General features: G+C 52.8%; 56 protein-coding genes, 2 tRNA genes and 2 pseudogenes (2 of these 60 cut by a window edge). 30 read left to right on the forward strand and 30 right to left on the reverse strand.

The genetic code is table 11. The features are described 5' to 3' along the window. Positions 1–240, forward strand: partial view of a universal stress protein gene (locus tag AC2FIB_RS10035; RefSeq protein ID WP_496734460.1) — the 3' portion only. Its footprint begins 168 nt before the window's first position; 240 of the gene's 408 nt are visible here — the last part of the coding sequence; the start codon falls outside the window, past its left edge; it ends in the stop codon at positions 238–240. On the opposite strand, the gene AC2FIB_RS10040 is transcribed toward AC2FIB_RS10035, so the two are convergent. Beyond that, entirely contained in the window at positions 225–728 is a 504-nt protein-coding gene (locus AC2FIB_RS10040) for a HugZ family pyridoxamine 5'-phosphate oxidase (RefSeq protein WP_496734461.1), read from the reverse strand. The two genes, AC2FIB_RS10035 and AC2FIB_RS10040, sit on opposite strands and share 16 nt — an antisense overlap. 239 nt (positions 729–967) lie before the next feature. On the opposite strand from AC2FIB_RS10040, the gene AC2FIB_RS10045 reads away from it, so the two are divergent. The 3 genes from AC2FIB_RS10045 to AC2FIB_RS10055 all read left to right on the forward strand — a co-directional run bounded on the left by AC2FIB_RS10045 (position 968) and on the right by AC2FIB_RS10055 (position 2065). Next, complete coding sequence (locus tag AC2FIB_RS10045) at positions 968–1273, forward strand: excalibur calcium-binding domain-containing protein (RefSeq protein ID WP_496734560.1); 306 nt, start codon at positions 968–970, stop codon at positions 1271–1273. A gap of 97 nt (positions 1274–1370) precedes the next feature. After that, positions 1371–1661 (forward strand): hypothetical protein, encoded by a 291-nt coding sequence (locus AC2FIB_RS10050; RefSeq protein ID WP_058273445.1) that lies wholly within the window; start codon positions 1371–1373, stop codon positions 1659–1661. Between the two features lie 50 nt (positions 1662–1711). After that, positions 1712–2065 (forward strand): MmcQ/YjbR family DNA-binding protein, encoded by a 354-nt coding sequence (locus AC2FIB_RS10055; RefSeq protein WP_496734463.1) that lies wholly within the window; start codon positions 1712–1714, stop codon positions 2063–2065. Here AC2FIB_RS10055 and AC2FIB_RS10060 read toward each other — a convergent pair. The 4 genes from AC2FIB_RS10060 to AC2FIB_RS10075 all read right to left on the reverse strand — a co-directional run bounded on the left by AC2FIB_RS10060 (position 2062) and on the right by AC2FIB_RS10075 (position 6149). Beyond that, complete coding sequence (locus tag AC2FIB_RS10060) at positions 2062–2769, reverse strand: ORF6N domain-containing protein (RefSeq protein ID WP_496734464.1); 708 nt, start codon at positions 2767–2769, stop codon at positions 2062–2064. The genes AC2FIB_RS10055 and AC2FIB_RS10060 overlap by 4 nt on opposite strands. A 144-nt stretch (positions 2770–2913) precedes the next feature. Next, positions 2914–3402, reverse strand: coding sequence for a hypothetical protein (locus AC2FIB_RS10065; RefSeq protein WP_496734466.1), 489 nt, complete (start codon positions 3400–3402; stop codon positions 2914–2916). After that, positions 3403–5589, reverse strand: a complete 2187-nt coding sequence (uvrB, locus tag AC2FIB_RS10070) for an excinuclease ABC subunit UvrB (RefSeq protein ID WP_496734468.1) — start codon at positions 5587–5589, stop codon at positions 3403–3405. It lies immediately after the preceding gene. A gap of 80 nt (positions 5590–5669) precedes the next feature. Continuing rightward, positions 5670–6149: an SRPBCC family protein gene (locus tag AC2FIB_RS10075; RefSeq protein ID WP_496841988.1), complete on the reverse strand. Its 480-nt coding sequence runs from the start codon at positions 6147–6149 to the stop codon at positions 5670–5672. A 154-nt stretch (positions 6150–6303) separates the two neighbouring features. Between AC2FIB_RS10075 and AC2FIB_RS10080 the strand changes: the two genes are divergently transcribed. The 7 genes from AC2FIB_RS10080 to AC2FIB_RS10110 all read left to right on the forward strand — a co-directional run bounded on the left by AC2FIB_RS10080 (position 6304) and on the right by AC2FIB_RS10110 (position 13941). After that, entirely contained in the window at positions 6304–6615 is a 312-nt protein-coding gene (locus tag AC2FIB_RS10080; RefSeq protein ID WP_496841989.1) for an ETC complex I subunit, read from the forward strand. Continuing rightward, a complete protein-coding gene (locus AC2FIB_RS10085; RefSeq protein ID WP_496734473.1) occupies positions 6616–7092 on the forward strand; it encodes a GNAT family N-acetyltransferase in 477 nt (158 codons plus the stop codon). A gap of 192 nt (positions 7093–7284) precedes the next feature. Next, a tRNA-Arg gene (locus AC2FIB_RS10090) sits at positions 7285–7360 on the forward strand. A gap of 190 nt (positions 7361–7550) precedes the next feature. After that, the gene (locus tag AC2FIB_RS10095) at positions 7551–8981 is read left to right on the forward strand and encodes an SNIPE associated domain-containing protein (protein ID WP_496841990.1); all 1431 of its coding nucleotides are present in this window, start codon (positions 7551–7553) and stop codon (positions 8979–8981) included. 151 nt (positions 8982–9132) lie between these two features. After that, complete coding sequence (locus tag AC2FIB_RS10100) at positions 9133–11049, forward strand: hypothetical protein (protein ID WP_496841992.1); 1917 nt, start codon at positions 9133–9135, stop codon at positions 11047–11049. Continuing rightward, on the forward strand, positions 11043–11420 hold the full coding sequence (locus AC2FIB_RS10105; RefSeq protein ID WP_496841993.1) for a hypothetical protein: 378 nt from the start codon (positions 11043–11045) through the stop codon (positions 11418–11420). The genes AC2FIB_RS10100 and AC2FIB_RS10105 overlap by 7 nt, the downstream gene beginning before the upstream one ends. 4 nt (positions 11421–11424) lie before the next feature. Next, the gene (locus tag AC2FIB_RS10110; RefSeq protein WP_496841994.1) at positions 11425–13941 is read left to right on the forward strand and encodes an Hsp70 family protein; all 2517 of its coding nucleotides are present in this window, start codon (positions 11425–11427) and stop codon (positions 13939–13941) included. Between the two features lie 316 nt (positions 13942–14257). On the opposite strand, the gene AC2FIB_RS10115 is transcribed toward AC2FIB_RS10110, so the two are convergent. The 11 genes from AC2FIB_RS10115 to AC2FIB_RS10165 form a co-directional block, all read right to left on the reverse strand. Beyond that, positions 14258–14947 carry a hypothetical protein gene (locus AC2FIB_RS10115; protein WP_496841995.1) on the reverse strand — a complete coding sequence of 230 codons (690 nt, stop codon included), beginning with the start codon at positions 14945–14947 and terminating at the stop codon, positions 14258–14260. A 693-nt stretch (positions 14948–15640) separates the two neighbouring features. After that, the gene (locus AC2FIB_RS10120; protein WP_496734475.1) at positions 15641–15925 is read right to left on the reverse strand and encodes a hypothetical protein; all 285 of its coding nucleotides are present in this window, start codon (positions 15923–15925) and stop codon (positions 15641–15643) included. 781 nt (positions 15926–16706) lie between these two features. Further along, the gene (locus AC2FIB_RS10125) at positions 16707–17408 is read right to left on the reverse strand and encodes a hypothetical protein (RefSeq protein ID WP_496841996.1); all 702 of its coding nucleotides are present in this window, start codon (positions 17406–17408) and stop codon (positions 16707–16709) included. Further along, positions 17405–17632: a hypothetical protein gene (locus AC2FIB_RS10130; protein WP_496734479.1), complete on the reverse strand. Its 228-nt coding sequence runs from the start codon at positions 17630–17632 to the stop codon at positions 17405–17407. Before AC2FIB_RS10130 ends, AC2FIB_RS10125 begins: the two co-directional genes overlap by 4 nt. Next, a complete protein-coding gene (locus tag AC2FIB_RS10135) occupies positions 17625–17789 on the reverse strand; it encodes a hypothetical protein (RefSeq protein WP_496734480.1) in 165 nt (54 codons plus the stop codon). The genes AC2FIB_RS10130 and AC2FIB_RS10135 overlap by 8 nt, the downstream gene beginning before the upstream one ends. After that, a complete protein-coding gene (locus AC2FIB_RS10140) occupies positions 17789–18100 on the reverse strand; it encodes a hypothetical protein (RefSeq protein ID WP_496734482.1) in 312 nt (103 codons plus the stop codon). The genes AC2FIB_RS10135 and AC2FIB_RS10140 overlap by 1 nt, the downstream gene beginning before the upstream one ends. Positions 18101–18120: 20 nt before the next feature. After that, on the reverse strand, positions 18121–18630 hold the full coding sequence (locus AC2FIB_RS10145; RefSeq protein WP_496734484.1) for a helix-turn-helix domain-containing protein: 510 nt from the start codon (positions 18628–18630) through the stop codon (positions 18121–18123). 447 nt (positions 18631–19077) lie between these two features. After that, on the reverse strand, positions 19078–20358 hold the full coding sequence (locus AC2FIB_RS10150) for a virulence-associated E family protein (RefSeq protein WP_496734486.1): 1281 nt from the start codon (positions 20356–20358) through the stop codon (positions 19078–19080). After that, positions 20346–21308 carry a toprim domain-containing protein gene (locus tag AC2FIB_RS10155; protein ID WP_496734488.1) on the reverse strand — a complete coding sequence of 321 codons (963 nt, stop codon included), beginning with the start codon at positions 21306–21308 and terminating at the stop codon, positions 20346–20348. Before AC2FIB_RS10155 ends, AC2FIB_RS10150 begins: the two co-directional genes overlap by 13 nt. Next, positions 21305–21508, reverse strand: a complete 204-nt coding sequence (locus AC2FIB_RS10160) for a helix-turn-helix transcriptional regulator (protein WP_496734490.1) — start codon at positions 21506–21508, stop codon at positions 21305–21307. Before AC2FIB_RS10160 ends, AC2FIB_RS10155 begins: the two co-directional genes overlap by 4 nt. Before the next feature lie 145 nt (positions 21509–21653). Further along, positions 21654–22784, reverse strand: coding sequence for a tyrosine-type recombinase/integrase (locus AC2FIB_RS10165; protein WP_496734492.1), 1131 nt, complete (start codon positions 22782–22784; stop codon positions 21654–21656). 87 nt (positions 22785–22871) lie between these two features. Here AC2FIB_RS10165 and AC2FIB_RS10170 point away from each other — a divergent pair. Next, positions 22872–22948, forward strand: a tRNA-Arg gene (locus tag AC2FIB_RS10170). Between the two features lie 258 nt (positions 22949–23206). Here AC2FIB_RS10170 and AC2FIB_RS10175 read toward each other — a convergent pair. The 4 genes from AC2FIB_RS10175 to AC2FIB_RS10190 all read right to left on the reverse strand — a co-directional run bounded on the left by AC2FIB_RS10175 (position 23207) and on the right by AC2FIB_RS10190 (position 28693). Further along, complete coding sequence (locus AC2FIB_RS10175) at positions 23207–24040, reverse strand: cytochrome C (protein WP_496734493.1); 834 nt, start codon at positions 24038–24040, stop codon at positions 23207–23209. A gap of 257 nt (positions 24041–24297) precedes the next feature. Beyond that, entirely contained in the window at positions 24298–25128 is an 831-nt protein-coding gene (locus AC2FIB_RS10180; protein WP_496841997.1) for a glutathione S-transferase family protein, read from the reverse strand. Positions 25129–25292: 164 nt separating this feature from the next. Next, positions 25293–27059: an adenylate/guanylate cyclase domain-containing protein gene (locus AC2FIB_RS10185; protein ID WP_496734496.1), complete on the reverse strand. Its 1767-nt coding sequence runs from the start codon at positions 27057–27059 to the stop codon at positions 25293–25295. A 317-nt stretch (positions 27060–27376) separates the two neighbouring features. Next, positions 27377–28693, reverse strand: a complete 1317-nt coding sequence (locus AC2FIB_RS10190) for a tetratricopeptide repeat protein (protein WP_496734498.1) — start codon at positions 28691–28693, stop codon at positions 27377–27379. 184 nt (positions 28694–28877) lie between these two features. Between AC2FIB_RS10190 and AC2FIB_RS10195 the strand changes: the two genes are divergently transcribed. From AC2FIB_RS10195 to AC2FIB_RS10205, 3 genes are all read left to right on the forward strand, one after another. Next, on the forward strand, positions 28878–29093 hold the full coding sequence (locus tag AC2FIB_RS10195; RefSeq protein WP_496734500.1) for a hypothetical protein: 216 nt from the start codon (positions 28878–28880) through the stop codon (positions 29091–29093). A gap of 106 nt (positions 29094–29199) precedes the next feature. Continuing rightward, positions 29200–30894, forward strand: a complete 1695-nt coding sequence (locus tag AC2FIB_RS10200) for a sulfatase-like hydrolase/transferase (protein ID WP_496734502.1) — start codon at positions 29200–29202, stop codon at positions 30892–30894. 81 nt (positions 30895–30975) lie between these two features. Next, complete coding sequence (locus tag AC2FIB_RS10205; protein WP_496841998.1) at positions 30976–31791, forward strand: hypothetical protein; 816 nt, start codon at positions 30976–30978, stop codon at positions 31789–31791. Positions 31792–32136: 345 nt separating this feature from the next. On the opposite strand, the gene AC2FIB_RS10210 is transcribed toward AC2FIB_RS10205, so the two are convergent. Next, positions 32137–34788: an AsmA family protein gene (locus tag AC2FIB_RS10210; protein WP_496841999.1), complete on the reverse strand. Its 2652-nt coding sequence runs from the start codon at positions 34786–34788 to the stop codon at positions 32137–32139. 422 nt (positions 34789–35210) lie between these two features. Between AC2FIB_RS10210 and AC2FIB_RS10215 the strand changes: the two genes are divergently transcribed. From AC2FIB_RS10215 to AC2FIB_RS10230, 4 genes are all read left to right on the forward strand, one after another. Further along, positions 35211–35480, forward strand: a complete 270-nt coding sequence (locus tag AC2FIB_RS10215; RefSeq protein ID WP_233493465.1) for a potassium channel family protein — start codon at positions 35211–35213, stop codon at positions 35478–35480. 176 nt (positions 35481–35656) lie between these two features. Continuing rightward, positions 35657–36736 (forward strand): AI-2E family transporter, encoded by a 1080-nt coding sequence (locus AC2FIB_RS10220; RefSeq protein WP_496734507.1) that lies wholly within the window; start codon positions 35657–35659, stop codon positions 36734–36736. After that, on the forward strand, positions 36733–37797 hold the full coding sequence (locus AC2FIB_RS10225) for an HlyD family secretion protein (RefSeq protein ID WP_282152383.1): 1065 nt from the start codon (positions 36733–36735) through the stop codon (positions 37795–37797). Before AC2FIB_RS10220 ends, AC2FIB_RS10225 begins: the two co-directional genes overlap by 4 nt. Continuing rightward, positions 37787–38797: a DUF2955 domain-containing protein gene (locus AC2FIB_RS10230; RefSeq protein WP_496842000.1), complete on the forward strand. Its 1011-nt coding sequence runs from the start codon at positions 37787–37789 to the stop codon at positions 38795–38797. The genes AC2FIB_RS10225 and AC2FIB_RS10230 overlap by 11 nt, the downstream gene beginning before the upstream one ends. 1 nt (position 38798) lies before the next feature. Here AC2FIB_RS10230 and AC2FIB_RS10235 read toward each other — a convergent pair. From AC2FIB_RS10235 to AC2FIB_RS10275, 9 genes and pseudogenes are all read right to left on the reverse strand, one after another. Continuing rightward, positions 38799–39626: pseudogene (locus AC2FIB_RS10235) on the reverse strand (flavin monoamine oxidase family protein). A 12-nt stretch (positions 39627–39638) separates the two neighbouring features. Further along, entirely contained in the window at positions 39639–39986 is a 348-nt protein-coding gene (locus tag AC2FIB_RS10240; protein WP_496734517.1) for an FAD-dependent oxidoreductase, read from the reverse strand. Between the two features lie 270 nt (positions 39987–40256). Next, the gene (locus tag AC2FIB_RS10245) at positions 40257–41036 is read right to left on the reverse strand and encodes a HalD/BesD family halogenase (protein WP_496842001.1); all 780 of its coding nucleotides are present in this window, start codon (positions 41034–41036) and stop codon (positions 40257–40259) included. A 313-nt stretch (positions 41037–41349) separates the two neighbouring features. Beyond that, positions 41350–41589: pseudogene (locus AC2FIB_RS10250) on the reverse strand (integrase core domain-containing protein); the annotation flags it as partial. Positions 41590–41800: 211 nt separating this feature from the next. Continuing rightward, positions 41801–42688 carry a YghX family hydrolase gene (gene yghX, locus AC2FIB_RS10255; RefSeq protein ID WP_496734520.1) on the reverse strand — a complete coding sequence of 296 codons (888 nt, stop codon included), beginning with the start codon at positions 42686–42688 and terminating at the stop codon, positions 41801–41803. Between the two features lie 86 nt (positions 42689–42774). After that, positions 42775–44298, reverse strand: coding sequence for a malonate--CoA ligase (locus AC2FIB_RS10260; protein WP_496842002.1), 1524 nt, complete (start codon positions 44296–44298; stop codon positions 42775–42777). Continuing rightward, positions 44295–45593 (reverse strand): malonyl-CoA decarboxylase, encoded by a 1299-nt coding sequence (locus AC2FIB_RS10265; RefSeq protein ID WP_496842003.1) that lies wholly within the window; start codon positions 45591–45593, stop codon positions 44295–44297. The genes AC2FIB_RS10260 and AC2FIB_RS10265 overlap by 4 nt, the downstream gene beginning before the upstream one ends. Before the next feature lies 1 nt (position 45594). Further along, a complete protein-coding gene (locus AC2FIB_RS10270; RefSeq protein ID WP_058273386.1) occupies positions 45595–46260 on the reverse strand; it encodes a GntR family transcriptional regulator in 666 nt (221 codons plus the stop codon). Positions 46261–46302: 42 nt separating this feature from the next. Next, the gene (locus AC2FIB_RS10275; RefSeq protein ID WP_108862230.1) at positions 46303–46689 is read right to left on the reverse strand and encodes a YciI family protein; all 387 of its coding nucleotides are present in this window, start codon (positions 46687–46689) and stop codon (positions 46303–46305) included. Between the two features lie 84 nt (positions 46690–46773). Here AC2FIB_RS10275 and AC2FIB_RS10280 point away from each other — a divergent pair, with 84 nt between their 5' ends. The 11 genes from AC2FIB_RS10280 to AC2FIB_RS10330 all read left to right on the forward strand — a co-directional run. Then, positions 46774–47658: a fumarylacetoacetate hydrolase family protein gene (locus AC2FIB_RS10280; RefSeq protein ID WP_496734525.1), complete on the forward strand. Its 885-nt coding sequence runs from the start codon at positions 46774–46776 to the stop codon at positions 47656–47658. Then, positions 47655–48320 (forward strand): malonic semialdehyde reductase, encoded by a 666-nt coding sequence (locus AC2FIB_RS10285; RefSeq protein WP_496734527.1) that lies wholly within the window; start codon positions 47655–47657, stop codon positions 48318–48320. The genes AC2FIB_RS10280 and AC2FIB_RS10285 overlap by 4 nt, the downstream gene beginning before the upstream one ends. Positions 48321–48338: 18 nt before the next feature. Beyond that, positions 48339–48794, forward strand: coding sequence for an OsmC family protein (locus tag AC2FIB_RS10290; protein WP_282154307.1), 456 nt, complete (start codon positions 48339–48341; stop codon positions 48792–48794). A 33-nt stretch (positions 48795–48827) separates the two neighbouring features. Further along, positions 48828–49901, forward strand: coding sequence for a C4-dicarboxylate TRAP transporter substrate-binding protein (locus AC2FIB_RS10295; protein WP_496734528.1), 1074 nt, complete (start codon positions 48828–48830; stop codon positions 49899–49901). A gap of 30 nt (positions 49902–49931) precedes the next feature. Continuing rightward, on the forward strand, positions 49932–50483 hold the full coding sequence (locus AC2FIB_RS10300) for a TRAP transporter small permease subunit (protein WP_496734530.1): 552 nt from the start codon (positions 49932–49934) through the stop codon (positions 50481–50483). Next, positions 50480–51784 (forward strand): TRAP transporter large permease, encoded by a 1305-nt coding sequence (locus AC2FIB_RS10305; protein WP_058273381.1) that lies wholly within the window; start codon positions 50480–50482, stop codon positions 51782–51784. Before AC2FIB_RS10300 ends, AC2FIB_RS10305 begins: the two co-directional genes overlap by 4 nt. 10 nt (positions 51785–51794) lie before the next feature. Continuing rightward, positions 51795–52661: a dioxygenase family protein gene (locus AC2FIB_RS10310; RefSeq protein ID WP_496734531.1), complete on the forward strand. Its 867-nt coding sequence runs from the start codon at positions 51795–51797 to the stop codon at positions 52659–52661. Between the two features lie 20 nt (positions 52662–52681). Continuing rightward, positions 52682–53488: an amidohydrolase family protein gene (locus AC2FIB_RS10315; protein WP_496734533.1), complete on the forward strand. Its 807-nt coding sequence runs from the start codon at positions 52682–52684 to the stop codon at positions 53486–53488. Positions 53489–53556: 68 nt separating this feature from the next. After that, complete coding sequence (locus AC2FIB_RS10320) at positions 53557–53862, forward strand: hypothetical protein (RefSeq protein ID WP_496734535.1); 306 nt, start codon at positions 53557–53559, stop codon at positions 53860–53862. Then, complete coding sequence (locus tag AC2FIB_RS10325) at positions 53859–54983, forward strand: cytochrome-c peroxidase (RefSeq protein ID WP_496842004.1); 1125 nt, start codon at positions 53859–53861, stop codon at positions 54981–54983. Before AC2FIB_RS10320 ends, AC2FIB_RS10325 begins: the two co-directional genes overlap by 4 nt. A gap of 723 nt (positions 54984–55706) precedes the next feature. Next, a protein-coding gene (locus AC2FIB_RS10330) for an adenylate/guanylate cyclase domain-containing protein (protein WP_496734538.1) crosses the window boundary here: on the forward strand, positions 55707–57443 show its 5' end (the start). Its footprint extends 1863 nt past the window's final position; the window shows 1737 of its 3600 coding nt (coding positions 1–1737); its start codon is at positions 55707–55709; its stop codon lies off the right edge, out of view.

Here is a 57443-nt window from a genome sequence, read left to right on the forward strand (position 1 = left end):
GTCGAAGCTCGCAAGGCGCTGCAGATGGAACTGGACGCGCTTGCAGAAAAACTGCCCAACGCCAAAGGTGTTCTGGTCGAGGGTCATTCGGGGCGGACAATTCTTGACTGGGCAGTCGAACATAAGCCTGACCTGATCATCATGGCATCTCACCGTCCGGGGATGCAGGATCTGTTGCTGGGTTCTACGACCAACCACGTCGTGCGCCATGCGGCCTGCGCCGTTCATGTGGTGCGCTGATCGGGCCAAATGTCGGTTGGGGCAAGGCGCCATGCCTTGCCAAAGCCGCCGTTCAAAACTGCATCGGAAATGGTGAACGTGACGAACCCGAAATCGGTGAAGTCCGCATAGAGCTTGGCCTTGGGGCGAAGGCTCACATACCGCGCGCGCAGCGCGGTGTGTTTCTCTGTCTCTCTGACGACGAACTGCGCGTTGGCATGCAGCGTCAACCTTGGGTGCGTCAACGGATCGCCTTTATCACCGGGTTCACCAATCAACAGGGCGCAGGCCGGATTGGTGGTCAGTGCCCGGGTGTGGTCGGCCAGGGTTGAGATCAACGTGACCGGATGCCCCTGACTATCCGTTGCTAGTGCCACGCGCGACACAGAAGGAAACGCACTATCTGGGCGCAGCACGGCCAGAGCGCCGAACGTCGCGTTTTCGATCAGGTTGCGGGCCATTTGGCAGGCTGAGTCATCAACCGGGCGGTACGGATCGGTGTTGGTCATTGGTGTCTTAGCCTTGGGGGTTCATTCGGGTGCAACATTATCCGTATTGCGACCTATGCGCGAGGGGTCGTACAGGTCTCGATTTTGCCGCAAAGCCGGTTTAAGTCTCCGATATGGTTCTCAATGATTCCGAGCAGGGCTCGAATAAGAAAAACCAAAGAGCCGCAGCGCGGCATCGGCGCGCGGATGCGCTGCGCAAACGAGCGTTGTCGCCTGTACGCATCATTTTCATGATCCTCATGTTGCCCGCCACCACCGCGGCGATTGCGGTGGGTGTCTTTTTGCGGACATCCGAATTCGAAGGTCCCGATGCCCTGTTGCATCTGGTGGCCTTGGCTGGCTGCCAGGCCGCCGAAGCCTTGGTGCCAGGGCCGTACTGGGACGGTGAGCCGGGATATCACGCGCGCAACGATACGGATGGAGATGGTGTTGCCTGCGGGGCGACGGCTCCTCAGTTCGCTACCCCCCGACCGGCTGCGGACCCTCAACCAGCTGCGACGGCGCCTCAAAGGCAGGTGGGTACGGCCAAGTTCGTCCGGCCCTGATCACCTCGACCCGAAACATTCAAATCTATGCTATAGTACACGTGACGCGCCAATTCGGCCGTCAGTGGGGGATTTCGCCCTGAAAGGGAGAAAAGTCATGTTTGCACGTATTACGCAGTTCAAAATGAAGCCTGGCATGCGGGATGCTGCCGAGGCCAAGATGAATGAATTGAAAGACCAGATTATGGGCATGGAAGGCATGCACAGCTTTACCAATGTCATGAATGAAGATGGCACTGGATTTGTCGTAGCAGTTGTCCAAAGCGAGGAAACATCAAACGCAAACGCATCCAAAGTGGCCAAGCTTTGGGGCCATTTCGCCGAATTTCTCGAAGGTCCGCCATCCCCTGCGGGGTTTGATGTGGTGGTTCACTGGGACAAGGGATAAAACCTCGCCCAACGCTTGCCAAACCACACCCAATCGCCAAAATTGGGCTGATGACCCGCGATGAATTCAACAGCTTTTGTGCCAACCTCAAAGCCACCAGCCATGTGGTGCAATGGGGCAATGCGGATGTATGGAAAGTAGGCGGCAAGGTTTTTGCGCTCTGTGGCTGGAACGACGGCAAGGATGCTTTCACTTTCAAAGCGACCGATCTGGCTTTTGAGGTGCTGGGCGGCGTACCCGGCATCCGCCCAGCGCCCTATCTGGCGTCACGGGGCATGAAATGGCTGCAGGTCTATGACGAACGCGGGATGAGCGATGCGTCGCTGCGCGAGCATGTCGTGACGTCCTACGAGTTGGTCGTGGCCAAGCTGACCAAGAAATTGCGGGCGGAATTGGGTGTTTAGCCCTTCATCGCCTGCAGCAATTCCAGCAGTTGTTTCCGATCACCATCATCCGTGTAGTCACCGGTGGCCAGACGCTCGGCAATGCGCAGGCGCAGGCGTTCCTGCTGGGTGCGCACCTCTTCGCCGGCGGTCTCAGCCAGAGTTTTCATGATCATCGCCACCGCCTGTTGCCGCTTGGTAGTGGGGTTGGCGATGTAATCGACCAAGCTCTGCTGACCGGAATCGAGGATGTTTTCGGCCAGATCGCGCAGCTGGTCCCCATTGGGCAACAGCGGGGCGGGAGTGCCTTCGGGCGGTAGGATTTCCGGTACGCTGCGCGGGGTCTCGGCCAGCGCATTTGCGCCGTCGACAAAGGCCTCGGTGATCATCCGGGTGATCTTGATGGCGCGCGAGTCCTTGAACAGGGCCGAGGCGATGGCCACGCCGTAATCCGTATAGACCCACGGATTGACCCGCCGCCCGCCACGTCCTTTGGGTTTTGAGATCACATTCTGTGATTGCAAATCGGCGACCTCGGCATCGGTCAACTGAAAGCGGTAGCCTTCGAACAAGTCCTTGTTGCGCGAGACGGCCTGATTGAAGGCGCTGACGGATTTTCCGTAGAACTGTGCCAGATCCTCGGCCAGCACCACACGGGTGCCGCGCACTCGGTGAATGGCGCTTTGGACCTCATGCGTGCTGGGCAGATTTTTAGGGTTCGTCATGGCAACCGTTTGGAATCACAATTTGTGATTTCAAACGTGGAGGAGTGCGAGCTGGGCTGCAAGGGTGGAGTGTGGGTCTTTAGGCCTCACATCGATAATTCAAACAAATGACAATAAGGTGCTGCGGGCCATGACAGCGCAAATCTAACGAGTTGGAATCGATGAATGTATATCCTTTGCAGTGAACGAACCAAGAAATGCAATGACTTCGTCTAGGAGTTTGGCACTCTCAATTCGCTGCCCCTCAATTTCAAAGAGTAGGCCATTAGAAATGTCTTTGAATAAGTTTTCATTTTCAATTGGTCCGCCTCGTCCGCGAAGCTCTTGCTTCGCAAAGGGTATCCGAATTTTGGCCAGCCTCTTCTTCAATTCTTTAATTTCTGTTTGTTTTTCTGTTGAGAAGCAATTTGCATGCTGATCCATTGTTCTTAAAACTTCGTAAACACCCAAAACCCATAGCCAAAACAAATCATAGTATTCGTACAAATCGACGTCTTGAATTTCTTCCGGCCATTTTTGACTTAACTCGGAGAGCCTTTGTCTAACTCTTCGGAGCGCATTTGCTTGCGTCAACGTATTGAATGAAAATCCTATCAGGGCATTCCGCTGAGCGAGATCACCCATAGTTGTCATTCACCTCTTCCTTCTCTTCACATTCCCACCCCGCTGCCCCGGCCTGCCAGCCGTTGACCGTCCGCGCGATTTCACCGCGTCTTCCGAGGCTTTCTCGACCGCCCATTGGCGCGCCATGGGGTCGTCGGCGATGGCCAGATCGACTGCTTCCAGGCGCTTGATCTCATCCCGGATATTGGCGGCCTCTTCGAATTCCAAATTCTCGGCGGCCTTGCGCATCTTGTCGCGCAGCCCGTCCAGATGCGCCTCGAGGTTCGCGCCGTGCATCGGTTTGTCGATGGTGGCGGTGACGCGGTTCATATCGACGTCGCCCTGATAGAGACCGGCCAGAACGTCCTCGACATTCTTTTTCACCGTCGCAGGCGTGATACCGTTCTCCTCGTTATAGGCGATCTGTCTTGCGCGGCGGCGGTTGGTTTCGTTCAGGGCGCGCTCCATACTGCCAGTGACCTTGTCGGCATACATGATCACACGGCCATCGGCGTTCCGTGCGGCGCGGCCGATGGTCTGAACCAGTGATGTCTCGGATCGCAGGAAGCCTTCCTTATCCGCGTCCAGAATGGCGACCAGCCCGCATTCGGGGATGTCGAGCCCTTCGCGCAGCAGGTTGATGCCGATCAGCACGTCAAACGCGCCCAACCGCAGGTCGCGCAGGATTTCGATGCGTTCCAGCGTGTCGATATCCGAGTGCATGTAGCGGACCCTGATGCCCTGTTCGTGCATGTATTCGGTCAAATCCTCGGCCATGCGTTTGGTCAACGTTGTGACCAGCGTGCGATAGCCATCGGCGGCGACCTTGCGCACCTCGTCCAGCAGATCGTCGACCTGCATGCCGACAGGGCGGATTTCGACCTCGGGATCCAACAGGCCTGTGGGGCGGATCACCTGTTCGGTGAAGACACCGCCTGTCTGTTCGATCTCCCATTTTGCAGGCGTGGCGGAAACGAAGACGGATTGCGGGCGCATGGCGTCCCATTCCTCGAACTTGAGGGGTCGGTTGTCCATGCAGGAGGGCAGGCGGAACCCGTGTTCGGCCAGCGTGAATTTGCGTCGATAGTCGCCCCGGTACATGCCGCCGATCTGCGGCACGCTGACATGGGATTCATCGGCAAAAACGATAGCGTTGTCGGGGATGAACTCGAAGAGCGTAGGGGGCGGCTCACCCGGTGCGCGGCCGGTCAGATAGCGCGAGTAGTTTTCGATCCCGTTGCAGACGCCAGTGGCCTCAAGCATTTCCAGATCGAAGTTGGTGCGCTGTTCCAGACGTTGGGCCTCCAGCAGCTTGCCCTCGCCGACCAGCTGGTCCAGCCGAATGCGCAGTTCTTTTTTGATGCCGATGATCGCTTGGTTCATCGTTGGCTTCGGCGTCACGTAGTGGGAATTCGCATAGACGCGCACCTGCTCCATCGACGCGGCGCGTTCGCCGGTCAGCGGGTCGAATTCGGTGATAGTCTCCAACTCCTCACCAAAGAACGAAAACTTCCACGCCCGGTCCTCAAGGTGAGCAGGCCAGATTTCCAGTGAATCGCCCCGAACCCGGAACGAACCGCGCTGAAACGCCTGATCATTGCGGCGGTATTGCTGGGCGACCAGATCGGCCATGATCTGACGCTGGTCGTATTCGTTGCCGACCTTCAGATCCTGCGTCATCGCCCCGTAAGTTTCGACCGAGCCGATACCGTAGATGCACGAGACCGAGGCCACGATGATCACGTCATCGCGTTCCAGCAGCGCGCGGGTGGCCGAGTGGCGCATCCGGTCGATCTGTTCGTTGATCTGGGATTCTTTCTCGATATAGGTGTCCGACCGCGCGACATAGGCCTCGGGCTGGTAATAGTCGTAGTAGGAGACGAAGTATTCGACCGAGTTTTCCGGGAAGAAGCCTTTGAATTCGCCATAAAGCTGGGCCGCCAGCGTCTTGTTGGGCGCAAGGATGATCGCAGGGCGTTGGGTTTCTTCGATCACTTTGGCCATAGTGAACGTCTTACCGGTCCCCGTCGCGCCCAGCAGAACCTGTTCTCTTTCGCCGTCAAAGATACCGCTGGTCAGTTCCTTGATCGCAGTTGGCTGATCACCAGCAGGCGCAAACTCGGTATGCATGACGAACTGCTTGCCGCCTTCCAGTTTCAGGCGCGCGCGAACGTCATCAGCGGTCAGCTGTGTCTTGTCGGAATGGGCATAGGGCATAGGCAGGCTCCGGGTCAGGCCCTTACATTTGTTCTTATTTTGTCCAACTGCAAGGCCTGATCCGGTTCAGAAACTCAGTTTCAGTAATAGGCATACTGTGCATCGGGGATTTGAACCGATTGCACCTTGTCGGCCAGCGCTTTCAGATTGCTCTCCAGAACCCGGCCCATCATCGCCTTCATCAGTGTTTGACCCATCAGCCAGCCCAGCGGGCCATATTTCATCTGGTAATCCATGCTCCAGACGACCCGTGAATGGCCGTTCGCAAGGGGTTGGATGGTGATGGTCGCATGCGCTTGGGTCACAGGCATCGCCTGCATCTCGGACAAGCGTACGCGATAGCCTTTGTTGACTTGCCAATCGGTCACTTCCTCGACCAGCGAGGCGCCGTTTTCAAAGTGGCAACGCCGTTTCGACCCGACGCCGTCTTGCCCAGTCGTCAGCGCATCCACCGAGGCGACTTTTGGTGCGAATTCGTCGATATGCATGAAACGGCTTAGAATGGCCCAAAGGGATTCGGGCCGGGCGTCGATTTCCAGGCTTTTTCTATGGTGGATCATGTTGGTGTCCTCTTGATGGCGTTGCACGATTTATAAAAGGCCCTGATGACAGTTTCTGACATCAGGGCGTGGCCAGCCGCGACAATTCCCATCTTGTCCCAGCCTGTACTCTGACGCATAAACAATCTCAGCCAAGTGAGGACGGAGGGGCGACATGCGCGCACGGATTTACAAGCCTGCCAGGAACGCAATGACTTCGGGGATGGCCAAGACCCGCAAGTGGGTTCTGGAATACGCGCCCGCGTCGTCGCGTGAGGTTGATCCGCTGATGGGCTGGACATCTTCCGACGATACGCAAACTCAAGTGCGCCTGAAGTTCGACACCAAAGAAGAGGCCCTGAATTATGCCAAAGACAATGGCATCGCAGTCCAGGTTAGCGAACCGCACAAACGCAAACCCAACCTGCGTTCGCGCGGCTATGGTGAGAATTTCGCCACCGATCGGCGCGCGCCCTGGACCCACTAAATGATCGAAATCCATGAGGCGGATCCGACCTCGGACGCGCTGCGCCCATTGATCGAGGCGCATTTCGCCCATGGCGAAACTGCCGGACCTGCGGAAAGCAACCATACCATGGGTGCCCAGGCTCTGGCTGCCGAGGGCATCAGGTTCTGGGCCATGTTTGAGGACGGACAGCCCGTCGGCTGCGGAGCGTTAAAGGCGTTACCCGACGGAACGGTCGAGGTGAAATCAGTTCACATCGCTTTGCAGGCGCGTGGACGCGGTCTGGCGCGTCAGATGATGAACCACCTGACAGATGAGGCCCGTATCCAAGGGGTGGCGGCTTTGGTTCTGGAAACAGGTGCAGAACATCTGCCGGAATATGCGGCCGCCCGTAAGCTGTATGAACGGCTTGGGTATTCCTATTGCGGTCCGATTTTTGGATATAAAGACGACCCGAACAGCGCCTTTATGCGCTTGGCTCTTGAACCCCGGAAGTAAAAACCGCAAGAAGGGCCCAGCGGTCCCGTAGCTCAACTGGATAGAGCACAAATAAGACCCTACCAAGTACCGTGTGTGTGTAAGCCACTTAATTTAAAAAGTTTTCAGACGGTAATCATACCGAGTTGTTACCAAGTCCTGCCGTGTTGACTTGGTTTAACAGAGTACACTAAACCTTACACGGTCAAGCGCGGGCCGTTAGCTCAGTGGATAGAGCAATCGCCTTCTAAGCGATTGGTCGGGGGTTCGAATCCTCCACGGCCCGCCACAAAAAACTTCTCGTTTACGCCTTAGCGCACCCTAGACACCAGTTTGCCTGCATTGGAGGCGGAGGCTGGTTTAGCAGTCACAATCTCATTGGTTTCGGTGCCGATCAACTCAGCCAAAACGTGCAGCAGATCTGCACCTTCTCAATCCCACCGAGAATGGTAGTGTGACTGAGATTTCAGGAGATTGATATGAATAGTGGCGTTTCGATTGCAGCAGACATTGTTCCTTGGTTGATATTGGTCTCGCCAATTTTGGTGATTGTTCTTATCATCTTGTTAATATCCAAACGGAAACAGATCCGCGCTCTCAATGAGTCCTGGCGTCGGGACCAAGAGCGGCATGAACAAGAGAAATCCGATGAAATCGCCAAGCGTGAGGTTCTGGAAGTGCGCTTCAGCGGTGTCTTGGATATCGAGAAAGAAATCGAAGGCCTGAAGGCATCTAAGGCAGATCTCGAAAAATCTACCGAGCAGGTGAAGTTAGACTACAAGGCAAAGAAGGAGATATTCGACCGCCTTAAGTCAGAACTAGCGGTTTACGATGATCGCCTCTCGTTTGCTGAATTGGGCGTCTACGAACCGCATTTCGACTTCCAGGACAGCGAGACCTACAAGGAAGCGATCAAGGAAATCCGGGCTCGGCAGAAGGCAATGGTGTCAGCTAAGACTGCGGTGACCTGCGATACAGAATGGACGCTGGAGGGAAGCAAGGCCAAAGGGCGAACGATGACTGGTCGCAATATTCGCCTCGCTCTCAGAGCGTTCAACAATGAGTGCGAAGCGGCCATCGCAAATACCAAGTGGAACAACGTCAATGCGATGGAGAAGCGGATCGGCAATGCTCGGGTCCAGATCGACAAGCTCAATGAATCGAACCGCATCATCATCGAACAGCCCTACATCGACCTGAAGCTTGAGGAACTCTGGTTAACCCATGAGTACCGGGAGCGTTTGAAAGTGGAGAAAGATGAACGTGCCGAGGCTTCCAGGTTGGCACGGGAGGAAGCAAAGCTCTTGAGGGAGGCCGCGGCTGCCCAGAAGAAAGAAGATGAATACAAGGCGCTTCTGGACAAAGCCCGCAAAGAAGCAGGTCTGGCAACCTCAGGGGAGATCGATGCAGCCAATAAGAGGGTCGCCGAACTTGAGAAACAGCTTGAAGAAGCCCATGAAAGAAATGAGCGTGCGCAGGCAATGGCTGAGAAGACCAGGTCTGGCTATGTCTACATCATCTCGAACATTGGGTCCTTTGGTGAGGATGTCATCAAGATAGGTATGACACGCAGACTGGAACCCTACGACCGGGTTAGGGAGCTTGGTGACGCAAGTGTTCCATTTCTGTTCGATACCCATGCCATGATCTATTCTGAGGATGCGCCGACCTTGGAGAAGACCCTACACACTGAGTATGAAGACCGAAGGGTCAATGCTGCGAACTTTCGCAAGGAGTTTTTCCGGGTGACCGTCGATGAGGTCGAGGAAGCCGTCAAGCGCCTGGCACCAGAAGCAGATTTCTTCAGAGATATCGAAGCCCAAGAGTTCCACGAGACCATTGCCAAGCGCAAACAAGAAGCTGAGCAAATTGAGGACGAGACAGCACTGGAGTTTCCGGATGAGATTTGAGTGCCTCGCATTAACATGAAAAACAGATGCACCTTTTGGGAGAGGCGGAGAGTTTTTTTCTAGCTATGGCAGTCTTGGCTTCCTGGTTACGTAGCCTTAGTCTGCTCAGAGCCAACGTCGGGCCCACCAAATGCAGAACTAGCAAAGAGAAATGAAAAAAGAGCAATTTAGCCTACAGGCTAGCCCATTTCACATTCTAAAGGCCAATTACCGGTCCAGCCGTGCTGACATCTCGGAACTTGTAGATGACGCTGAATTCGATGAGGTTTTTAGCTCAGAGGTAATTCACCGGGCCCAGCAGAGTTTAGTAACTCCTAAGGTAAGACTGGTTGAAGAGCTGTCTTGGTTGCCCGAACTAAGCGATGCACAAGTTGAAGAGGTGGACTCCATTCTGGCAGGCGGCGAAGTCAGCCTGATAGAGCCTGCAATTGCTCACTTTCCTGAGCTCGCCAAGGCCAACATATTGGCGCATCTGTCTGATCTACAACCCGCCAGCCAATCCCTGGTTCAAGGACTAATAGCTGTCTGGGAAGAAATCGACCCAGGGTCAATCCTCAGTTTTGTCAATCGAGCCAGGCAAGACTCTGGTTTCCCGGCTGTCGATAGTGAGCAGCTACGGTCTGCCATAAGGGAAGTAGAAATCACGCATTCAGAAGTGGCTGCCGCCAGTATCTGGAGGAATGCTAATCCGGGCGATTTGATGGAAGGGGTCGTAGAGGCAGAGTTGGCTAGAGGCCGTTCGGGCCCATTTCTAGAAAACTTGGTGCGCAGCTATGATCGTCATAGCGAGACGGATTTGGCTCGTATTGGAGCCGAAATCAGTAACCACGTCGGACAAGCAGGGAACGCGGACGGAGAGCTTTCTGAACATGTTTCTGCGATTTCCGATCTGTTAGTTGCATGGGATGCCATTAATCAGCCTGTTCAAGTATATGAGCAACATCAGGGACACGAGGAGGGGCGGTCAAAGCGCATCTACGAAAATGTGAGGGCTCTGTGCATTGATCTTGCAAACAACCATGGAAAATTTGCAGAGGCCCGGCGTTTGTCAGAAGCGTTGTTGCGCACCTTTCCTGAGCTTGAAGCGGTTGCCGAGGTCCTCAAAGAAGACGTTGCACAGCTAGAGTCTTTGGACGAACAGCAGCGCTTGAGTGAATTTCTTACGCCATTGGCAGAGGCGTGTGAGGCCGCCAAGGGTGATACGCAACTTAACAAACATCTAAAGCGAGGCGGCTTCACCATTAGCCGTAAAGGCGGAACGCTGTCGCGAGTGGTCAAAGGATTTGAACAGGCTGTGTCCAACTTGGAAGACACTTCTGTCGCCTACTTGATGGTTCGGGACGTTGCGCTGCATATCAACAACGACTGTAACGATTCGGAGACTGCTTTCCGTTTGATTGACGGCCTGATGTCTTACTCGGGTACGGCACCTTCGGGTGAAGTTCTGGAAAAGTTAAAAGTGGATCGGGCGACCCTTCACCGGAACTGGAAAATGGAGGAGTTGAACCGAAAGTCTGGCGATCTGTCGGCTATGTCTCAGATCATCGAAGAGATGCTTAGGTTTGCACAAGGGAAGGACCGCACCGAGATCCTTCAACTGAAGAGTGCAATCGACAAGAAAAGGCGCCAGAAGAAAATCAAGTGGGGCATCTACGCTGCAATTGCTGCCGTGATAGGGTTCTTCATTTTGGCCGATGAGTTCAACCGCCCGTCGAGCCGACCCAGCTACCAGCCTACATCTAACAGGACGACTTCATCCTCCCCATCGGTTTCAACAACCAAAACAAGCGCATACTCAGAAGAAAAGCCGCCGGTTGGTAGTGGGCACACTCTCAATAAATCTCAGGTAAGATACTGCACGTATCAAGGCGATAGATTGGAGTTCATAAGAGCGATGTCATTGACGAACTCACAGATAGACCGCTTTAACCAATTGATCTCAGACTATAATCGAAGATGTTCGAACTTTCGGTATCGTTCAGGGGTTTTGTCTTCTGTCCAGAGAGAGGCTGCATCGAGATCGGAAATACTGCGGGCTGATGCAAGAAGGATCGTTTCATCATGGTAGCACCTAATGAAGCTCGCGTTTCCATAGAGGTTGTCGCTCTCATGTGTGTTGAGTATTGGAAACTGGCGCAGACCTCTAGCAAGACGATTGAATTGTTGCCTGACGGCAAGGGTAGAAAACTGGCTGGTCAAGTGAAGTATTCGCAACGCCAGCTGGCTACTTTGATGGATCAGGTCGGGCTGAAGTTGGTGGAGTTCGAAGGCGAGCCCTATCACGCTGGCATCTCAGCATCCGCAGATAATGCAGAAGACTTCGACGAAGAAGCAATCCTTGTTGTTTCGAAAACGCTCGAACCGACCATCATGGAAGACATGAAAATTGTTCGCACCGGCCGCGTGCTCGTCGAACCCGAAGAAACAACAAAGGAATAGAGCCGTGTATCTTGGTATCGATCTTGGAACGTCAAACTCGGCAGTGGTTGGTTATGTAGACGGTGAACTTCGGCTCTTCAAAGCATCGGATGGTTCGGATGTTCTGCCAAGCGTTATTTACTTAGATAAGCGAGGTCATCGGTTTGTCGGGAAATCCGCTATGGATCGTGTTTTGAGTGCTCCCAAGAACGTAGCGTCTGGATTCAAGCGACTCATGGGAACTAACAGTCCGGTTAGGCTAGGTGACCAAGAGTGGACCCCCGTTGAGTGCAGTACTGAGATTATCAAATCGTTGGTGGGGCAAGCGGTTACGGAATCTGGTGTCAGTGATGTCCAAGGGTCCGTTATCACTATTCCCGCAGCATTCAACCAAATGCAGAGCGAAGCAACGATTAGCGCTGCAAGGCAAGCTGGGCTGGAGAAGGTAAGTCTCCTTCAAGAGCCAGTTGCTGCGGCGCTGGCTTCAATTGCAAACAGCAAACAGAGAGACGGGGTCTTCTTGGTTTATGACCTTGGGGGCGGCACTTTTGATTTGGCGCTTGTGCTCAGCACAGCCGGGGCAGTCAACGTTGTGGCGCATGAAGGCATCAACATGCTTGGCGGACGTGATTTTGACCGCATTATTTTCGACAGTATTGTGCGCCCCTGGCTTCTTGAGAATTTCAATTTGCCAAGGGATTTCCAGAAGGACGGCAACTACGGCCATCTGGCTACGGTATGCCGACACGCAGTTGAAAAAGCAAAGATTCAACTTTCCGCGTCACTAACTGCATCAATCTTTGCTTCCGAAGACGAGGTTAGAGCAACCGATCTGGATGGAGAGGAGATCTACATATCGATTGATATTTCGCGGGACGAAATGGTCGACCTCTTGAGGGACCGTATTGAAGACTCGATTGAACTGTGTCGGAAAATCATCTCCGAGAATGGTTACAACAACGAAGACATTTCGCGGATAGTTCCAATTGGCGGGCCTTCGAAGATGCCCATCATACGCGAGATGCTTCAGTCCCAACTCGCAATAGAGGTTGAAAGTGGTCTGGATCCTATGACCGCAGTGGCGAGGGGAGCTGCGATCTTTGCAGAAAGCCGCGAATGGGAAGGCGGGAAGTCCACTCGGAAGTCAGTACAAAACAGAGAGAAGCTTACTGGGGCGATTTCGCTTTCCCTGGATTACAAGTCCAGGGTATCGGACAAATCGGCTAAAGTCCGTATCAAGCCTGCTTCTGAGAACCTTAAAGGATACGAGGTTGAAATACTAGATGAGCAGGGCGGCTCCACCGGTAGGATTCCAATCAGTGGCCCTCTCAGCATAAGCGTCACTGTGAGGAAAATCGGTGCGAATAAGTTCAAGGTGATGGTTTATGATCCTGACGGGAGAGCTGACAACGAAGCTTCGCGTGAGATATCGATAGTCAGGTCAGAAGCGAGCGCTGCTAGTATTCCAATGACGTATACTCTAGCGGTAAAAACGCAAACGGGTATGGTGGGATATGAGCGCAATCAGCTTGTCCCAATCCTCAAAAAGGGGACGGCCCTTCCGGCGGAAGGCCAACAGAGGTTCCGGTCAGGAAAGACGTTGATAGGCGGCGAAGACGATTTTATCGCTTTCGAGTTTTACGAAATGGCCGAGGGAGTTGATAACCCGGAGCACAACTTGCACATCGGAAACTTCCGCCTGAATAGTTTGGACGAACTAGAACGGGGGCAACGAATTAACCGCGGCGACGACATCATTATTGATTGGAAAATGAGCGACAATGGCACTCTCAGCTTTTCGGTCGAACTGCCTAGTATGGGTAGTGTGATTGATGTGAACAATCTGTATCTAGCCAAGGACGGTCACATAAACTTCGACGGCCAGCAGGGTGCAGAGGTGGCCAACACTCTTCTGTCAAGGGCGGAAAGCGATCTCGACGATTTGGACGCGACGGTTGAAGGCAACGCTGATCCTAATGGCAAACTGCGAAAGCGTATTGAGCGTCAACATGAGGCGCTTTCAACCTCTGTTGATGCCGATACCCATAGATCTGTCGCGGAGGAGGCCCGCAAGATTCGCCAAGAAGTGGCGCTTCTCCGCATAGCTCCAGAAAATGAAGAGCAGGTGCTTGACAGGGAAGTAGATAACGCAGAAACGAGTTTCGATGATATTCGGGACAATGCTCAACCCGTTGACGTTGAGCGTCATGACAAATTGCTGGTGTCGGCGCGTCGTTCAATCCGGGAAGGGAACTTCGACGCTGCCCGGCGTTCACTTGATGAAATGCAAAGCATCCGCTTTAAGGTCCTTTCGGAAAGCCCCGAGTTCTTGATCGAAATCTTCAAGATGCTGGCCGAGGAAAGATCGCTCGCTATAGACTCCAACCTTCATGAGCAGCATGTGGCTCAAGGTATAGAAGCAGCCAAGGCTGGAGATATTGCCCAACTTCGGTTCGTGATTGGCAAGATGTTTGGGAACAGGGTTTCGACCGGAGGAGATGCAACCGAAATTGTCGAACTCGCGCACTTGCTTGGCGGATAGATTCCCATGAATGGCAGCATCTGGTTGAGAAGGAATGAGTAACCGAAGGCCTTCTTAGCCAGTTTATGAATACGGCCCTAAGGTATACAAATGAGCTGACTGGCTGGTAAGTCCGACAAAAAAAGGGGCTCTGCCCCTCTGCCCCGCCCTGCGGGGCATTCACCCCGGGATATTTTTTGGAACTTTGAAAGGGCTCACTGCCCACTTTGGGTTGACCAGAGAAAAATTTTGTTGCTACTTTGTTCGCGCAGTGCAGGGAGGGATCCCGATGCCTGTGAACTTTGAAAGCGGCGGGTCTGAGACCCGTCGTTTTTCGTTAGCTGCTGCCATAAGAAGCCAACACTTTACGTATCGCTTGTTCTAGGAAACCTCGCGATATTTGAACTTTTTCTCGACTCTGACTAGGCGGCTTATCAATGCTCAGAATACCATGTTCATCGAAGCTCAACATCCGTCTATTGAGAGAGGCTGGCCTCATGAAATCTTCAAGAGCATCCAATTCCTCTTCATTGAGAACCAAGTTCGTTTCTTCTGTGATGAGAGAGCTGCCATCTATGTCTTTACCGAGAAGTTCAGAAGAAAGCATCGCAGTTGGAACCGCTGGGAGTTTTTGAATATTTCGTGCTGCATCCAGCTGCTTTTTCAGGTTGCGTACTCTCGTGGACAAAAGTTGAACCTTATACCGCACCTGAGGGTCAGTGATTTCCAACATTTCTCGTTCACTTAGATCCGGTGCGGCCCTACTGAATTCGGTTCGCTTGGCTTTCACATCTATCTGTTTTACCTTCTCAACTTCCTTGTACTTGTTGAAAATCTGCCGAACCTTACTGGGTTCCATACCTCCGGTTTTTGGGTCAAGATATTTGTTAGAAAAGGTTTGGCTAGAGATACTGATTCCGGGGTAATGGGTGGTTATCCAACCAATCAGTGTTTGAAATTCCAAATCACCGTTGTTTTCCAGAATGTAAAGGCAAGCCTTGTTCACCGCAGTAAGCTTCTTCTTCATTGACTTTGGAAGGGCCCGCGCCCAAGGCCGGGATTGCGATGATTTCTGCGGTTTCGACAGGTACCGGGAGAGAAAACACTAGCTGGCTGGATGAGTTTTATTGCACCCCGATAGACGATTTGCCGGGAACCTCAGAGGAGTAGTTATTGGTTTGGGATATTGTTTGAAAAGTTTGGTTTTCGTACTGGCCAGTGCAACAGCGTCTTACGCTGAGGTCCAATGCAACTCGGTGAGTAAAGGTTCTGAGACGCTGACAGCCAAGATCATTGTTAACGGAATGGCTACACAAATCACGTACATCTGGGATGATGAACGCAGGACATTTACGTGCCCGTAACGTCCCTTCCTCGATATCCGCTGTGTTAATGGCTTGCTGACGCGAAAGGATTTGAGCAATAGCCTATGACATCGCGAAGGACGTCAACTTAAAGTGGTGCGGCATCAAGCGGGATGTTTCTTTGTGAGCTAGCGGTATCTGGTCCAGTGTTTTTCCGGCACGCTCATAAGAATGGTCGTCGAAAATTGTGCGGGAGAGTAGCTTATGAACTATTTTTTCGGGCTCATAGACCAACCTAAAGCTTTTCGAAATACGTTGCCAATTGTGACTTGGCCTGCATATTCCAACACAGGCCAAGTCTATCAGTTGTGTAAGGTTTTGTTCCGTCTATCGCCACAAATAGTTATTCGAAGCGCTCATTTGTTTGCGTTGCTGGGGCCGATGCCTTTGCCACCGGGCTGCTCAAACTTATCACCTCGCTGACCATCCATAGTAGAAGCACGGGGTCCCGGCCGATTATTGCCGCTGTTGCCGGTAATTCCGTCCCAAGGGCTATTCCCTACTTCCTTACCGTTTCCCGGGTTGCCGCGCTGAGGTTCACAGCCATCAAGGCAACCTCCCCCACCGCCTTCGGCGAAACTTGCAGTACCAATAAATGCAACTGAGATTGCACTGAGCAATGTGATCTTAGTCTTATTCATTCTTTTAATCTCCACTAATTAACAAACTCAACAAGTGCCCTGAAATAGGGCCGTTGCAACACAATCTTGCCTTAAAATCGCCAGAAAATCAAATTTCTCCGAAAGACAGCTTGCCGACAAAACTAAGTATTGATTCTCCAAACGCTTTTTCTGTTGTAAGGGGCCATCTTCAATATCGGGTAAGGGATGAGCATTGTTACCTCCTGTCAGGACTGCCAGTAGACCTCACTGACGGGGGTCCCGTTTTCACGAATGTGCTAATTGCAGCGATCACAGCGCCGATGCCCTACATGTTGTGACATGAAAACCTTGCTGCACATAAAACAGGTGCGCTTTGCTTTTTGTACAGGCCTCTTGAGGGTCTGGCACTTTGCCAGACCGAATAGCAATTATGGTTTGCCGAGCTATCAGTGTGGGAGGTGCCAACTTCAAATCCCTTCGGTGATGCAGCGCGACCACAGGTCAAGCACATAGTGACGGAGTGAAAGACACGGGCCAACCTAGATGGCTCTGTTTGAGCAAATCCATGCCGCCACCGTAGCAAGTTTTCGCTACGTAAATATGGGCCGTCTATTCAGCGCGAGATGTTTGGTCTATGCGAGCGAAACCATTCTGATGGGGTCAAAATGAAACTTAGCGCACTTGAAATTTGCTGCATACTATTTGCCAGCATAGTGGCCGGGGCCGGTTTTGCGGTAGCCGCAAGTGTACTGATTTCGGCAATCTGAAGTATCCGCAAGCTTTCGCCTCCTCGACGGCCTAACACTGTCAGGCTGTTAAATTAGGCCGCAGTTTTCTTGGATCGCTTCTTTTTCTGATCGACGTACTTTTGCAAACCGTCCTTGTACGCTTGGCTGTCTCTCGGCTGCTGATGCCAGAGGGTGTTGGTTTCGAGATGCGTGTGAATTTTCAGCCCGTATGCATTACCCAGCTTGCCGCGATAGAATTCGATGATCTTCTCAGCAGTGTTCACGTTCCTGAAGGATGATCCGCCGTGGTAGTTTTCACCTTTGAGCGCGAGATCGAAGAGATCATTCAACGCTTGATCAAATGGTGATTGAGCGTGTGCGACAGGCTGTCGATCAAGACGCGCCCAATACTGTCGCGCGGCATCAGCCAACAGTTCATGATATTCGAGGGCCATCTTTGACAAGTCGGACATGATGCTCAGGACAACCTCTTGCGCAACCCGGTATTCACACTCACAGGTGGCAGCATAGGCATCACGTGCGGCTTGCTGAGCGGCTGCGTGGGCCTCAATAGCCTTGTCTCGCATGTCCCGTAACACCAACACCTTGGACAGCTCTGCAGCCCGGAGCGGTACGGCCCCGTCAACGTCCTTCAGATCAACGCTGGTGACTTTGGAACCTTCCTCGGCGGTTGTCAGCTTGGCCTCAATCTCGCCAATCGCCAATTCTGTATCAGCAACGGACTGAACAGCCTTGTCACGCACTGCGACCAGTTTCTGATATTCGCTGCTCATTTGGATAGGTCTCCTCTGCCAACCGTATTTTTCTGACGCGATCCGGCTGCGGGTGCATGACCAAAGGTTCGACTGAAGTAGGTGGCAACAATCTCACGGGCCAGCTTTGAATGCTCAGAGCCATTCATTGAGCGGTAATCATCAGAGTTCATGATCGTTTCGATATCTAATGCCTGCGGATCACCGCTAGCTACCAGATCGGTGAATTTCGGTCCTTCACTCACTTTTCAATCCTCGCGTATCTGGGCTGCGCAGCGGAACGTGCGGCCCCGGTTGTGGTTTTACTTTCATCTCCGGTTCGATCACCTGTCCGCGCTTTGGTGAGAAGATGCGATCACTCAGAATGGACACATCCGGACGCTTAAGAGGCTGCTTGCGCATCACTCCCGTCCTTTTAGCTTCAGTTTCTTGGTATGCCGTTTGGCGTTGACGATCTTTTTCCGGTCTTCCCCCGCCGCAGGCTGTCTTGTGTCTGTAGCTCGACAGCCGCCATGGTCCTCAGTATCGCGGGCGACACGCTTAGGCGGGGGAGACGGATCGAAGCGATGGGTACGCTCCAATCTGGGTGAGACCGGCTTAGGGTCAGGTTCAGATGATGCTCCATCTTGAATGGTCTTGACCCGCATCTGGTGGATCAACTCCTCGTTAAACGAACGATCCGACCGCTTGCCAGCAACAACAGGTTTGCCCATCCCTCTGTTCCACGGATGCATTACGCGGCCTCCGGTGGTTCTGGGTCGCGCATTCTCTGCTTCAACTGTTCATTCTCACGGCGCAGGCGTTCCAGCTCACTCTCTTCGCTCGCCCAATCAGGGATGTGCGTCGTGCTGCTGTCGATAAACACCATGCCGCCCGGATCACGCTCACCATCCGTATTGAGGTTGATACTGATAGAGGGGCGATACCCTTGATCCGGTGGCGGCTCAGCAACGCCAGACCCGTTCATCAGAACGTCGATCAACTTAACCTTCGCCATCAATCCAGTGCGCGGATTACGCGCCTGTTCAACAGCACTCTGTACCAACTCAGGCAAGGCACCCTGCATTTGTGCCCGTACAAGATCAGCATGTGTCTGCTTGACCTCCGGTAACGACAACCATCGGTACACAGTCGCCAAACTCACGCCCAGCTTCTTCGCAATCTCCTTCGCAGGCACATCACAGAAGAACAACATGACCGCCCTTTCGTGGCGCTCGTCTTTCAAAAGAGGCAGCTTATCCATGAGAAAATCATAAGAATTGCCTTATGTAAAAGCAATGAAATGGGAAGCTATTCTCAAAAATAATCGAATAGTAAGCGCCAGTGATGCATTGATGTTTTATATCAAGGGAGTTGATGGGTATTTGGACCCCTCTGACCAGACCCCATACGGGGTTACTGATTTACTCTCTGGCACTGCCAGTTCAAAGGCGAAAATTGGTTAAGTCAGGGGGTAGACAGCGAGTAGACAGAGTAGACAGCGAAGGCGGTTTTTGGGGTGAAAAAGTAGACAGTAGACAGAGTAGATAACATTGCATGGAGTTTTCTCAAATTGGTATAACCCATTGATATATATAGGGGGGGGTAGGTAGGGGGTGTGTAGGTGAGTAAAAATGGCCGTACATAGGAAAAGATGTCTACCGTGTCTACTCTCTACCCGATTGGGGTAGGTGGGGCCGTGGCCCCGACCTCATTTTTTGACGTATCTTGCGCGCCCCTTATTGGGTTCGCTGGTGAATTGTCCGTCCCGTTCCCAACCAAGTTGGTTGAGGCAGTCAGTGACGCGGTTCACGGATTTCCGATCCATCTTGTCGGTTGTGAAGTGAAGAACAGTATTCAGGATTTCAGAGGGGGCGACCTCTGACTTTCCATGCAGTTCTTCCGTGATCTTTTCCAACCAAGGATCAACTTCCATTCGTTCGGCCTGCACTTTCTCAGCGACTGCAACCATGTGTTTGGGCAACCACCACTGCTCTCCGTTCTTATACGCATGAACGGCCTCGGCCCAAAGCTTGTCTCGAACCTCAATCAGTCCGTCCTCGTCCAGTGATCCGACGCATTTCAGCGGTAAGTATCGTCGGTTTCCTGTCGGGTCTTTGAGGTAGTTGTCCTTGTTTGTGGTTCCTATGAATATGCAGGTTCGCGGTTCCTTTTTGTAACCCGGCTTAAAGGGTCGCCGGTAATCTTCGATCTTGCGGGTCATGAACGCCTTGATCCGTTCGTTCTCAGCCTTTCTGAGTGCGTCCAGTTCGGCGAACTCCACGATCAGGTGTCCCGGCAGGTATTGCGATGCCTCCTTTGGATTACCGGACAACGGGGGCAACTGATCCCCAAACCATTCTTTGTATGGGCAAAGGGCTTCGATCATCGTGGATTTCTTCAATCCCTGCTTGCCCTCAAGAACGGCCATCGTGTCCACCTTGCATCCGGGGTCAAGCACCCGTGCGACTGCTGATACAAGAATAGAGCGCCCGACCAGTCTGACGTATTCATCAGGCTCAACGCCCAAGTAGTCCGCTGTCCAAGTGTCCAGTCTGGCGGCTCCATCCCATTCGAGGCTGTTCATCCAGTCTCGCGCTGGATTAGTGACGAACCTTTCTGCATAGGCGACCATTACATCCCGCACGATTTCTTTGCTGGCCTTTTTGAAGCCGTTTCGGTTGAACCAGACGGTTCCAGCTACAATGTCACGGGCCTCCATATCTCTTGGGAATTCGGATTTGGGGTGCCTACTGCCAAGGATCGGCCTGCGCAGTTCGACCTCCCTTCGGAATTCGTTGTAATACAGCACACCCTCCCAATCTTCATGCAGTTCCAGCATCAGCATTGCGTTTGCTGTATTCCAGATAGGCTCACCACTTGGCCCCAAGATTACGTCTGTGCTGTCGATACCCAATCTTGGACTTATGTTGCCCCGCTTATCGAAAACTTCGATACTGGTATCAGCGGGCTTTTTGCTTACTTGGTCCATTCTGCCCGTCCTTTGATCGGCTCCCAGCCAGATTGCAGAGCGTCGTTCCAATCCATTGATTGGGGCGGCGTCATCACTTTCACCTGTGCGTGTTGATACCTGCGCCGGACTGATTTCAGAGCCTGTTCTCCGGCATCGCCGTGGTCGTGTGCGATATAGAGTGTGTGGCAGTCAGCGTGATTGAAGGTTTGCAATCCCATCGCAGTACCGCCCGCCCAGACATCGAACGGATGACCAAGGTGTTCGCTGAGATATACGGCGGCTGACATTGCGTTTTCGCAGCCTTCGGCAACCAGAGCGACCCCGGACCTTGATCCATCGTACCCAAGCTGGATGGCAGAGCCTGCGGCGCGTGCGCCCTTGGCATAGCCCTTCCAGTTGTTGGCCGGGTTCCACTTGTGCAGGGTGCTTCGGTACAGTCTTTCGCTTTTGGGATTATAGCCCCACCCAACTGAGACAACGCACTTCCACCGTGATGACCACCGGGTAGATGGAAACCAGTTGATGAAGTCGGGGAATATTTCGAGGCTCACCCGCCCATCCTTGTCGATAGTCACGGGTATTCCTCGGCGCTCCCACCGTTCTACGTGCGACATGCGCAGCGGAATGGAGTTGAACCAAGTTGAGTGTATGAACGGCGGCCAAACGGGCTTACGTTCGGTGATCTTCTTTTGAACAGGCAATTCAACCGGCTTGCCGCCTGCCCATTTAACAATGTCAGGGATTACATCGCCAATGCGCTTACCCTGAGCGTGCGCCCAGAGGGTAATCATGTCGCCGGAAACCCCAGCCTCAAAGTCGCAGAAGGTGCCATCACGGGACACTGACACCGACCCTTTGCGGCCCCACCTTTGATACTTGCTGTCTCGCGTCTTCGGCTCTCCCAGCAGCATCTCAGCGATCTCAAAGGCGTTGGCTGTCAGCTTGTTTCTGATCTCGTCGGTAATCACGCTGCGTCCTCCGTGTGTACGGTTGGACGGGATGCAAGCCACGTATCCCAATCTTCGCGCCACAGCCCTGAGCATCGTTCGTGCATCTTGACCAGCGGCGGGAAGTCATAGGTTTGGTTGCGGCTGTAGCGGTAGATTGTTGAGCGGGACAAACCGCTTTCACTGACCATCTTCGCGATGGGTACGAATTCACGGGGCATAGGAAAGCCCTCCACATTATAGAGTGAAGGCCCTTCCATTCCCGCTGGGCGTTATGCGTCGTGGGTTATCACACTGGCCACGGCAGTAACGCAGGAGTGTCGCCTGCGTTCGGCGCATGGGTCCGCCGCCCATGCTCAGCAAACCTCAAGCGCGCAACCGCGCCTGTTCTCCTGCCAATGCGGATTGAATGTGCTTATCCCATTGGAAAAGCGCGTCTCGCATTTCAGGAATGAAATCGTGTCGCAAATAGACGGGCGTTGCGCCATCTGAATTCTTGTGGCCCAGAACCGCGCGGATCGTTTCGCGATCTACGCCGAGCCTTTGCAGCCCTGTACCGCAAGTTCTGCGCAGGTCGTGGATGCGCCAATCGCTGGTTTCGCTGTCTCGCAGTACGCGCGTGAGAAGCTGGCTAAATCCAGAGTATGGGCGTGTACCCATCGTACTGAATATGAAGTCACCAGCGACGGGCTGAGCGTTCAGAATAGCGAAGGCAGAAGGGGAAAGAGGGATTGTTCGATCATCGCCGTTCTTCGTATCGACAAACGTGATCAGCTTGTTGTCTAGGTCCACATCATCCCACTTGAGATTAGCAATCTCGCCGCGTCTGGCTCCGGTGAGCAGCAGCATTTGAATGATGGCATCGCCGGGGGTGTTGCCCATTGAGGTCCAGAGGGATGCAACCTCAGCGTCAGACAGAACTCTATCTCTTGTACGGGCAGTGACAGTCGGCTTTTCGATCAGGTCCATTGGGTTAGCGACAATCCAGCCCTTCTTGCGCATACACCAGATGAAGAACTTGTTCATGTATGCGTAGGCGCGTTGCGCTTCGACGCTTGCACCACGGTCTTCGATCCGTGCCAGTACAGAACGGACATGTGCTGCTGTGACATCCGTAATCTGCATGCTGCCGAACTGTGCGGACAGCTCGTTACGCAGGACACGGGCGGGATTGCGTCCAGACTTGAGCCGGTTGCAGTGTTCTTCGACGTGCAGCTCTACCGCTGTTGCCACGGTCTGTCCGGTTGGCGCTTTGACGTTGGGATCAATGCCATCGCGTAGATCGGCGCGTAGTTTAATGACCCGCTGTCTGGCTTCACGCAGGCTGATTGCGGGAAACTCAGCGAAGGTATGCGCTTTGCGTTGCTTGCCCATAGCGTATTGAAAGAACCAAGTGCGGCGTCCTGTTTTGGAGACGCGCAGCCATAGTCCACCGCCATCACCATAGGTTCCCGGCGCTGCGGACTTAACAAGTGTTGGGCTTAGTTTACCTACCATTGCTCTACATAATAGTTGCTACAGACTGACACATCGTAACCCGCATAAGGGATGCAATCAACTGGAAAACAAGGGGTATCGGCACTGGGTGGAATGGAGTGGGATATATATTGTGCTGACTTCTAATCAGCAGGTTGAGGGTTCGAGTCCTTCCGGGATCGCCAATTTTTTCAATCACTTACGTTGCAAATCTTTCTCTTGGCTTGCCCCAAGGTAAGCGTGAAGCCACGCCTTTTCTTTTTTTTGCCCTGTCGTTGCGCAAAAGCGGTCCAAAAAACGACGTTGAACAAAACCACTCGGTGGACTGTTTTGAGCCAAAAGTTACACAAAGGCACAAAGGTATATCTCGCTCAGAGGCCCCAGACGCCAAACACATTGCTGTACTACGATGTGCCACGCCTTGCGCCCTCTCGTGCGAAAAATTAGGGATCGGGTAAAGGCGGGATGGTGTGTAGATACATCACAATGGCCTCAAGATCTTCGGGCGACATCGTTGCATAGTAGGCGTAACCCATCGGCGGTTGCATTTGTGTTCCGTCTGGGCGTTTACCCGAAACGATCATGGTTTTCAGCTCTTCATCCGTATATCCGACCAGCCCATCTTCGTGGCTCGTGATATTGGGAGCAACGGATACCCCCCACGGTCCATGGAACTCGAACCCTCCTGCACCAAGATGAGTTTCGAACATAGGACCCTTGGGTCCGAATGTCGTATGGCATTCCGTGCAATGCGCGACTGGCCCTGCGAGATATGCGCCATATTCGACAGTTGCGCCTTGCGGTGGCGCTGAAACAGTATCAATCGGCGGACCGTAGTCCGGAGGAAGTGGAAAGCCATACGTTGAACCGGGCGTCTCATTGCCACTCGCAGGCATTGTTCTGAGAAACATAACCATCGACATGACGTCGTCATCACTCAGACCGCGATATAAGCCGATCGGCATAGGCGGTCCTATGACCGTACCATCCGGACGAATACCTTCGCGTATCGCTCGAGCAAGCTCTTCGTCACTCCAATCCGCAACCCGGCTACCGGGTGTTATGTTGACAGCCCAGGCCTCCATCATTTCGTTCTTTTCAACCATCATACCGCCCAGCTCGTTGGACATATCAGGCCCATTTGGTCCTTGTGGTGTATGGCAATTTCCGCACGCCGCAGGACCACGGACGAGGTATTCACCACGTTCCAAACTCGGTTCGGCCATCGCCGCAAACGGAAAAGAAATAGCTGAAATAGCTATGATTAGTTTTTGCATAATTTGTCCCCCCAACGTTGGGTGTGAACCGGTCAACAATAAAATACTCGTTTAAAGTCCCAACAATTTGAGATCATACATTACTTTGAGAAAATCCAAAAACTTTGCCGCTCCACGTTCGCTTCATTAACGAAACTTCTGTTTGATCTGCAGGCAAAGAGTGATTTGTAGAGTTCTTCCCAACCTCCTCAAGCCGATTGCATAGGGCGAGCGTTTACCCATGATGAATGCCATCAGGAGGTTGGATTTAGGTAAGCCTAATTTGTGGGGGCTGGTCCTAGTCCCGCATTGGCGACAACCAAACCAAGTTCTTCGTCTGAAACCGTTCCAGAGTACTTGTCCCGCGGAGGCATAGGTCTGGTTTTCCAATGTGGTTCAAACGTGAAGCTGGACATATTTCGACCGTCCACCAATGCACCGTTCCCAGCGCCCAGTGCGTAATCATAATAAAGTTTGAGAATCTCTTCTTCCGTCACCTGTTCAGTCGCCGCGTGTTTCAAACAGGCAGCCCTCCATTTTTTGACACGGGCATAATCGTCGCCAATGGGCAATTCGAAATCCTCATAGTAGTCAAGAAACCAAAAACGCTTGAATACCGGCGTAAAAACCGCCTCTGCTAATCCGAATTCATCAAATAAGAATACTCCGTCCGGATTGTGGGCAAGCAGGAAGTCGTTGAGATCGCGGTACAGTGCAAGCAGCTTTTCGTTGTGCGCATCTTTCTGCCCTTGGTCCTGGTTCATGACATAGACATAGCCTGCCATCGTGAATGGACCCTCCTTGGCAATCAACATAGACTCCACTGCATGTTCGCCAGGGTCAGAGCGCCGCAGTTTTGGCCCCTCAAGTACTTCATCAAGGTAACGAAGAATAACCAGACTTTCCTTTACAATCTGACCTTCAGCGGTTTCAAGAACCGGTAGAGCGGTTGTTCCTCTTGTTTTTCTTAGGAGTTCCGGATCGCGGGGTTTTGTGATGTCTACGACGCGGAATTCAACAGCATCTTGCAGACCTCTCAGCGCCAAAAGAATCTCAAGACGCTGAGAAAAGGGGCATACAGGGATATGATAGACGGTATGCTTTGCCATATTGATTAATCCAGTGCAGAGCCGATGAAGGTCACGTCGTGTTGCTACCACATTAGGGTAAGGATTGTTTGCCACAAAGAAAAAGTCTTCAATGTCTTCAACGTAGACATCTGCCACAATTTAGAAAATGACCGCATCGAGCCTCGAACGGGCTTCTTTACGTCTCATAAATCCGGCAATCCTGCGGCTTTCAGGCCCGCCACAATCTTTAGTCTGTGCTCTTCCTTTGCGTAGGGTAATTGGGAATTCAGTGTGGATACCGTAGCTACAGGGATCAATTCGAGAAGTCTCGAACCGGCTTCCTCTGCTTCTTTTAATTTGCCCTGCGCCGTTCTTACCGCCGACAAAAATATATAGTTCATAGGAAACTGAGGCGCGTTTCGTATTGCTGCCTGCAAGTATTCGATAGCTTCTTCATAACGGTCAAGCTGCAACATTAGGTGACCATAGTTAAGAAGGTAAATGGGCGGAGTATGTGGTTCTAGCCGCATAGCCCGGTCCATTGGCGCAATTGCCAACTCCGGTGTTCCCGCGTAGATAAGTGAAGAAGCCTGCCACAGATGTCCATCAGAGGAATTAGGGTCCAGTGATAAGGCTGTTTCATGCTCAGAAAGAGCTCTTTCGAACCCATCGCCCCACATATGCATCCAACCCAGAAACGCGTGGGCGGCAGCAAGGTTTGGGTCTATCTTGGCGGCACGTTCGGCCTCAGCCAATGCTTCGTCGAACGCATTGTGGTGGCTGTTCCACTTGAAGAACCAAGCATGGAATTTTAAGTAGCTCCTAACGGCCATCGCATAGGCGAAGTTTGGGTCAGCTTCTAAAGCTTTGGTGAATATTTCCTGCGCTTCGGCGTTGGCTTGCGGACCCGGTTCACGATAGCGCAGTCTGCCTTTAAGAAACCAGTCACGCGCTTCAGTGTTTTTTGTGTATTGACTGCCAAGACGATTTTCCTCGCCTTCCCGCAATTGTATAGACAGCGCGTCGACAATTTCTCTTGTAATCTCGTCTTGCAGGTCAAAAACATCTTCCAGGGTTCCGTCCCTGCGATTGGCCCAGACGTGACTTCCATTTGCTGTTTCAATTAGCTGAGCGTTCATGCGAACCCGGTTGCCTGCCTTACGGATACTGCCCTCAAGAACATAGTGCACACCCAACTCCTTGCCGACGCGTCTCAGATCTACTGCCTTGCCTTTGTAAACAAAAGAAGAGTTGCGACCGATAACTAACAAGCCAGACAATTTTGAGAGGTCGGTGATCAGGTCCTCTGTCATGCCGTCTGCGAAGTACTCCTGCTCGGCATCGCCTGACATATTGTCAAATGGCAAAACAGCTAAAGACGGAATGTCTGGCAGGCTAGGGGCCGAAATTAATTCTGAATCCGATGTGGGCTTTTGAATAGTTTTGACATCATTCGCCTCGCCCACCCATTTCCAGACGCGGATTGGCTCAACGATGTTTTTAACTAGCTGGTCACCCGCGTCTTGAAAATGCACATTCAGGCGGTGCTTGATTTGTTCATGGACTGACGCCGAAATACAAATCCCGCCAGGATCGGAAAGTGTCTCCAACCTTGAGGCCACGTTGACCCCATCGCCATGAATGTCGTCGCCTTCCACGACGACGTCACCGATATTGATGCCGACGCGAAAAATAATCTCCTCATCAACTGGGAAGTTTCCGTTGCGTGAATGGATGGATTTTTGAATATCGTAGGCGCATGAAACCGCGTCGACAGCGCTTGCAAACTCCGTCAGTACTCCGTCGCCCATCCATTTGACCACTCGACCTTCGTGTTTTGCAAAGGCGGGCTCGATGACGTTTTGCCGTAGTTCGCGCAAGTGCTCTAACGTCCGTTCTTCATTCGCGCGGACGAGGTTCGAGTAGCCCACGACATCTGCTGCAAATATTGCAGCAAGTCTTCGTTTCATGCACGCCCCTCCCTAAACAGGGTAGATTAGACTCACCAACAACTGAAATCCAGTTTTTGATTGTATCTCCCGCTCAACAAGATTGCGGCGGCTAAGCTAAACACTATCGGCGACTACTGGGTATTGAAGCAACAATGCCGTGAGAGAATTTTCATCCAGCGCCGCGCTATGCCCCGATTTAAGAACCAGAAACTACATCGTGTTTTCGAGCTGGAGGCCGCCATTGAATTGTTCTGGTGTGCACAGAATTAGTCATGCAATTTCAGTGCAGTGAAAGTTGTGTCGATGAGCGTCGGCTTTGTTCGCAAAGCTGACTTTCAATGTATGGTTTTTAATTGGTCAGTTATGGCGCGAACCTGCTCTGGATTTATGTAAAGGAGATCCAAGAGAGTTATCGTGTCAATTGTCGGCCAGTTCTGCTTTAAGTCTGCCTCCAAGGCCAATGCCTCTGCTTGATTTCCGAGCGCCGCATTCGCGGCTGCGAGGTAGATCAAAGTGGGAGCCGAAATCGGGTCTCCGGCGCGGGTGGCGGCATTGAGAGAGACGATGGCTTGCTCGTATTTTCCCGCGTGAAAACTTGCAGCGCCATAGATACTCTTGTTTGCAAATCGTCCTAAGCCCGATGTCCGAGGACGGTCGCTCGTCGACGCTGCGAGTGCCGCGTCAAAGTCGCCAGTCGCCAGCATGACCATTGCATAGAAATCCAGGACGTTGCCGTCCTTAGGGGCAAGATCCAAGGCAATGTCTGCGTGATCTATAGCTCGCTTTGTATCCCCTTCGGCAAGGTCAACCCATGACAGTGCTGATTGCGTCCATGAGTTGGCAGGTGATAGAACTTCGGCTTGGTTGGCCATATGGCGGGCCTCCTTGAGCAGCGCAGAACGCTGAGGACCGTCTGGTGCAAAAATCGCAAAAGCAGCCAAACACTGGGATGCACCTGCATATCCGCCAAAGTAGGATTCGTCCTTCTCGATTGCATGGCGGAACATAGCCAAACCTAGTTCAAGCTGTGCCCGCTCAATCATGGGAAAAATCAAATTCCGCGCCTGATCTGACAGCGTCACTGCTTGAAGGCTAGACGGCGACTTCGCCAGATGTGCGCGCCTTTCTGCCTCCAGCGTGGGATCATTTGAGGTCTCGTATTGTTCAGAAACGTCGGTCGTGCTTCCGCCCATAGAACTGATTGTGATCCCCAAGCCCAAGCCGACAGCAAGCGCCACGAAGATGCTTACGGCAATCTGAATCGGCCTGCTCTTCCATCTGCTATGGAGTTCTAATTCTGTCGCAACGTCCTCAGTTTGAGCGTCCGCAGAATACTTGAGTTCGAAACGAGGTACATACCCGCCGGGATCGATATGAATATGGATTGGGTCGTCTCTTCCCGGGCCAGCAAAATACTGTGCAAGCCGGCGCCTGAGACGCCCAGCGTCAACCCGAACGATGTTATGGCTGTCACCATTTTGATCCGGAGGCCTGCCGTAGACATCCTCGGCGATTGTTTTGGCGAGTGGCTTTCGTGTGGGATCAAGAAGGTTCTGTTCTACGATGTAGTCCAGCAATTCAGAGAGCCGACTCGCGCCTGTGAAAAGCTCACTGGACTGCACACGATTGAGCTCTTCACGAACTTCTTCCAACTCCAGATGCCCCGACCAATGCGGGTGTTTGTTGTCTGTAGTTTCCCTGGGACCCATGCCAGCAGACTACTGATAAACGGTCAAATTGAAAGGATTTTCACCCCTTTCTCACCGTGTGAAACTCCCACTGGCTTCAGCGGTAGGTAATGTGATTTTAGCGGGAGCTAATGGGTTCGATAGGCAAATGAGAGTATTCGAGAAGCATTTTGGTGGACTTGCAGAAAAAATTCAGAAGCGCCGAAAAACGGACGCTGAGCTTGACGAGATTTGCAGAGATTTCGAACTTTTGGTGACGAGCCGGCAATGTAAATCCTCTCTAGAGGATGTTTGGAACGATGCCTTCAATAGTAGCCTTGCAGGGTTGAAGAAGGAAATTTTGGCAAAGCTCGAAGCCGACTGAATAGAGCGGCGTCAATTGGAACAACAGACAAGAGAGTTTGGAGCGCCCGGGTGATTTTCGTGCGCCGCGGACACCGTTTCACAATGCAACAAAAAGAGGAGCCAAAATGCGAGGTCTAAATCAATTCCTAGTACCGGTTTGCGGGGTCGCACTTGCCTTGTCGACATCCATAGCTCGGGCTCAAGAAGGCTCGATCATTCGAGACGCCGAGTATCGAATTCTGGAACGTCAGCACGGAAATCGCTGGGCAGCTGAAGACAAAGACATCGACGTCAAGCTGGCGGAGTTTCGAGAAAAGAACGGCGGCAAGCCCCCAAACATACTGTACATCCTGCTGGATGACGTAGGATTTGGCGAAGTCGGAATGCCAGATCTGGATGTGGTACGTGGATACTCGACACCAAACATAACGGACTTCGCAGACCAAGGTATGTCCATGATGCGGATGTATACCGAACCGTCTTGCACTCCCACCCGCGTCGCCATGTTGACCGGGCGACACCCGGTCCGGACCGGTTTCGATGAGGCCAAAGCGGTGCCTGAGGGCGAGGGTTTGGCAGACCGCGAAGTGACCTTGGCGGAAGTGCTGAGCGAAAATGGCTACGCAACGGCCCATATCGGCAAGTGGCACATGGGTGACATCGAACAAAGCTATGCGATTAACCAAGGTTTCGATTATGCCGAACATCCGATTCACCAACAGGCGCAACTTGCCTTGATGAATTCGACGGCTTTGAACGAAGGACATGTTGATGGTGTCGATCTGAGGCTTCGTTCTACCGATCTGATGCTGGATGACACATTCCGCATCGACCCTTATTCAATGGTCTATGGAACCGTCGGTGAAAAAGGTGGAGCGATACGAGAGGTCCACATGGAGCCGGGGCAGAAGTTCTCGCAGGACGATTATGTCGCCATGGGGCAGCGCTACAAGCAGAGCACTCTAGATCAACTGGAAAAGCTTGCAAAAGGCGACAAGCCGTTCTTCTTGCAGTACTGGCCGTTGTTCCCGATCAGCTTTACCAGGACTGATATCGAACAGGCCCAAACTCTGAACGGTGGACCGGTCGCAGAAGCTATCGTCAAGGTCGATGGTTACATCGGTGAAATCCTGACCCGGATCGAGGAACTGGGAATAGCAGACAATACGATCATCGTGATCATGGGAGACAATGGCCCGTTCATGGAGTTCGTCGACAAGAGCGGCCAGTCCGACCGGATCTATCGCGGCGGCAAGACCGAGCATCTGGAGGGCGGCGTTCGTGTTAATGCCTTTGTCCGCTGGCCCGGGATGATTGAGGAAGGGACACGTGTTAAAGATATCACTCACGTATCTGACCTGTTCAGTACCTTTGCGCGGCTGGGCGACGGCGAGGCGAGCATCCCACGCGACCGGATTATCGACGGGGTCGATCAAACCGCGCTTTGGCTTCTCGGGGAAACGCATGGGCGTCGAGATTATGTGTTTGTCTACGAAGGGTTTGTGTTGAGATCTCTGGTCAAGCAGCAATACAAGATGCATTTGCCACCCCCTGGCGGAAACCCGATCCTTGCTGCCATGTATGACCTATACAAGAACCCGCGTGAGGATCGGCCGCAGGACTCCATTCGTATTGGAGTAGGTTTCGGCGCCAATTTCAGTCTGATGGCCCAACGCCATCTTGCCATGAAAGAGCTTTATCCTGACATGCCTCCCGGGCATGGGCCACTGTATGGCGGAATTGAAAACCTTCGACCTGAAACAAAGGAACTCGTGGACAACATCCTCTTTGCTCAAGATCTCACTAGAAATTCGGATTAAGCAGGCCCCCGATCAAGTGTCCTGACCGGCACTGCCCGGTCAGGTTTATCTAGAACTTGCGCGATTGAAGGACCGAACGCGATGAAACTTGCTTTCTTTTTCTCCCCGAAAACTCTGGCTCTTATCGCTGCTGTTTTCGGCATAGTGTTACCCTCAGCCGCAAAGGCCGAACCCGTGGCCCTCTCATTTTCTGAAGACTGGCGACATGGCGTGACTGTCTACGGTTTTCTTCCACAATCGCTGACCGGGACGTCGACTATTGCAAACACCAGCGTCGATCTTGATTTGGATTTTCAAGACGCGCTGGAACTCTTAGACTTCGGTATCTCGGCACAATACGAAGGTTGGACGGGGAACTGGGGTTTCATAGTCGACGCAAACTACGCAAAGCTAGGGACCGAACAATCCATCCCGCTTCCGGCTGGGAACATTGACGTTGACCTCGATGTTAAGCAATCGTGGATCGGATTTTTGGGCGGTTACAAAGTTGCAAATGGGGTTTATGGCAAGAACGATCACCGGTATTCCGTCGATCTGCAAGCTGGGCTTCGCTACAACGAACTGAAGCAGGAGGCTGACGTTTCCACTATGGGACCTAGCGTCACTCTTGGCGGGACTGAAACATGGACCGAAGCAGTTGTTGGCGCTCGTGGCACGTGGGAGCTCTCGGACCGTTGGTTCTTGGTTGCCGCGGCTGATGCAGGCCTAGGTGGCGAAAATGTCAATTCCCACTGGCGTGTTTCGCTGGGCTTCGCCTATCAAGCTTGGGAAAATACCTCTATTCGTTTCGGTTGGCGGCACTACGAAATCGACTATGAGACGGAACGGTCCGATGGGACATTCGCCTATGACGTCATGCAAACAGGACCACTGGTTGGTGTAACCTTCTCTTTCTGATTGCGAGCGTGTCGTAGTTGAAAAACCAATTCCTTGTAAACGTCGCTCGAGGCCTTTTTTAGTGATAAAGTCTAGTTTGCGGTCAATGGTTGCTTTGAGCCTCATCTGACTGGTTCTGTGCATTGCAGGAATGTCTGTGGTAGCAGACGTAATTTTCTGGGGCGCACAAACACTGCCATTTGCGACTCAAAGGTTTAACATCGCATCGGCTGAATTCTACAAATGCAGCCCTTTGTCTAAAGTACGGCAAATATCGGGAGAGGCCCCAAAGTAGAATCCCCTTTTTGGGAACATTGTCATCTTTCTTGAACTCTAGATTTGTTCCTGAACCGACTGCCTCCTCCATTACTGCAGTTGCAAAATATCCGGGACGCAGAGTTTTCTTTTGGCAGGCATTTTGTCCGCACCATCTGATCGTTTAAGTCGCTTCGGGCCGTCTTTGACCTTGATCTTCGGCTTAGCTAGCGGGCCCTTCAAAGTCACGGGCCAGGGGCTCTTCGAAAGAGGTTCGCCAATCTTGCGGGGCTGCAGATTTAGGTCCAAAACCTTGCCCGCCACATCAACACCGCCAAAGACGACAACTTGGACATGGTCTGTCTCCAATGTGGTTTGTTTCGTCGAAATACTTCCATTGGAGATACTAATTGGCGCGCGCAAGCATACGATCGGGGCAACCTTTTGTTTTTCTTTGGTAAACACCCAAGGTAGCACCCCTAGTCCTGCCAGATCTAAGAGCTGTGTCTCGATCGAACCGTCGCGCATTGAAACTGTGGCGTTGCCGTTCATGCTGTTTGCAAAATGCTTGGGTGAATCGGTTCCGCCGGTCACCGAAAAATCTGCATAGATCGTACCGCTTGCGCCTTTTTTGAAGTTCAGGCTGTGAAGAATTTCATCCAGCTGCCAGCCACCTGCCTTGCCTGTCAAAGTGAGCAGATGCGCGTCGTTCGATAGATCCATCTGCCCGCTGACGTCGAAATGAGCACCTCCATATTCAAACTTCAAAGGTCCGGCCTTGAGCTCATTTTCGGTGAGCGTCAGTTCGCTCTGCAAACTGCTAATTCCTTTGGCACCTTCTATGTGCCGAAGGTCAATGTCGACATCCATATCCATACCGGACAAGAGAACTGAACGCCCAATTGGTTTAAGCGTCACATCTCTTAACGCACCTTGGTCGCCCTCGTCTTCTTGCTTAGCTTCTTTCTCTTCCGGCTCAGGGCCGCCAATTTTCCGCAATTGTGCGGCAGCCTGAACGATAGTTCGGATCTGATCTATCTTTATCAGGTCACTCTCAATGGAACCCTGCAGCACCGGGTCGCTTGTTGCATCATCAAGATCGGCCATAATCTGCAAGATAGAGTCGGCGACCTCAACATTGGCACTGGCGTTCCAATCGGTGCCTTCGCTAACGAGGTTGATTTCAAGGCGAGCCTGCCCGGTTTCCACACGTTCAAGTGATAGCGCCTCCAAAAGGTCTGCCCCGGATGGGACTGCGACATCAATTGCCAAATCCAGGTCCTCGAATTTAAGTACATTCTTGACAGTGCCATGCACCTCAAGGTTCCAGACGTCCGTATCGCTTGTCTTTCCATCCAAATTCGTCAGCGAAAGCTGATTGATGTCTCCAATCAAATGGAAGTCACCGGAAAACCTGCCAAGCTGGTCGTCTGGTCCCGCCAATTCTGGCGAGATCAAACTGCTTGCCGGTATATCCATTAGGCCTTCTGCTGATATGCCTTGCAACTGAAGCGCGTCATCGACCGAACCGTTCAAAATGACAAACGGATCGGCGGGGTTCCCAATTCTCAGGTTGATGCTTCCGACCCTTAAAGCGCCTTCTGGTGTTCTGGAAAGCTCGGAGAACTTAATCGGGGGCGGGCCTTCGCCGGACGTGTCCAACGTGAAACCGTTGGTCTTAATGACCATTTGTCGCTGCGGCACCTGCCCAGGCACGCTGTCGATAACCATGTCGACCGCGATAAGTTTAAGATCATATCGCGATGCGGCAGGGGCTGGCTCAGCATCTTCAGGGTACAACCGAATGCGGGTTGTCAACGATACGTCTTCCGGATTTCCCAGTTCCCCGATCTGCCCCGTCAACGAAAGGCTTTGCCCGCCATCTAATTCAGCCAATACCGATAGGTCGTCAATTCGTGCTACACCGTCGACTGATTTGAACGTTGCACCAATGTTCCCTGTACCTTCCAAAACGCGATTGAGCTTCAGGATATCGAGAAGCTGGCCAAGTTCGGCAATCTCCACGGTCGTTGCCACTTGCAGACCGTTTTCTTGAGGGACTTCCTCGGCGACAATCGAAATCTGTTCGAAATTCATCGCCAACTGAAACGGGTCTTCAGCGGGGAATGTCGCGTTCAGATCAAACCTCTCTCCGTTCAGCGAACCGGCCCCGACTGCCGTCGCGACGTCGGTTTCCGTATCGCGCTTTAAAAGCAGCTCAGGAAGCTGCAGATCCAACTCAAGTCCGTTTAAATCGTTCTGATAAAGAATGGCGATATCAGTCAGATCAATTTTGCGGTCCGTTAGAATTCCGGCCAACAGCGGCGTCGGGGAATTTGCAGGTTTCCCCGCTTCAGCTTCCGTTTGGGAAATGGACTGCCAGTTTCCGAAGCCGTCTTTGTCTGTGATTAGGTTCAGATGAACACCTGTGAGTGAAAGACCACTCAGTGACAGTTTACTGTTCCAAAGGTCGCGCGCGGAAACTTCAAATTCGATCTCATCGATTGCTGCAAGTTTCACATCAGCATTCGGAGAACCGGGTAATTCCAGCCCTGCCGCTGACACCTGCAATTGCCGGCCAATACCCAGACGCACTTCATCTTCAATTCTAACCTCCTGGCCAAGTTTCTTGGAGATCAGGTTTTCGACGAAAGCAGTCCTGACCGAGGAAAACAACGCAGAAGACAGGAAAAGCCAAGCTGCAAACACAGCGACAAACGCGACAGCGCAACAAATCAAAATACCTTTTGCAACGTATCGCACGTTCTTCTCCTAAAATTCCGATTCATCCAATGGGCAGCCTAGACCATTTAATCATTAAGTTAATGGAATATATGGTCGGTAAATGATCTGAAGCCTGAATGATCTTGACCATATAGCTGATATTCTCGCCTGTTTAGTCGAACCGCTAAGAAGCGGGTAAATGACAAACGATCGGCTAGTGTTGCACGCCCGGTTTCTTAACAGCTGGCTCGAAGAGAGTTTTACTAGCCAAAATGGATGTGCAGCATGAGCTTTGACCATTGCGGCACGACGTAAGCTGCAACCGACAGGCAGCCAAGTGCCTCTGGTTTTCCATATTTATCTAATTACTGCTATGTGTGAATTCATCAAACGATGAGGACATGATGAATTCACTAACCAGAATAACACGTGGGATAGGCGTCGCTTTCAAGGACGGTAGAGTGAAAGGCATTCTTGCCTTCACAGTTGGAATGATTTTGTGGGCCTCGGTCTTTTATCACTTTGTCGAAGGTTGGAGTTGGCTCGACTCAATCTACTTTTCTGTCGTGACAATTTCGACCGTAGGGTTTGGTGACTTCTCACCTGAAACTGCGGCGGGGAAGATATTCACAATGATTTACATCATCGTGGGCCTCGGTGTCTTCGTGACGGCGGCGACAACAGTGGCAGATACAATCTTGTCCCAGGACGACAAAAAAGCGGATAAGTAGATTATCCCAATTTGACCAAATCGAGTTTACGCCCAGACATTGGTTTGACTGGGCCTCTCAAGCCTTGCCCCGGATTCATTTGTGTCTTCAAGCTGATAGATGATCACTAAAATTCAAAAAAATATACATATTATGTTTTTTGAGTGTAACATTCGAAAAACACATGGAGGGATGGAATGGAAAAGACTCAGGACGCAAAGATTGTCGATCTAGCGATACGATTGCTCTTTCTCGGACTATTCCTCTACAGCGCTCTGGTCATGGTGGCCCCGCTTGCAAGTGTGGTTATCTGGGCAACAATCCTCTGTGTGGCGCTATACCCGGCATTTGATTGGCTTCAGTCCAAGCTGGGAGGGCGGAAAAAACTTGCCACGACGATCTTGGTTTTGTTGGGCCTTGTTCTGACCCTGGGGCCAGTCGCGACTGCGGTGTCTGGTGCTGCAGAACTAGGGTCCGAGTTTGCGGAACAGGCCGACAAGGGGGAGCTGAAAGTCCCACCTGCGCCCGAGGGTCTCAAGGAATTGCCATTGGTTGGAAACAAGATTTCCGATGTCTGGGGAATGTTTGAGCGCAATCTTGACGGCGCGCTTACGAAATATGGCGCGCAAATCCTTGAGATCACCAAGTCGCTGTTTGGAAAGGTGTTGGGCATCGGCATCGGGCTTCTGGGCTTAGCTTTGTCCGTATTGATAATGGGGGCGTTGTTCAGCCCCGGGCCAAGTTTGGTCCAGGGTCTTCAGCGCTTTGCCAACCGTGTCTTCGCGCCGCGAGGCGGTGAATTCGTAACGCTGGCAGGCGCAACTATTCGGAACGTTACAAAAGGCGTGATTGGCGTAGCAGCCATTCAGGCGGTCTGCGTTTGGATACTATTGGCTTTGTTTGGGATTTCTTCGGCCGCCACGCTGGCATTTATCTGCCTGATACTCTCGATTATCCAAATCGGGCCCGGATTGGTTCTTATACCGGTAATTATTTACGCATGGAGTTCCATGTCCGGCGGAACTGCTCTGATCTTCACCATATTGGCCGTTCCCGTCATGATAATGGACAGCTTTCTAAGACCCGTGTTCATTTCAAAAGGCCTTGAGACCCCCATGTTGGTCATCCTCATCGGTGTTCTCGGAGGTATGATGGCGTACGGTTTGATCGGCGTCTTTATGGGGCCGGTTCTCTTCGCTGTTTTCTATGAGCTATTCAAGGTTTGGATTGATACCTCGCCCGAAGCCGAGGGCACTGCTGAAGGTGCGGCGAAATGAGGAAGACAATATGGACAACCCTGGCTGTCATTCTGATTTTTCTTGTCTGGTATTTGGTCGCTGATCGGAAAACGCCATTTACCGGGAACGCCAGAGTAAAAGCCGTGGCGACCCAGATCGTCCCGCAGGTGACAGGCACTGTGACTGACGTACTGGTCGAAAATGGCCAGATAGTCTCGGCCGGAGATGTCCTCGTCCGGATCGACGCGCGACCCTACGAGATTCAGCGCGACAAAGCGGAAGCTGATCTCGAAGCGGCCACTCAGGAAGTGGGCGCATCTTCGGCAGAGGTAAGAGCGGCACAGGCTAAACTAGCAAGGGCGCAGAGCGATCTGGATACGATGCGCATTCAAACGGAACGCGTATTTGCGCTCGAAAAGAAAGGGTTGATTGCCGTCTCAAAGGCCGATGATGCGCGAGGGCAACTGGCAGAGTCCGAAGCAAACTATGAGAATGCAAAAGCGGATCTGGAAAAAGCAAAACAGAGGCTTGGTGACGACGGGATTGAAAACCCGAAAATCCAGCGCGCGTTGGCCGCCTTGGCAGATGCAGAGCTAAACCTTGAGTGGACTGTACTACGAGCTCCGGCGACAGGTGTCATCTCTAACTTGCTGATAGCCCCCGGAACATATGCGCGATCCGGCCAGGATCTATTGACGTTTCTGGACGCGACTGACGTCTGGATCGAGGCGTATTTCTCCGAGAACAACCTAGGAAGAGCCTCGATCGGGTCTCCGGTTGATGTAGTGTTGGACATGCATCCGGGCCAGATTATTCCGGGTGTCATTGAGAGCTTTAGTGCGGCTGTTTCCTTAAGTGGCGGTGATGTGCCCGGACAATTGGCGAGCCCGCCAAGCACTAAAGGTTTTTTGCGGGAGCCTGAGAGATTCCCAGTCAGGATCGTTTTGCCCGGCTATGAAGCAGGAAGCACCGAAGATGACCTTCGCTTTCAGCTGAACGGTCAGGCCGATGTGATCATGTATCTAAGTGACAACTCGTTGCTGAACTTAGTAGGCCGCACCTACATCCGCGTGGTTTCAATACTGTCCTATGCGTACTGAGGACCAACGCTCTGTCGCCCGGCTTGCGGTGGGTGTCACCGGCGTCTTTTCATTGGGCCTGTTTCTTGGGTGGCCCCTCGCCGTCATTGGGGCGGTGTTCGCCGCCCTTTTTCTGCAAGCACCTGCCGCATTGCCTTTGGCAGCATTTGCCAAGCTCTTTGTCTTCTCCATTGGGTTGATGTTCATTTCGTTCCTGTTGTCGTCAATCTTCTCACCATATCCGCTTGTATTTCTTATGCTGGTGGCCATTGGAATAATCCTGTCTTTCATGTGGTCAGTTTCAGGCGCCGGAGTTTTACCAGGTGTCATAGCTCTCATGGGGGCATTGATGATTCCGAACCTGGTTCTGCAATCACAGGACCTGGCTTTGGTGCTCGTGTATTGGATACCGTTGAACCTGCTATTTGCAGGCTTCGTATCGACGTTGATGTTCGTGTTGATACCCGCTGAACCTCAAACAGCGGCTCAAAAGAAAGCTGTGTCGCAAGTGAGTTTCGACCCACATCGCCGAATTGTCCGGATGTCTCTTGTCACAGTGCCGTTTGCTATGGCTTTTTTTATTTCCGGCGCGTCTGCATTGCTGGTTTTGTTCTTTGTCGCGCTCCTAAGCCAACAACTTGCGGCGATGCCTGCTGCGGGTAAAACTGTTGCAAAGGCCATGCTGACGGCAAACCTACTTGGGGCGGCAGTATCCATCATTTGCTATGAAATAAATGTAATAGCTCCGGTTATTCTGACGCCCATTCTGCTCTGTTTTTTCTTTTGCCTGACTCTCGGAGCACTTGGAAAATCTCAAGCCCCACTCGCCGCCGCTGCCGGGTCTGCTATTACAACGGCCCTGATCGTATATGGCGGATCGGTTGCGCCGTTTTCAGACGAGGCTGACGTCAAGAGCATCACTCGAGTTTTACAAGTTGCCAGTGCGGCCTTTTTTGTAATCATTGCGTATGTCGTAGTGGATGAATTCTGGCCGGAAAAAGAGCGCCAGGCAACTCAATGAACTATGTCGCTACAAGGCTTGGCGCTGAAACCGGAAGAGTGGATGCCCAAAGCTGGTTGATAGCGGTGATTGCTGAAAACGCCGCGCCGTGAATGGTTGATTGCGCCTCTCCACCGAGGGTTTCCACGGCAAAGAAAACCCGGCCCTCAACCGGCGCAAGGATATCTTCTATGGAGAGGTCACTGTAATTTGTCATCGAATAGCTGCCCATAATATGGGGCTCTTGGCTCCAGTTTTGGACGACACCATTGATGAATGTGCGCCTTACGATGGGGCCAAAGAACTCAGTCAGCTCGGAAAGTACACTATCGATCAGGGCGCTGTCAGCAAGTTCGGCGCGTGGCTAAGCACCATCTGAGACCGTGAACAAAACCATAATGTTCTGACGTGTTGGCTTTCCAAAAGCAGCGTCATAGTAGATTTTTGACGATCAGGTATCGGCCAGAACACTTATTCGCGACCCTTCAAGCAAAACGTCTGGGTAGAAGTGTTTTTTGAATTTCATGAGAACTTTGAAACCGCTTCCGAAATCGATGTTTTGCAATTCGGGCAAGTTAGGTGGTGACAGATCTTTTGTGAAAGAAATCTGACCGCGCTGAAGAACAGAGAGTGGCACCGTAACAATGACTTTGTCGATTACGATATTGCGACCATCCGTCAAATGCACGGAAACACCAGCCCGATCAGAACGAATTTGCGAGACAGTGGCATTGAACTCAGCTTTTCCGCCTGTGCGCGGAAGAACAAACTTCTCAAAGAACCCGTACCAAGTGGTGTCGAGGAATTTAACCTCTTCATACGCATGTCGGAGCGCATTGAAATTATTCAACCTATCATTGTGCTAGAACTGAAAGGTCTGCGGGCTATAATCAATTGCCTGAACCTCAAGATCCGTAGTGCCCTCACCAACGATGCGACCTAAGACAGTCGGCTCGTAGTGAATCCACTTGGTGCCGAGGTCCAGAGGAACGTCAGTGAAACCTGACAGTCGCTTCACGCGACCACCCCACACTGTGGCGGCCTCCAGAACCTGAACGTCTATGCCTGAATTCTCCAAGTGATATGCGGCGGACAGTCCGGCAATGCCTGTCCCAACGACTGTGACGTGCTGCGGTTGCCTTGCTCGGAGAAGCGTCGGCGGGCACAAAAGCAGTGTCGCCAACATGTGGGTGAACGTTCTGCGATCCACGATGCAACCCCTTTATTCTTAGAGTAGCGATTTGTGCAGAGTTGCAAGCTCCAAAATGAAGATCAAGTTTGAAGCAATTGGAACAGAAGGAGATGTTAATAGAAGAGCGCTCAAATTCCGGTTTTGTCTTTGAGTAGCCATTTAGAGTGTATCAGCAGAAAGTCCCGAACGAGCCCATAGTGCCCAATGATGATCGTAATACGAAGGACGACTTTCAAGTTGCGTGATGCGCTTCACCTCGTGAGGCGAGCTGATTGGATTAAGTATTTTTCAGTTCAGCCGCCCATAAAATGTCATTCGGGCTGCCTCAGAAAGCTCGATGCCAGGCTCTGCATTGTAGGCCAGAACCGCCAGAATGCGCGTCAGGTCCCCTTCGTTCGGTGTCACCCGATGAATCGAGTTGCGGCCACGGAAGAACACCAACGTCCCGGCCTCAACAGAGATAGTTTCTGCTTGTATTTTTCCGTCCAAGATTTCGTCAACCTTCTGAAACCCCATCTCGCCCGCGTCGGCATCGCGAACGGCATTGATGTACTCGAATTTTCCTCCCTTTTCTGGCGCTTGCACCATCAGCGTGATCGCAAAAGACGAATTGTCGAAGTGCCAGCCAAGCTCCTCGCCCTTCTCGGCAAAGTGCAGGTTGATGGAGGACAGCGGGTCGGCATATTCGTGCATTGCCTCTTCGCCCAGGACGTCGCACAAAAAACTGCGAAAAACCGGGGCGTTGTAAAGCGTGCGCAGGGCCGAATCCCACGGCATCAGATCGTCGGTGATACATCCTTTGGATGACGTCACAAGCCGATTGCGCGCGTGATCATCGGTGAAACTTTCATCCTTGTGGGTCAGATAGACATTGTGCTGCTTGGTCGACTTGAAGACTTTGACCTTGTTGGCAAGGCCTTCATCCCGGACGGCATCAATTGCGTCTTTCTGAACAAAGCCCGGCATCAGGAAAACGCCGGTGTGGTCGAACTCTTTCTTACAGGCCGTCCGAAATTCGGCGTCATCAATTGGAAAGGTGTTCAAGTCGACAATGTCTTGCAGTTCCATGGATCTCTCCCGAGTTCGCGGCCCTTAAAAAAGGAATATCCAAAGCCAAAGAACAATTAAAACTGTTTTTAGTACCATTGAGATGGAAAAACTCATTCAGAGCCCATGACCTCGATAACACTCAAACAATGTTGCTTCGGAGCCGTGGCGCAGACCGGCGACACCGCATCGGCCGCGCAGAACGTAGGTTAGGAGAAAGAAAAAAACTGCAATCCGATTCCGAGCTAGCCGGTACAAGCGGGCCGTATCCACCTGCGCGGGTGATCAGCCCCACTGGAGTGGTCCAGTTTGAATGATAGTTCATGATCGGCCTGGGTTCCATCGGTACGATGGTTTCCGGGGCCGGCGGGCGGTAGCCCAAGGTACTATGTGGTCGTTTTGGGTTGTAGTATTTTCTCCATTGTTCAATCAGGATTTGCGCTTTCGGTAAGCTGTAGAAGGTCTCGCCATTCAGAAACTCGTCGCGAAACCGGGTATTGAAAATTTTGCAATACCCGGTCTCCCAAGGCGAACCGGGGTCGATGTAGGCGGTATTGGCGCCGACTGCCGCGATCAGGCATCCAATAATTGCGGAATTTGTCAATGAAGTCATCTATCGATATTGATGACGCAATGGGTTCTACACTGTCTACAGACCAAGGGTCCCAATGGTCTCTCTGATTACGAAAGTCAAAGTGCTCGGGCTTCACGGGATTTGTTCTTGGTGAGCTGTGGGTTTCGGGGACGCGATAGCAACGCATGGTTGGCATCGCAGCTCCCCGCAGTTACTTCAGATAATTACTAAACCAATCAATGGTCCGGTCCCAAGCCAGGTTTGCCATCTCCTCATCATATCGTGGCGTGCTGTCATTATGAAAGCCGTGGTTGGCATTTTCGTAGATATAGGCTTCGTAAACCTTATCGTTGGCTTTTAGAGCAGTCTCAAAATCTGGCCAGCCCGCGTTGATGCGTTCGTCTAGCTCTCCCATCTGAACAAGCAACGGCGCCTGAATTTTGGCCACATCTTCGGCCGCTGGCTGGCGCCCGTAGAACGGGACACCAGCGGCCAGTTCGGGATAGGCCACGGCAATTGCGCTGACCACACCGCCGCCGTAACAGAAACCAACAGCGCCTACCTTCCCAGTGCAATCATCTCGGTTCAACAAGTATTCGAACCCATTGAAGAAATCGTTCATCAACTCGACCCGGTCCACTGTCTTTTGCAGCTCGCGCCCATCCGCGTCGTTGCCAGGATATCCGCCCACCGACGTCAGTCCGTCGGGGGCCAGTGCCATGAACCCGGCTTTCGCCAATCTGCGCGCCACGTCCTCGATGTAGGGATTAAGGCCGCGGTTTTCGTGGATGACCAGCACTGCTGGCAAGGGCTCATCCACACCGGCCGGTCTGACAAGGTAGCCCCTGACATCACCGGTTCCATTTGGTGAGGGATAGGTGATGTAGTCTGCATGGATATCGGGATCGTTGAAGGATACCTGCTCGGCCAGCGCGTAGTTCGGGCTGAGCATGTTCAGCAGCGCGACCGCTGACAAACCACCAACCGCGAACTTACCGGCGCGGTCCAGGAACTGGCGCTTGGTGATTTTGCCGTGCGCGTAAAAGTCGTACAGGTCCAGAAGTTCCTGGTCGAAGTCTTTTGCCGTCATACGGGTCATAGTGAATCTCCTTATGAATAGGCAGTTCGAAGTGAGAGGTTGTCAGATCAAAGGGTCGTGATTTGGTTGCGTTTTTCAGCGGGCTGCTAGGACACACCCATTGGCAGTTCTTTTTGCGCGTACTGTTCGCGCAGAACGTTCTTTTGAACCTTCCCCATTGTATTACGCGGCAGGTCCGGGACGATTTCGTAGCGACGCGGATGTTTGAAGCGCGACAGCTTGCCTTTGATGGTCTCTGCGATCTGTTCCATGTCAAGTTGCGCGCTGGGCTCAGCGACCAGAGTGGCAATGATAGCTTCGCCAAATTCAGCGTCGGGAATGCCAAACACTGCCGATTCCAGGATACCATCAATGTCGTTCAGGACGTCTTCAATTTCTTTGGGATAGACGTTGTAACCACCAGTGATGATCAGGTCTTTTGACCGACCTACAATCGACAGATAGCCATCCTCGCTGTACTGGCCCAGATCGCCGGTGATGAAGAACCCGTTTGCCCGCAGCTCTTCGGTGGTTTTCTCGGGCATCTGCCAATAGCCTTTGAAAACATTGGGCCCTCGTACTTCGATCATTCCAACCTCGCCCCGGGGCAGCGGTTCTCCAGTTTCGGGATTGGTAACGATCACCTCGGTGCCGGGAAGCGCCAAGCCGACAGTTCCTGCGCGACGCTCACCGTCATAGGGGTTCGAGGTGTTCATGTTCGTCTCGGTCATTCCATAGCGCTCAAGGATGCGGTGGCCGGTGCGCGTTTCGAACGCTAGGTGGGTCTCGGCCAGCAATGGGGCTGAACCGGAAATGTATAGACGCATGTTCTTTGTGATTTCTTTGGTGAAACCGTCATCCGCCAGCAATCTGGTGTAGAAAGTGGGGACACCCATCAGAAGGGTCGAGTGGGGCAACTCTTCTAAGATCATACCAATGTCGAATTTTTCCATAAGTCGAACTTTGGCACCGGCGAGTAATGACGTATTCATCGCCACGAAAAGCCCATGTGTGTGAAAGACTGGCAGCGCATGAAGCAGGCGATCGGCGTTGGTGATGGCCCACAAATCCACAAGAGCTTGGGCATTGGACAGCAGGTTTCGCTGACTTAGCATTGCACCCTTCGAACGACCCGTAGTGCCTGATGTATATAGCAAAGCCGCAAGGTCGTCCGGTGCGCGATCCACGGTTTCGAATACGCAGGGTTGTGCGTCAGCCTCTACGCTTAGGCTTGGACTATCGCCGCCGAGAGTCAGCAGTTTTGCGCCAGATCGGGTTGCCAATTTTTCGATTTCGACTTCATCGTTGCTGTCGCAAACGATCATCGCCGGTTGAGCGTCAGAGATGAAGTAGTCCAACTCTGCCATGGTGTAGGCAGTGTTAAGTGGCAGGTAGACAGCACCTGCCTGAACCGAAGCAGCATAGAGCGCAATCGTATCAGCCAGCTTGGGGGCCTGCACGACGATGCGATCCCCACGAGAAACTCCACTGTTCCGCAAAACATGCGCGATCTGTGCGGCGCGCTTCAGAAACGCGTCATAGGAAACCACCTTGCCATCATCGAGTTGCAGGAATGGAGCCGTGTTGCCCTCGTGGCGGGCAAACAAGCTGTCGTAGAGGGTATTGGTCACGCTGTATTTTCCCTTGGTTTGATCGCAAGCGCCGCAGTTGAAGCCGCACGAACTGAACGCGAGGCTTGGATCGTGGCACGTGTCGCGAATTCTTCGTGGTGACGTTCTGTTTTGTTCAAATCGTAAAGGTAGTTGACCATCGCGCCTCCAGACTGGGCGCGCCCATTTGGCGACTGATCTGCGTCAGCGTGCAGCTCATGAAGTTCAGCACCATTGCCCAGATGAAAGCGGGCCACGGGATCTAACGGCATCCCATCTTCGCGCTTCGCAAGCAACAAATACCGGGCGGCCATCGCGCACACGTCCTGCGCTGAGGCCGTTGCTGCCATTACGGCCTCGGCGGTATGGCCATGCTCTGGATGTTCTGTTTCGCCGGCCAGCCAACGGCTAAGGCCCGGAATAGGCGATAAGGTCACAAAGGTATCAAGCCCTCTTAGCTCTCGCGAAAGTTCTGTCACAACCTGTTTGATCAACAGGTTCCCAAAGCTGATTCCTGCTAAACCCTTTTGGCAGTTTGAAATGGAGTAGAACGCCGCGACTTTTGCCTGCTCGGCTTCAATCGGTTCTCGAGCTTCAGACAAAAGCGTATCGATCGCGCCCGGGATTTCAGTTGTAAGGGCCACCTCGACAAAAATCAGCGGCTCATCGGGCATCGAAGGGTGGAAGAACGCAAAACAACGACGGTCAGGTGGGTAGAGCCTGCGCCTCAAGTCGTCCAGATCGTTGATCTGGTGAACCGCCTCATATGCGACGATCTTGTCCAGAACGCGGGCAGGCGTATCCCAGCTGATTTGCTTGAGAACAAGAAAGCCTCGATTGAACCAGCTTCGCAACAAATGGACAAAATCAATATCGGTTCGCTTGAGTTCGGCATCAGATTTGAGAAATCGCAGTAGATCAACGCGCATAGCCACAAGTTCTTGCGTCGCACCAGACGGCTGGTTCAGCCGACGCAATAACTCTTGCCGCCTGGGTTCTGCGGATTCACTAAGCTTTTGATATAGATCGACACTTCGATCATTGGCATAGAGGCGCGCCGTGTCAGCGAGTTTTTCTGCGTCTAACTCAAGCTGGTCATTCAAGTAGACAAAAAAGTCCAGTTTTCCCGCGTCATCCAGGGTCTGGTAGCGGTCAAGTATGGTGGACGCGAGCGTGAAGCCCGATACCTCACCTTCTGCGGACAAAAGCGCCTCGCAAAGTTCAGCAATGGATCGTTTGTCATCCTTGCCACGCCTTTTGTCAGGACGGTCCAGCAATTGGTTTAATAGATCGCCCAGAAACCAATTCCGTTGCATTTCAGGAATCCATCTGGCTGCTCAGGTACTCACCCGTTCGACGGTAGTGATCGATCAAGTGCTTGGTCGCGCTGTCTGCGTCATGATCTAATGCGGCGTCCAGAATGTGATGATGCTCGGCGGCGATGTCCCGCTTTTTATAGCTCGAACCGCCCGCCGCCAGGTAGCGGTAGCGAATGTTCAGGTCGTAGAGCTGCGAACAATATCGCAATAGCAACGGCAGTTTCGAATTGTCCAACAACGCCATGTGGAACGCTTTATGAGCGTCTTCAAAGTCGTGCGCCCCATTTTGGCCGGCCTTTTTCATATGGTGGTGACGCAAAACAAGTCGATCCTCCCATGCGGCATCCGCGTTGGCGATGGAAGCGCGCAACGCGGTTTCCTCGAGGTTGCAGCGCAACAGAAGAATTTCCTCGAAGTTACACTTGCTCACTGGCGCAGCCCTAAACCCGCGCTGGTCAATCCGTTCGACCAACATGTCCGAGGTCAAGAGGCTAAGAGCCTCGCGAACTGGACTTGCGCCAGTGTTCAGAAGGCTGCGGAGCTGCTCGATCTTAAGTTTTTGTCCGGGCGGCAATTCGCCGGTCAGGATCATTTCGCGCAGCCTTCGATACGCACCATGAGTGGCTGATGTCTCTTTGCCCTCGGTATCAAGCATGGCGTCCATATCCGACTGTTCCTTTTTGGCGGCAAAAACTCTTGAGTGCTCTTAACTGAGGGCGCTCGTGCCAGTCGATAGACCAACTGAAAGGTTCAGCGATCCTTCGTTTATCATCCAGCGCCGAAGTACAAAGCTGCGCGCCCCGCTTTTGTGCATGGGGTCGCCCTCGGCCAACTTCCGCGCGGCTTCAAGACTGTCAGCGCGATAGATGATCAGGCCAACCCCTTGCATATGCTCACCGGTCTCATCCGACATAGGCCCGGCAAAAGCCAACTTTCCCGCGCGTTCAAGATCCGCCTGATACGCCAAGTGATCCGGAAGGGATGCTTTTACGTCTTCTGGCGCTTTGGTCGGTGTGCTGAGTGCAACATAAAGCTCCAGTGCCAGTGCGCCACGGCTTTTCGCTTCTGATTTATAATCTGCCCAAGCAACCATCACGGATCTCCAAAAATATCGATATTATTTGACATATGGCAAAATAGTCGGCAAAAATCAAGCGAACTGACATGGATGGTGAAAATGAAATACTTGGTGGCAGAAACCTCGGAAGGCACAGCGGTTTTTGCTGTAAACGGCGAAAACGCAGTGAATTTAACGGCTTTGGACCCTGCCGTCGGTTCGGATTTGATGGGTTTGATAGCCAAGCCTGAGCTGGCCGACTCACTTGCCAGCAAAATTGACGCGGCAGACAGTGTGCCCGTGTCTTCCATCACTCCGGCATTGCCCGTTGCCGCTCCCGGAACGATCATTTGCATGGGATTGAACTACACCGACCACATCAAGGAAGGCGGGTATGATATCCCGGAGTATCCGACGCTGTTCATGCGCGGGAAGAACTCGATCATGGCGGCGGGGCAGCCCATGGTGCGGCCTACCTGTTCTGAGAAGCTAGACTACGAAGCCGAGCTTATGCTGATCGTTGGAAAAAGAGGTCGGCATATCTCGGAAGAGGACGCACTGGACTATGTTTTTGGCTACACCGTGTTCAACGACGGGTCGCTGCGGGACTATCAGCGCAAAACCGTTCAATGGACGCCTGGCAAAAACTTCGATGATACGGGCGCCATCGGTCCTTTCACCGTAACGCCGGACGAACTGCCCGAAGGGGCGTCCGGTCTGAAGATCGAAAGCCGCGTGGGCGATGAAATCCTACAAAGCTCGAACACGGCCAACATGATCTGGGGCGTTCGTCAGGTCATTGCGACGATTTCGGAATACACCACTCTGGAGCCCGGAGACCTGATTGCGTTGGGCACACCACCGGGTGTCGGTCACGCCAAAAAGCCCAATCCACGTTGGCTGAAGCCGGGTGAAACCGTCGAAGTCGAAATTGAAGGCATCGGAATCTGCGCCAGCCCGATCATCGACGAAAAGGACTCCAAGTCAAAGGTGGCCGCAGCATGAGCGCACCAACCGGGGCAGAGCTGGAGGCACTTCGCGCCAAGGCGCAGCAGGATCATCGCGACCTGCGCGAACGGATTCCACGTTTGTCGGATGACGCGATTGCCTTGATCCTGCGCGAATCCAGATCGCACTACGCGTGGACCGACAAGCCTGTTTCCGACGACCTACTTGAGGAGATCTACGACATCACGATCAATGGCGCGACCAGCATGAACACGTTGCCCGCGCGCTTTATTTTCGTGAAAAGCACTGAAGGCAAAGAACGGCTTGCCAAGTCGCTAAAGCCGAAAAACGTGCCAAAGATGATGGATGCACCGGTCACGGCGATCATTGCCTACGACTTGGACTTTTGGAAGGAACTGCCGTTTCTTTTCCCGCACGAAGATCGGCGGCCTTTGTTTGAAAACAAACCCGAATACTTAGCGGACACGGCCTTTCGAAACGGCACTCTGCAGGGCGCGTACTTCATGATTGCGGCCCGGGCTGTCGGGTTGGACGTTGGCGCCATGTCAGGCTTTTCGAACAAGATCGTCGACGAGGAGTTCTTCGCGGGCACGACGCTCAAGTCCAATTTTCTTTGCAATCTGGGCTACGCAGACGAGACCGGATTGTTCCAGAAGCTTCCGCGTTTTCCATTCGAAAAGGTTTGCACTTATGCATGAGGAGGTGACGCTGTGGCTATGAAAGTAAAACCTGTCGTGACTTACCGAACGACAGCTCAATGCCCTACACATGCGCGTACCGAGATCCCAATTCGCGATCTTGATGTAGTTGTCGACGAACCCGTTGAACGCGGCGGAACAAATCTTGGCCCGTCTCCGACCGAAACCGCAATGGCAGCCTTGATCGCCTGTACGAACGTCATCGGGCACAAGAATGCACACCGGTTGGGAATTGATCTTGGCGCGGTGACAATCGACGCGAAATGCAGGCTGGATCGGCGCGGTGTCCTGATGGAGGAGGAGATCGATGTTCCGTTTCCGGAAATCGAGCTCACCGTGAAGTGTGACACGCCCGCCAGCCAGGAGGAACTGACACGGGTGGGCGAAGAGACAGCCAAGTATTGCGCCATCGCAAAACTATTTGAAGCGGCAGGCACGGACCTGACCGTCAACTGGGTCAAAACAAACCAATAAAGACAAAAGGCCCGACTTTCTGGGAGGAGAGAAATGAAAATCTGGACCAAACGCAGCCTTATCGGAGCTGCTCTGGCAAGCGTCATGGCGCTGCCCGCCGCAGCAGAAGAAACTATTTCTGCCGTTGTCATCGATGGTTACCCGGACCGGGCATTATGGGTGAAGGAGTTCACCAATTTCTTCATTCCGGAAGTGGACAAGCGACTGGCCGACTCCGGCAACTACAAGATGAACTGGCAGGAGAACTATGGCGGTTCAATCGTAAAGCCCAAAGGCGTTCTGGAAGGGATCCAGTTGGGCCTAGGTGACATCGGTATCGTGACAACCATCTTCCATTCCTCGAAGCTGCCCAGCCAGGGTATTTCGGGATCGACACCCTTTGTGGCATCGGATTCCCGTGCCGTGGCCAAGGCCGTAGATGAAATCGCACGCGAATACCCGGCGATGCAGAACGAGTTTGCCGCACAGAACCAGGTCTATCTGGCCACAGGTGTTGTTTTGGACACTTATCAGATTTTCTGCACGGAACCGGTTGCTTCCGTTTCGGACCTAGAGGGTCGCAAGATTGCCGGTGCCGGCCTCAACTTGCGGTATCTCGAAGGGATCAAGGATGCGGCAGGTGTGCGCGGTGGGCTGACCGATTTCTACAACATGCTTCAGACGGGTCTGGTTGATTGTGGAATGCTGTGGCCCGAAGCGGCGAAGACGTTCAAGATCGCTGAAGTTGCCCCGTATATGCTCAAGGCCGATCTGGGTGCTGTGAACTCAAAAACCATCACGGTTAATGCAGACTATTGGGCAAGCCTGCCGGATGAGGTCAAAGAGGTGTTGGCGGCAATTGCCATCGACTACCGTGACCACGTCGCCGGTATCGCGATGGACAGGGCTGCTGCTTCGCGGGATGCTTACGTTGAAGCCGGTGGAACGATCGTTGAGGTTTCGGACGAAGACCGCGCCGCATGGGCAAACGCCATGCCGAATGTCGCGCAGGAATGGGCCGCGACGCTGAATGACAACGGCGAACAAGGAACTGAAATGCTGGCCGCCTACCTTGGCAAGCTTCAAGACGCCGGTTTCACCGGAGTGCGTGACTGGACGGCCGAATAACTGTCCGGCGATCCACGAAAGGGGCCTTTCATGCTGAAGACCGCAGTTGCTGGCCTGTCGCGGGTCGCCAATTTTCTAGCAATCGCCGCCAACGCTTTGGGTACGCTCGTCGTCCTGGCGTTGGTGGTTGTTCTGAATGTCGACGTTATTGCACGTGGCCTGTTTTCAGCCCCATTGCGTGGCACTTATGAGATGGTGCAGTTTTCGGTCGTGATGATCGTCTTTCTGCAGTTGGCGGACGTGGTCAGAGTAGATCGGTTAACACGCTCGGACGGGTTCCTGAACCTGCTACACCATCGTCGCCCGGGCCTGACAGCCAACCTGAGGCGCATCATCAATGCCATCTCGGCGATCTTCATGGCATTGATTGCCTATGTGACATTCCCTGAATTCCTACACATGTGGCAGACGCAGGACTACTTCGGAGTGCCCGGTCTTTTCACATTGCCATGGTGGCCGGTCAAACTGGTCATCGCGTGCGGTACTGCGCTTGCCTGCGTGATCTTCCTGCTCAAGGTCGTCACGGCGCAAGACCGTCCGCAACTTATTCGCACCCCAGAACATGACGAGGCCGCAGAATGACGCCGATTGAGATTGGCCTGATCTCGGTCGTTGCCATTGTTTTTCTGATTTACGCGGGTGTTTATATTCCCATCGCCTTGGGCGTCGTCTCGTTCGTGTCGATCTGGTTGATGCGGGACAACTTCACACTAGCGCTGAACCTGCTGAAAGTGGCGGTCGGCGACAGCGCGATGGAGTATAGCTTCGCGACTATCCCGCTGTTTACTTTCATGGGGCTCATCGTTTCAAAGGCCGGGTTAGGCAGGGACATTTACGAAGTCATGACCATGCGGTTTCGCAAGGTCAAAGGCGGGATTGGAATGGCCACGGTCGGAGCAAACGCCGTCTTTGCCGCAGTGACCGGATCGTCCATTGCATCCGCATCCGTGTTCACCAAAGTCTCGGTGCCGCAGATGATGGCGCAGGATTACAACCCGCGCTTTGCTGTTGGCGTGGTGGCCGGGTCTTCGGTCCTTGGCATGATCATCCCGCCTTCCGCGATGCTGATCATCTACTCCTTTGTTGCTGAACAATCCGTAGGGGACATGTTCCTTGCCGGGGTCATTCCCGGGATCATGTTGGCGATCGCCTATGTTGGCGCGATCTGGGCCATGGGCCGATTCACACCGGCGTTTGTCGGTGGCCGCATCGTGGCAGATACCGAATGGATGTCCGGGCGCGAGATTGCGTCCAAAACGCTACCAACACTGTGTATCATCACTATCGTTCTTGGCGGGATCTACACCGGCTGGCTTACTGCGGTCGAGGCAGGAGCAGCCGGGGCATTTGTAGCGTTGATCATCGCTGTCCTGCGCAGGTCTATGTCCCCAAAAGCGTTTTGGGACGCGTTGCTGGAAACCGGCCACATCACAGCGGCGATCTTGTTCCTGATCACTGCAGCGTCAATTTATAGCCGCATGCTGGGACTGGCCGGGCTTCCCAACCAGTTGCAGGATTTGCTTGCAGGAAATTCGGCGTCCTTCTGGTCGATCATGCTGCTCTACGTGCTTTTGATGCTGTTTTTGGGAACATTACTCGATACCGCATCCATCATTTTGATTGTTGTCCCGTTGTTCCTGCCTATGGCCGAAGCGCTGGATATGTCGCTGATCTGGTTTGGTATCATCACCGTGGTCGGCGCCGAAATCGGGCTTTTGACCCCGCCACTAGGCATATCCTGCTTCGTCATCAAATCGACGATCAATGACGACCGCATCTCGCTGAAAGACGTGTTTATGGGCGCGCTGCCCTTCGCCTTTGTAATGCTAATCGTTCTGTTCATTCTGATCGAGTTCCCGATCCTCAGCCTTGCCCTGATTTAAGGAGGCCAAGATGCGCTCTGTCACCAAAGACAATATCACCGATGTGTTCATGGGATACCTGTCCAAGGATACTGATCCGCGGATGCGTGAAATCATGGGGTCTCTGGTCAAGCACCTCCACGATTTCGCCCGTGAAACCAACCTGACGCATGACGAATGGCGCACGGGAATTGCATTTCTGGAGGAGTGCGCCGCTGTGGAAACCGAAGATAGGCATGAGTTTGTCTTGGCCTCGGACGTGTTGGGACTGTCATCGCTGGTGGATATGCTCCATTCAACTCCAGATGCCACAAGCTCGTCTGTTCTTGGGCCTTTTCACGTTTCTGGCGCACCGCCACTGCCATTCGGTGGTGATATGAAGCGTCACTACGGTGGGCCGGTTTTGCTGGCCGAGGGCGTTATCAGGGATGCCGAGGGTAATCCGATTGGCGGTGCAGAACTCGACATCTGGCAAACGGCGCCAAATGGAATGTATGCAAGCCAGGATGAAGAACAGGACACCTTTTCTTTTCATGGTCTGATGACCACTGGTGAGGACGGTAAGTATGCATTCACGACCGTCAAGCCAGTCGAATACACCGTGCCGTCAGACGGGCCTGTCGGGGACATCCTGCGCGCCTGCGGTCGCCATCCTTGGCGACCGTCGCACCTGCACTATATCGTTAAGGCACCCGGGCACCGATCCTTAGTTACCGAGATTTTCCCCGACGACGATCCTTACTTGGATCAGGATACGGTGTTTGGTGTTCGGGATGATCTGGTGATGACCTATGTTGAAAGGCCCGCTTCAGAATTCCCCGATGGCATGGAACTTTCCGGCAAGATCACTGAACCTTTCTTGCACGTAAAGTTTGATGTGAAGCTTGCCAGAGTTTGAATGCTATTGAGGGTGGTGCGGTGCTGAAACATACCTTAATTTTAGGTGCAACGCTTCTTTGTGGTACTGCCATCGCAGAAGAGCGACCGATCTTCGATGCGCATATTCATTATAGCCATGATGCTGTCAAACTGGTTCCTCCCGAACAAGTTGCCAAAATCCTTCGGGACGCAGGCGTGCGCAAAGCACTGGTTTCCAGCTCGGATGACAACGGTACCCAATTGCTGTTGGCCGCAGCGCCGGACATCGTTGTTCCGGCCCTTCGCCCCTATCGTCGCCGCGGTGAGATCAACACCTGGATGCACGATGAAACCGTAATCGACTATCTGGAAGAAAATCTGGCGAAGAACGAATACAAAGCCATCGGCGAATTTCACGCTTATGGTGATGATATCCAAACGCCGGTCATCCAGCATATGATCTCGCTGGCAAAAGAACGGAACCTAATTCTGCATCACCACGGCGATCGAGAGGCCGTTGAACTGATTTTTGAGGCCTGGCCCGAAGCTCGGGTATTGTGGGCCCACTCTGGCTTTGACGACCCGGCCAGTGTGACTGATGCCTTGGACACCTATCCAAGGCTTTGGGCCGATCTTGCGTTTCGCTCTGATATGGTCTCGCGGGGCCGTGTTGACCCAGATTGGAAGGCTGCGTTCGAAGCGCACCCGGATCGGTTTATGGTTGGTACGGATACGTTCGCTCCAGAGCGTTGGTACTACGTAGGCCCTCATGCTGATTTTTCACGGGAGTGGTTGGATTTGCTTCCGGACCAGATCGCAGACAACATCGCATACGCAAACGCAGAACGTTTGCTGGCATCAGAATGATCCGCTGGGTTGTCTGGTTTCTAGTATCATCGGGCGCGGCCGTTGCTTGTGAAACGGGAGGGCAACGCATGAGCTCGGAAACTCAAAACGCACCTAAGGTGCATGTGGCTGTCGACGAAATTCCATTGGCCCAACCGTTTTCTATTCTTCTGACAGTCTGTGATGATGTTGCAGTGAGTGAGGTGCGCGTCGATGCAATAATGCCTGCTCACCAACACGGGCTAAACTACGCCCCCAAAATTACCGCATTAGGCGATGGGGTGTTTCGTGCAGGTAACATGCTGTTTCACATGCCGGGGCTGTGGGAACTGCGAGTTGACGCCAACTTTGGCGGGCGATCGATATCCTACACTTCCGATGTCGTGCTAAAATGAAGGTTCTGGTGACGGCGGGGTTTGTAGTCCTAGCGGGGGCCGTTCGTGCCGAAGTCCTGTTGTCTGATGACGAAATTCAGCAAACGCTGTCCTTCGGACCATGGCCAATTTCGTTTCAGTCGGACCCAAGCAACAGGGTTTCAAGCGATACAAGAGCGATTGCGCTAGGAGCGGCCTTGTTCAACGATCCGGTGTTGTCAGCCGACAGCGCATTTTCTTGCGCAAGGTGTCATGACCCTGAACAGGCATTTACCACGTCCGATGCGCGTGCGCTCAGCCGTGTTCTGCTAGATCGAAACACTCCATCACTGCGGAACCTTGCCGGTCTCCGCTGGTATGGATGGGGCGGTAAGAGCGATAGCCTGTGGGCAGCCAGCTTGCATCCGATCATCGAAGAACAAGAGATGGCGCACAGTAAAGAAAGCCTAAAAACAGCTATCTCGGAAAGTACCTACATTAATGATTTCGAAGCCATATTTGGCGACATCCAGATTCAAGATCCAGAACTTGTGCTGGTGAACACTGCCAAAACGCTATCCGCTTACTTGGAAACATTGGCAACCGGCCGGACGCAATTTGACGATTTTCGCGATGCATTGGAGAACCAAGATTTAGCAGCCGCTGCGAACTACCCCGAAGCTGCCCAGCGAGGTCTTCAGCTGTTCATAGGGCGTGGAAACTGTGTTTTTTGCCACAATGGCCCGAGATTTTCCAACAATGAGTTCCATGACGCAGGCGTTCCATATTTTCTGAGCGAAACCGAGGTCGACGACGGGCGGTTCGGTGGATTGAACTTTTTGCTTTCAAATGCTTACACATTGGACGGCAACTGGAGCGACGATGCAGAAAAGCAAGGTGCATGGGTGGTTCGCAGTGTCCGCAGGAGCCACTCAGATTTTGGGACCTTTCGTACGCCAAGCCTACGGGGCGTGGCCGAAACCGCGCCTTATATGCATGACGGCAGCCTGATCGACTTGGATGCGGTGATCAGGCACTACAGCGAAATTGATACAGAAAGGTTGCACGCCGACGGTGAAGCCATTCTTTCGGAGTTGAACTTGTCTGAGCAGGAGATTGCAGACTTAACTGCATTTTTGGAGTCACTGTCCAAATCGCCTTAATACAGCGCTTGTGTTAACGGCTTGGAAATGGGCTATCTGGCTTGCGGCCATGGCGAACATTGCTGACCTTGGAATCTGTGCTTCATCACACCAAAAAAAAATATTCCCGTGTCTTGCCCGATTGTCGTGAACGATTGTGTCAGGCGGGGTGCGCGGCTTCACCGAGCGGTTTGAAAGATGAGTAGACCCAACCTCCCCGAAAGTGCATAAAAAAATGCATTATATTGCCTTTTCGCCTTCGGTCCGTTCAGGTGTAAAATTATGCAAATAGGTTCATTTGTGAGGCTCGAAAAACGACTTTGTTTCCTCTCTTGGGAGTTCACGAGCGAGATTGGGTAGCGAATTATTTTGGGTTTAGGTTCGGGCATAACTTTGCATTTCGAGTAGAACTTTGTACGCCGGCGTGGACGCTTGGAGCGCAAGGGCCACGGCAAAGCTCAGATTAGTGCAAGCAGCAGGCGCAGCGTTTGCGAGTGAGCGGAAAGCAGACATTCGCTGCGCTCAGTGCCAATGACCGCAATGCGGACAAAGCTGCCCATCGCGGCAGCGCAGCAAATGCACGCTGAGGGAGATCTGCCTGCAAAAAACCTCTGCATTCTGAAAAAAGTTGCATAGGTAGGCGTCATTTCTTTCAAAGGCAATGCAGACGTTTGGCCGCCAAAAAACAGCCCGTGTTTACAGCGTTTTCTTGATTAGCGCCTCGTATCTCAGCATGATCCCGTTATGGCGATTGAAATCGACAAATGGCTGGACGATCTCGAACTGGGACAATACTCAGACGCTTTTGCACGGCATGATATCGACGCGCGTGTACTACCATTACTGTCAAACGACGACCTTAAAGAGCTTGGGGTTAGTCTGGGCCACCGAAAAATCATCCTGGCAGCGGTTCAGGAATTGACTGGCCAAAAGCACTGGTATCTACCGCCACAAGCCGTAGACGCGGATGCAGGCGAAGTCGGCCGGGTCCCCATTTCGGATGAATCGCAAGGCGTGACCTTATCCGCAAGGAAGCCTGCTTCATTAGCGCTCGCAGAGAGGCGTCACTTAACAGTTTTGTTTGCTGATCTCGTCGCCTCGACTGAGTTGACTAACCGGTTTGATCCCGAAGACATGCGCGAACTGTTGCAGAGTTACCAGAATGCGGTTGCAGGTGCAGTTAGAGGGTATGGCGGCTACGTCTCGAAGTATTTGGGCGACGGTCTCTTGGTGTTTTTTGGCTGGCCGACAGCCTATGAAGATCATGCAGTTCGCGCTGTAAAGGCTGGTCTTGAGGCCGTTCGACGGGTCAGAGAGCTAAAAACACCTGACGGTGAGCCCTTGTCAGCCAGGTTAGGTATCGCGAGTGGGGAAGTGGTAGTTGGCGATACGATCGGTGAAAACACCTACGAAGAAGGAGCCATGACGGGGCCAATTGTCAATCTGGCAGCGCGGCTTCAGGAACACGCAGAACCTAACTCAGTTGTTTTATCTTCTGAGGAGACCGAAGAAACTTTGCATCGGCTATTTGAGTTTACGTCTCTTGGACAAACCGAACTGAAAGGTTTCAAAGAACCACGGACCCTTTTGTCTGTCGTATCAGAACACAGCGCGGAAAGCCGGTTTCGAGCTTCATACAGGGACGAAAGTGGCAGCGTCATGATTGGTCGCGACTACGAAAAAGGTATCCTTTTACAATCATGGCTGCGTGCGCAGAACAGTCAGGGAGAGGTTGTTCTGCTTGCCGGTGAAGCTGGGATCGGTAAATCGCGATTGGCAGAAGAGTTTCTCGCTAATGCTGTAATGACTAGCGAAGCTGATATTATCAGGCTGAACTGCTCTCCTTACCTTACCAGTAGCCCGTTCCACCCTGTCGCCCAGCGGATTTCTCAGGATGCCGGTGTGGGGACAGATTTTGATGACGACCAAATTCTCGACCTTGTCAAAAAAATGTTGGAAAGCCGAGAGGGCTTGGAATGGGAAAAAGTTCTGCCCGTCTTTGCCGCACTGGTTGCGCCTCACAGTGCTCTTGCCCGAAGCGTTCTCGATATGTCACCGCAGGAGCAACGTGACCTCACGATTCAGACGTTAATCCACACGGTTCAGGTGCGCGCAAGCACGCGTCCTGTTATTCTTTGTGTTGAGGACGCGCATTGGATTGATCCTTCCACCCAAGCTCTTTTGGATCGCTTCAAAGCAATTTGCGCAGATCTGCCTTTAATGATTTTGATTACCCACAGGCCTGGCTGGGAACTTGCCCATGATGACGGAGAAGCGCACGTACATACGCTCCAGCTGCGTCGGTTTGATACGACCCATGTCTCGAACCTAGTTCGCAATGTTACCGGAAAAGCACCCGACGATGCTCTGATTGCCACAATCATTGAGAAGACGGACGGCGTGCCTTTGTTCGTCGAGGAACTGGCCCGGGCGATTGTTGAGGCGGGTGAACACGGGCAAGTCCACATACCCGCTTCTTTG

The organism is Ruegeria sp. YTSA072, assembly GCF_059610285.1.

Coding starts and splice junctions, on each gene's coding strand:
- AC2FIB_RS10185 (WP_496734496.1), bottom strand. CDS start 27,059: ATGAAACGAAGACTTGCTGCAATATTTGCAGCAGATGTCGTGGGCTAC.
- AC2FIB_RS10175 (WP_496734493.1), bottom strand. CDS start 24,040: ATGCAAAAACTAATCATAGCTATTTCAGCTATTTCTTTTCCGTTTGCG.
- AC2FIB_RS10275 (WP_108862230.1), bottom strand. CDS start 46,689: ATGGTTGCTTGGGCAGATTATAAATCAGAAGCGAAAAGCCGTGGCGCA.
- AC2FIB_RS10095 (WP_496841990.1), top strand. CDS start 7,551: ATGAATAGTGGCGTTTCGATTGCAGCAGACATTGTTCCTTGGTTGATA.
- AC2FIB_RS10200 (WP_496734502.1), top strand. CDS start 29,200: ATGCGAGGTCTAAATCAATTCCTAGTACCGGTTTGCGGGGTCGCACTT.
- AC2FIB_RS10225 (WP_282152383.1), top strand. CDS start 36,733: ATGAGGAAGACAATATGGACAACCCTGGCTGTCATTCTGATTTTTCTT.
- AC2FIB_RS10195 (WP_496734500.1), top strand. CDS start 28,878: ATGAGAGTATTCGAGAAGCATTTTGGTGGACTTGCAGAAAAAATTCAG.
- AC2FIB_RS10290 (WP_282154307.1), top strand. CDS start 48,339: ATGAAAGTAAAACCTGTCGTGACTTACCGAACGACAGCTCAATGCCCT.
- AC2FIB_RS10220 (WP_496734507.1), top strand. CDS start 35,657: ATGGAAAAGACTCAGGACGCAAAGATTGTCGATCTAGCGATACGATTG.
- AC2FIB_RS10100 (WP_496841992.1), top strand. CDS start 9,133: ATGAAAAAAGAGCAATTTAGCCTACAGGCTAGCCCATTTCACATTCTA.
- AC2FIB_RS10180 (WP_496841997.1), bottom strand. CDS start 25,128: ATGGCAAAGCATACCGTCTATCATATCCCTGTATGCCCCTTTTCTCAG.
- AC2FIB_RS10065 (WP_496734466.1), bottom strand. CDS start 3,402: ATGACAACTATGGGTGATCTCGCTCAGCGGAATGCCCTGATAGGATTT.
- AC2FIB_RS10230 (WP_496842000.1), top strand. CDS start 37,787: ATGCGTACTGAGGACCAACGCTCTGTCGCCCGGCTTGCGGTGGGTGTC.
- yghX (WP_496734520.1), bottom strand. CDS start 42,688: ATGACCCGTATGACGGCAAAAGACTTCGACCAGGAACTTCTGGACCTG.
- AC2FIB_RS10165 (WP_496734492.1), bottom strand. CDS start 22,784: ATGGTAGGTAAACTAAGCCCAACACTTGTTAAGTCCGCAGCGCCGGGA.
- AC2FIB_RS10325 (WP_496842004.1), top strand. CDS start 53,859: ATGAAGGTTCTGGTGACGGCGGGGTTTGTAGTCCTAGCGGGGGCCGTT.
- AC2FIB_RS10080 (WP_496841989.1), top strand. CDS start 6,304: ATGCGCGCACGGATTTACAAGCCTGCCAGGAACGCAATGACTTCGGGG.
- AC2FIB_RS10040 (WP_496734461.1), bottom strand. CDS start 728: ATGACCAACACCGATCCGTACCGCCCGGTTGATGACTCAGCCTGCCAA.
- AC2FIB_RS10045 (WP_496734560.1), top strand. CDS start 968: ATGTTGCCCGCCACCACCGCGGCGATTGCGGTGGGTGTCTTTTTGCGG.
- AC2FIB_RS10060 (WP_496734464.1), bottom strand. CDS start 2,769: ATGACGAACCCTAAAAATCTGCCCAGCACGCATGAGGTCCAAAGCGCC.
- AC2FIB_RS10305 (WP_058273381.1), top strand. CDS start 50,480: ATGACGCCGATTGAGATTGGCCTGATCTCGGTCGTTGCCATTGTTTTT.
- AC2FIB_RS10295 (WP_496734528.1), top strand. CDS start 48,828: ATGAAAATCTGGACCAAACGCAGCCTTATCGGAGCTGCTCTGGCAAGC.
- AC2FIB_RS10075 (WP_496841988.1), bottom strand. CDS start 6,149: ATGATCCACCATAGAAAAAGCCTGGAAATCGACGCCCGGCCCGAATCC.
- AC2FIB_RS10270 (WP_058273386.1), bottom strand. CDS start 46,260: ATGGACGCCATGCTTGATACCGAGGGCAAAGAGACATCAGCCACTCAT.
- AC2FIB_RS10245 (WP_496842001.1), bottom strand. CDS start 41,036: ATGGAACTGCAAGACATTGTCGACTTGAACACCTTTCCAATTGATGAC.
- AC2FIB_RS10055 (WP_496734463.1), top strand. CDS start 1,712: ATGACCCGCGATGAATTCAACAGCTTTTGTGCCAACCTCAAAGCCACC.
- uvrB (WP_496734468.1), bottom strand. CDS start 5,589: ATGCCCTATGCCCATTCCGACAAGACACAGCTGACCGCTGATGACGTT.
- AC2FIB_RS10125 (WP_496841996.1), bottom strand. CDS start 17,408: ATGAGCAGCGAATATCAGAAACTGGTCGCAGTGCGTGACAAGGCTGTT.
- AC2FIB_RS10300 (WP_496734530.1), top strand. CDS start 49,932: ATGCTGAAGACCGCAGTTGCTGGCCTGTCGCGGGTCGCCAATTTTCTA.
- AC2FIB_RS10140 (WP_496734482.1), bottom strand. CDS start 18,100: ATGGGCAAACCTGTTGTTGCTGGCAAGCGGTCGGATCGTTCGTTTAAC.
- AC2FIB_RS10150 (WP_496734486.1), bottom strand. CDS start 20,358: ATGGACCAAGTAAGCAAAAAGCCCGCTGATACCAGTATCGAAGTTTTC.
- AC2FIB_RS10120 (WP_496734475.1), bottom strand. CDS start 15,925: ATGAATAAGACTAAGATCACATTGCTCAGTGCAATCTCAGTTGCATTT.
- AC2FIB_RS10135 (WP_496734480.1), bottom strand. CDS start 17,789: ATGCGCAAGCAGCCTCTTAAGCGTCCGGATGTGTCCATTCTGAGTGAT.
- AC2FIB_RS10280 (WP_496734525.1), top strand. CDS start 46,774: ATGAAATACTTGGTGGCAGAAACCTCGGAAGGCACAGCGGTTTTTGCT.
- AC2FIB_RS10085 (WP_496734473.1), top strand. CDS start 6,616: ATGATCGAAATCCATGAGGCGGATCCGACCTCGGACGCGCTGCGCCCA.
- AC2FIB_RS10310 (WP_496734531.1), top strand. CDS start 51,795: ATGCGCTCTGTCACCAAAGACAATATCACCGATGTGTTCATGGGATAC.
- AC2FIB_RS10160 (WP_496734490.1), bottom strand. CDS start 21,508: ATGCCCCGTGAATTCGTACCCATCGCGAAGATGGTCAGTGAAAGCGGT.
- AC2FIB_RS10050 (WP_058273445.1), top strand. CDS start 1,371: ATGTTTGCACGTATTACGCAGTTCAAAATGAAGCCTGGCATGCGGGAT.
- AC2FIB_RS10265 (WP_496842003.1), bottom strand. CDS start 45,593: ATGCAACGGAATTGGTTTCTGGGCGATCTATTAAACCAATTGCTGGAC.
- AC2FIB_RS10205 (WP_496841998.1), top strand. CDS start 30,976: ATGAAACTTGCTTTCTTTTTCTCCCCGAAAACTCTGGCTCTTATCGCT.
- AC2FIB_RS10105 (WP_496841993.1), top strand. CDS start 11,043: ATGGTAGCACCTAATGAAGCTCGCGTTTCCATAGAGGTTGTCGCTCTC.
- AC2FIB_RS10285 (WP_496734527.1), top strand. CDS start 47,655: ATGAGCGCACCAACCGGGGCAGAGCTGGAGGCACTTCGCGCCAAGGCG.
- AC2FIB_RS10320 (WP_496734535.1), top strand. CDS start 53,557: ATGAGCTCGGAAACTCAAAACGCACCTAAGGTGCATGTGGCTGTCGAC.
- AC2FIB_RS10145 (WP_496734484.1), bottom strand. CDS start 18,630: ATGGATAAGCTGCCTCTTTTGAAAGACGAGCGCCACGAAAGGGCGGTC.
- AC2FIB_RS10115 (WP_496841995.1), bottom strand. CDS start 14,947: ATGAAGAAGAAGCTTACTGCGGTGAACAAGGCTTGCCTTTACATTCTG.